45 protein-coding genes and 1 pseudogene (1 of these 46 cut by a window edge) are annotated in these 57,671 nt (G+C 38.6%); 22 read left to right on the top strand and 24 right to left on the bottom strand.

The window, feature by feature from the left end; all coding sequences use genetic code 11:
- Positions 1-624: the end of a hypothetical protein gene (locus BM143_RS05390; RefSeq protein WP_090023569.1), read on the top strand. Its footprint begins 888 nt before the window's first position; the window shows 624 of its 1,512 coding nt (coding positions 889-1,512); its start codon lies beyond the left edge, outside the window; its stop codon occupies positions 622-624.
- Between the two features lie 72 nt (positions 625-696).
- On the opposite strand, the gene BM143_RS05385 is transcribed toward BM143_RS05390, so the two are convergent.
- Entirely contained in the window at positions 697-1,425 is a 729-nt protein-coding gene (locus tag BM143_RS05385) for a hypothetical protein (protein ID WP_090023568.1), read from the bottom strand.
- Between the two features lie 116 nt (positions 1,426-1,541).
- Positions 1,542-1,838 carry a TM2 domain-containing protein gene (locus BM143_RS05380; RefSeq protein WP_090023567.1) on the bottom strand — a complete coding sequence of 99 codons (297 nt, stop codon included), beginning with the start codon at positions 1,836-1,838 and terminating at the stop codon, positions 1,542-1,544.
- A gap of 358 nt (positions 1,839-2,196) precedes the next feature.
- Here BM143_RS05380 and lptB point away from each other — a divergent pair.
- A pseudogene (gene lptB / locus BM143_RS05375) lies at positions 2,197-2,922 on the top strand (LPS export ABC transporter ATP-binding protein); the annotation flags it as partial.
- A gap of 543 nt (positions 2,923-3,465) precedes the next feature.
- On the opposite strand, the gene BM143_RS05370 reads toward lptB, so the two are convergent.
- On the bottom strand, positions 3,466-3,903 hold the full coding sequence (locus BM143_RS05370; protein WP_090023566.1) for an Rrf2 family transcriptional regulator: 438 nt from the start codon (positions 3,901-3,903) through the stop codon (positions 3,466-3,468).
- 6 nt (positions 3,904-3,909) lie between these two features.
- Positions 3,910-5,112, bottom strand: a complete 1,203-nt coding sequence (hmpA, locus tag BM143_RS05365) for an NO-inducible flavohemoprotein (protein ID WP_090023565.1) — start codon at positions 5,110-5,112, stop codon at positions 3,910-3,912.
- A 225-nt stretch (positions 5,113-5,337) separates the two neighbouring features.
- On the opposite strand from hmpA, the gene BM143_RS05360 reads away from it, so the two are divergent.
- The 3 genes from BM143_RS05360 to BM143_RS05350 all read left to right on the top strand — a co-directional run bounded on the left by BM143_RS05360 (position 5,338) and on the right by BM143_RS05350 (position 9,630).
- Complete coding sequence (locus BM143_RS05360; protein ID WP_051891376.1) at positions 5,338-7,065, top strand: ABC transporter ATP-binding protein; 1,728 nt, start codon at positions 5,338-5,340, stop codon at positions 7,063-7,065.
- Positions 7,066-7,409: 344 nt separating this feature from the next.
- A complete protein-coding gene (locus BM143_RS05355; RefSeq protein ID WP_090023564.1) occupies positions 7,410-8,363 on the top strand; it encodes a helix-turn-helix transcriptional regulator in 954 nt (317 codons plus the stop codon).
- 166 nt (positions 8,364-8,529) lie between these two features.
- Positions 8,530-9,630: a linear amide C-N hydrolase gene (locus BM143_RS05350; protein WP_090023563.1), complete on the top strand. Its 1,101-nt coding sequence runs from the start codon at positions 8,530-8,532 to the stop codon at positions 9,628-9,630.
- A gap of 230 nt (positions 9,631-9,860) precedes the next feature.
- On the opposite strand, the gene BM143_RS05345 is transcribed toward BM143_RS05350, so the two are convergent.
- Entirely contained in the window at positions 9,861-10,352 is a 492-nt protein-coding gene (locus BM143_RS05345; RefSeq protein ID WP_090023562.1) for a DinB family protein, read from the bottom strand.
- Between the two features lie 185 nt (positions 10,353-10,537).
- On the opposite strand from BM143_RS05345, the gene BM143_RS05340 reads away from it, so the two are divergent.
- From BM143_RS05340 to BM143_RS05315, 6 genes are all read left to right on the top strand, one after another.
- The gene (locus tag BM143_RS05340) at positions 10,538-11,122 is read left to right on the top strand and encodes a hypothetical protein (protein WP_090023561.1); all 585 of its coding nucleotides are present in this window, start codon (positions 10,538-10,540) and stop codon (positions 11,120-11,122) included.
- 331 nt (positions 11,123-11,453) lie between these two features.
- A complete protein-coding gene (locus tag BM143_RS05335) occupies positions 11,454-13,874 on the top strand; it encodes a TonB-dependent receptor plug domain-containing protein (RefSeq protein ID WP_090023560.1) in 2,421 nt (806 codons plus the stop codon).
- Between the two features lie 192 nt (positions 13,875-14,066).
- Positions 14,067-14,636, top strand: coding sequence for a cob(I)yrinic acid a,c-diamide adenosyltransferase (locus BM143_RS05330; RefSeq protein WP_034731935.1), 570 nt, complete (start codon positions 14,067-14,069; stop codon positions 14,634-14,636).
- Positions 14,626-15,273, top strand: a complete 648-nt coding sequence (locus tag BM143_RS05325; protein ID WP_090023559.1) for a thiamine diphosphokinase — start codon at positions 14,626-14,628, stop codon at positions 15,271-15,273. The genes BM143_RS05330 and BM143_RS05325 overlap by 11 nt, the downstream gene beginning before the upstream one ends.
- Positions 15,270-16,145 carry a tyrosine-protein phosphatase gene (locus BM143_RS05320; protein ID WP_090023558.1) on the top strand — a complete coding sequence of 292 codons (876 nt, stop codon included), beginning with the start codon at positions 15,270-15,272 and terminating at the stop codon, positions 16,143-16,145. Before BM143_RS05325 ends, BM143_RS05320 begins: the two co-directional genes overlap by 4 nt.
- A 110-nt stretch (positions 16,146-16,255) precedes the next feature.
- Positions 16,256-17,650: a type III PLP-dependent enzyme domain-containing protein gene (locus tag BM143_RS05315; protein WP_034731926.1), complete on the top strand. Its 1,395-nt coding sequence runs from the start codon at positions 16,256-16,258 to the stop codon at positions 17,648-17,650.
- A 200-nt stretch (positions 17,651-17,850) separates the two neighbouring features.
- On the opposite strand, the gene BM143_RS05310 is transcribed toward BM143_RS05315, so the two are convergent.
- On the bottom strand, positions 17,851-18,510 hold the full coding sequence (locus BM143_RS05310) for an HAD family hydrolase (RefSeq protein WP_090023557.1): 660 nt from the start codon (positions 18,508-18,510) through the stop codon (positions 17,851-17,853).
- Between the two features lie 406 nt (positions 18,511-18,916).
- Here BM143_RS05310 and speB point away from each other — a divergent pair, with 406 nt between their 5' ends.
- The 3 genes from speB to BM143_RS05295 all read left to right on the top strand — a co-directional run bounded on the left by speB (position 18,917) and on the right by BM143_RS05295 (position 21,659).
- Positions 18,917-19,774 carry an agmatinase gene (gene speB / locus BM143_RS05305; protein WP_034731916.1) on the top strand — a complete coding sequence of 286 codons (858 nt, stop codon included), beginning with the start codon at positions 18,917-18,919 and terminating at the stop codon, positions 19,772-19,774.
- Positions 19,775-19,843: 69 nt separating this feature from the next.
- Complete coding sequence (locus BM143_RS05300; protein ID WP_090023556.1) at positions 19,844-20,704, top strand: bifunctional helix-turn-helix domain-containing protein/methylated-DNA--[protein]-cysteine S-methyltransferase; 861 nt, start codon at positions 19,844-19,846, stop codon at positions 20,702-20,704.
- 343 nt (positions 20,705-21,047) lie between these two features.
- Positions 21,048-21,659: an alpha-ketoglutarate-dependent dioxygenase AlkB family protein gene (locus BM143_RS05295; RefSeq protein ID WP_090023890.1), complete on the top strand. Its 612-nt coding sequence runs from the start codon at positions 21,048-21,050 to the stop codon at positions 21,657-21,659.
- Between the two features lie 127 nt (positions 21,660-21,786).
- Here BM143_RS05295 and BM143_RS05290 read toward each other — a convergent pair whose 3' ends face one another.
- The 4 genes from BM143_RS05290 to BM143_RS05275 all read right to left on the bottom strand — a co-directional run bounded on the left by BM143_RS05290 (position 21,787) and on the right by BM143_RS05275 (position 27,566).
- Entirely contained in the window at positions 21,787-23,646 is a 1,860-nt protein-coding gene (locus tag BM143_RS05290; protein WP_090023555.1) for a CocE/NonD family hydrolase, read from the bottom strand.
- Between the two features lie 177 nt (positions 23,647-23,823).
- Positions 23,824-26,556: a TonB-dependent receptor gene (locus BM143_RS05285; RefSeq protein WP_090023554.1), complete on the bottom strand. Its 2,733-nt coding sequence runs from the start codon at positions 26,554-26,556 to the stop codon at positions 23,824-23,826.
- Between the two features lie 94 nt (positions 26,557-26,650).
- Positions 26,651-27,070, bottom strand: a complete 420-nt coding sequence (locus BM143_RS05280; protein WP_034731900.1) for an SH3 domain-containing protein — start codon at positions 27,068-27,070, stop codon at positions 26,651-26,653.
- 7 nt (positions 27,071-27,077) lie between these two features.
- The gene (locus BM143_RS05275) at positions 27,078-27,566 is read right to left on the bottom strand and encodes a BON domain-containing protein (protein WP_047449664.1); all 489 of its coding nucleotides are present in this window, start codon (positions 27,564-27,566) and stop codon (positions 27,078-27,080) included.
- A gap of 223 nt (positions 27,567-27,789) precedes the next feature.
- Here BM143_RS05275 and BM143_RS05270 point away from each other — a divergent pair, with 223 nt between their 5' ends.
- The 3 genes from BM143_RS05270 to BM143_RS05260 are packed head-to-tail and all read left to right on the top strand — an operon-like array spanning position 27,790 to position 30,370.
- A complete protein-coding gene (locus BM143_RS05270) occupies positions 27,790-29,040 on the top strand; it encodes a dicarboxylate/amino acid:cation symporter (protein WP_072921861.1) in 1,251 nt (416 codons plus the stop codon).
- A 5-nt stretch (positions 29,041-29,045) separates the two neighbouring features.
- Positions 29,046-29,768 (top strand): phytanoyl-CoA dioxygenase family protein, encoded by a 723-nt coding sequence (locus tag BM143_RS05265; RefSeq protein WP_090023553.1) that lies wholly within the window; start codon positions 29,046-29,048, stop codon positions 29,766-29,768.
- 14 nt (positions 29,769-29,782) lie between these two features.
- Positions 29,783-30,370, top strand: coding sequence for a hypothetical protein (locus BM143_RS05260; protein WP_090023552.1), 588 nt, complete (start codon positions 29,783-29,785; stop codon positions 30,368-30,370).
- A 226-nt stretch (positions 30,371-30,596) separates the two neighbouring features.
- Here the strand turns inward: BM143_RS05260 and BM143_RS05255 are convergent, their stop codons facing one another.
- Positions 30,597-33,398, bottom strand: a complete 2,802-nt coding sequence (locus BM143_RS05255) for a GH92 family glycosyl hydrolase (protein WP_090023551.1) — start codon at positions 33,396-33,398, stop codon at positions 30,597-30,599.
- A 102-nt stretch (positions 33,399-33,500) separates the two neighbouring features.
- Between BM143_RS05255 and BM143_RS05250 the strand changes: the two genes are divergently transcribed.
- A complete protein-coding gene (locus tag BM143_RS05250) occupies positions 33,501-35,843 on the top strand; it encodes a TonB-dependent receptor family protein (protein ID WP_090023550.1) in 2,343 nt (780 codons plus the stop codon).
- 385 nt (positions 35,844-36,228) lie between these two features.
- Here the strand turns inward: BM143_RS05250 and BM143_RS05245 are convergent, their stop codons facing one another.
- Positions 36,229-36,684 carry a hypothetical protein gene (locus tag BM143_RS05245; protein WP_090023549.1) on the bottom strand — a complete coding sequence of 152 codons (456 nt, stop codon included), beginning with the start codon at positions 36,682-36,684 and terminating at the stop codon, positions 36,229-36,231.
- A gap of 159 nt (positions 36,685-36,843) precedes the next feature.
- On the opposite strand from BM143_RS05245, the gene BM143_RS05240 reads away from it, so the two are divergent.
- Complete coding sequence (locus BM143_RS05240) at positions 36,844-37,953, top strand: Mrp/NBP35 family ATP-binding protein (RefSeq protein WP_034730392.1); 1,110 nt, start codon at positions 36,844-36,846, stop codon at positions 37,951-37,953.
- Positions 37,954-37,999: 46 nt separating this feature from the next.
- Positions 38,000-38,248: a NifU family protein gene (locus BM143_RS05235; RefSeq protein ID WP_051890476.1), complete on the top strand. Its 249-nt coding sequence runs from the start codon at positions 38,000-38,002 to the stop codon at positions 38,246-38,248.
- A 638-nt stretch (positions 38,249-38,886) separates the two neighbouring features.
- Here BM143_RS05235 and BM143_RS05230 read toward each other — a convergent pair.
- The 6 genes from BM143_RS05230 to BM143_RS05205 all read right to left on the bottom strand — a co-directional run bounded on the left by BM143_RS05230 (position 38,887) and on the right by BM143_RS05205 (position 47,005).
- Positions 38,887-39,321, bottom strand: coding sequence for a hypothetical protein (locus BM143_RS05230; RefSeq protein WP_090023548.1), 435 nt, complete (start codon positions 39,319-39,321; stop codon positions 38,887-38,889).
- A gap of 8 nt (positions 39,322-39,329) precedes the next feature.
- Positions 39,330-40,415: an efflux RND transporter periplasmic adaptor subunit gene (locus BM143_RS05225; RefSeq protein WP_090023547.1), complete on the bottom strand. Its 1,086-nt coding sequence runs from the start codon at positions 40,413-40,415 to the stop codon at positions 39,330-39,332.
- A gap of 11 nt (positions 40,416-40,426) precedes the next feature.
- Positions 40,427-43,579: an efflux RND transporter permease subunit gene (locus BM143_RS05220; RefSeq protein ID WP_090023546.1), complete on the bottom strand. Its 3,153-nt coding sequence runs from the start codon at positions 43,577-43,579 to the stop codon at positions 40,427-40,429.
- Between the two features lie 15 nt (positions 43,580-43,594).
- Complete coding sequence (locus BM143_RS05215) at positions 43,595-44,980, bottom strand: TolC family protein (protein WP_090023545.1); 1,386 nt, start codon at positions 44,978-44,980, stop codon at positions 43,595-43,597.
- 67 nt (positions 44,981-45,047) lie between these two features.
- Positions 45,048-45,452, bottom strand: coding sequence for an HYC_CC_PP family protein (locus BM143_RS05210; protein WP_090023544.1), 405 nt, complete (start codon positions 45,450-45,452; stop codon positions 45,048-45,050).
- Positions 45,453-45,619: 167 nt separating this feature from the next.
- Positions 45,620-47,005, bottom strand: a complete 1,386-nt coding sequence (locus tag BM143_RS05205; protein ID WP_090023543.1) for a T9SS type A sorting domain-containing protein — start codon at positions 47,003-47,005, stop codon at positions 45,620-45,622.
- A gap of 184 nt (positions 47,006-47,189) precedes the next feature.
- On the opposite strand from BM143_RS05205, the gene BM143_RS05200 reads away from it, so the two are divergent.
- Positions 47,190-47,756 carry an NfeD family protein gene (locus BM143_RS05200; RefSeq protein ID WP_090023542.1) on the top strand — a complete coding sequence of 189 codons (567 nt, stop codon included), beginning with the start codon at positions 47,190-47,192 and terminating at the stop codon, positions 47,754-47,756.
- A 31-nt stretch (positions 47,757-47,787) separates the two neighbouring features.
- Positions 47,788-49,356, top strand: coding sequence for a flotillin family protein (locus BM143_RS05195; RefSeq protein WP_090023541.1), 1,569 nt, complete (start codon positions 47,788-47,790; stop codon positions 49,354-49,356).
- A gap of 60 nt (positions 49,357-49,416) precedes the next feature.
- Here the strand turns inward: BM143_RS05195 and BM143_RS05190 are convergent, their stop codons facing one another.
- From BM143_RS05190 to ppk1, 6 genes are all read right to left on the bottom strand, one after another.
- Positions 49,417-50,124, bottom strand: a complete 708-nt coding sequence (locus BM143_RS05190) for a barstar family protein (protein ID WP_090023540.1) — start codon at positions 50,122-50,124, stop codon at positions 49,417-49,419.
- 308 nt (positions 50,125-50,432) lie between these two features.
- Positions 50,433-53,471 carry a choice-of-anchor I family protein gene (locus BM143_RS05185; RefSeq protein WP_090023539.1) on the bottom strand — a complete coding sequence of 1,013 codons (3,039 nt, stop codon included), beginning with the start codon at positions 53,469-53,471 and terminating at the stop codon, positions 50,433-50,435.
- Between the two features lie 142 nt (positions 53,472-53,613).
- Positions 53,614-53,769, bottom strand: a complete 156-nt coding sequence (locus tag BM143_RS23915; RefSeq protein ID WP_156122708.1) for a hypothetical protein — start codon at positions 53,767-53,769, stop codon at positions 53,614-53,616.
- Complete coding sequence (locus BM143_RS05180) at positions 53,766-54,419, bottom strand: NAD-dependent epimerase/dehydratase family protein (RefSeq protein ID WP_090023538.1); 654 nt, start codon at positions 54,417-54,419, stop codon at positions 53,766-53,768. The genes BM143_RS23915 and BM143_RS05180 overlap by 4 nt, the downstream gene beginning before the upstream one ends.
- Before the next feature lie 161 nt (positions 54,420-54,580).
- Complete coding sequence (locus BM143_RS05175; protein WP_047449612.1) at positions 54,581-55,465, bottom strand: Ppx/GppA phosphatase family protein; 885 nt, start codon at positions 55,463-55,465, stop codon at positions 54,581-54,583.
- The gene (gene ppk1 / locus BM143_RS05170; RefSeq protein ID WP_090023537.1) at positions 55,462-57,534 is read right to left on the bottom strand and encodes a polyphosphate kinase 1; all 2,073 of its coding nucleotides are present in this window, start codon (positions 57,532-57,534) and stop codon (positions 55,462-55,464) included. Before ppk1 ends, BM143_RS05175 begins: the two co-directional genes overlap by 4 nt.
- Positions 57,535-57,671: the final 137 nt, after the last annotated feature.

The following is a 57,671-nucleotide window of genomic DNA, read 5'->3' as shown; positions in this document are numbered from 1 at the left end:
GTATTTTTACTTGTGGTTATTTTATTTGTAAAATATGATTTCCAGAATAAGTTTATATTTTTTCTGCTATTTTTAGGATGGTCTGCTTCTATTTCGTGGGGAGCAAATTCTCCTTTTTTCTTTATGTTTATTATGCTATATAAATTTATAGACAGATCAAAACTGGTTTTTCCTATGTATATAATTTGTTTAGGCGTATTTTCACTTTACAGACTATTGTATCCTTACCAATCAAAAAGTATCTTTTCCTCCACTCATGTTTTTACTAAAAAACTACCAACTGTTTCGGGATTGCTGATTTCAGAGAATGAATATCAATATCTATCAGAAGCAAAAATGATTCGATCGGAATATGAGAATATTATTTTTCTCCCCGGATCACCTATTTTAGATGTGATTTATAAAAATTATATAAACCGCGCTTCATGGGAAATGGATGTGGAGTATCCTAGCTGGAGAAAAGATTTTTTCAAATTGAAGGATAGTGTATTTGCCATTGATAATGAGCAAATCAAAGTATACAATAAAGGGTTTTATAAAAGTTCGTTTACAGTTGAGATAACAAAAACAAGGAAAATTATCAAGAAAAATAAATTTTTCACGATTTATGGACCTGTTAATTAGATTGAATTCTAAAAATATAAAGAGATGAATCATGGATCAATTAAAATACACGATTCATCTTTTCTGTAATTTTTACATGATGTTGAAATCTTTTCCTTTGGTAAATTTAGCCGCAAAAGGAGCCTGATTTCCGGAATATTTTAAGACAAAATGTTTTTTCGTATCCGTGTCTATTTTAGCATCTACTTCCACGTCTGTAGTCTGGAAACTGACGTCCAGTCCCACACCTGATTCTTTTTCAAGAAAAATCTCTACACTTTCCGCATAAAAAAGAGAAGTACTCAGATAATTGAATTTGATATTCTTTCGGTATGTTTTGGATTTGTCCTGGGTAAACTGGGAATAGTTTTTCAAAATTTCAATTCCTGGGGAATCAATATTAGTGACTCTTGATTTAGTCACTCCATTAACTCTCACTGAAAAGTTAGTGGCATTTTTGATATTTCCATTGACTCCGATGTTAAATAACGAAGGCAGCGACAGACCATATTCAACCATGCTGTCTTTTGTGAATTCAAAATCCGGAATAAGCGCAGGGTGTTTCGGTGTATTCACCAGCTGTTCTTTTACCTTACTGAGAACATCTCCGGAAAAAAGAAATCCGATAAGGTTGTTTTCCGTAGTTCTCCAGTTTCTTCCGTTCCATTCAAAGATTTCACACAGCAAAGTGTCTGATGATGAATGGGGGAGAAGATCCATATCCTGCCATTTAAAAACTTCCTTGGCATAAGGCCTTCTGTTAACAATATTGACACCCAGGTCCAGCGCAAGCAGATCGGTCAGCTCCTGATTATTTTCCATAGTATTTTGATTCTTGATTTGGTGTATAAAAATAAGGAAATAAAACAAAAATGAAAATGTCCATATCAACGAATCATCCCATCGTCAAATTATCCCATCATCAAATCATCCCATCATTAAAGCCATCCTTTTTTTCCATACACATAGGTGTCGTCAAACTGCTTATCACTCATAAACAGGTATAAAATCCCCTCAATAAAAGGAATGATGGAAGCCGCTCCGAGAGTCACAATATTCAGAACAATCTGAATAACGCCTTCTTTGGTATAGCCCAGATAAAATTTATTTAGAGCCAGCCAGCCTACGAGAATTCCTAATAATGCCGCAGGAATTTTCTTTTCCGAACGGTAAGGAACATTACTTTGCTGCTGGTTTTGTGTGCCGTCTGTTTTAGTATAACCGTAATTTTCCATTGTTAATCTTTTTTGGTGATGAATAAAATAATTTCCCAATACGTCGAAGAAAAATCGAGAGAGTTACATTTGTTTAAACTTTTAATTGGTCTATTGAACGGTCTACAATTTTATCGAAGATAAAATCCTCGCGCCTTAAAGCATTCGAATTAGAAAAAAAAACTTGCGTTCCTTTGCGCTTTTCCAACAAAAAGTTTAAACAAGTGAGTGAAATACTTTAGTTTTTCAATGTGATCAACATTTTGTACCAGTAGATTTGATACGAATGATTAATAAAATTAAAACCAATCCATCAAAAAACCGGGGATAGCGTTTATAATCTAAAATTTGAATTCAAAAAAACTTTATCTTTGCTCCTATGATTTTACGAGGAGAAAACTTAATCAAAGAATACGGTCCTAAAAAAGTAGTAAAAGGCGTTTCTGTACAGGTTCAACAGGGAGAAATTGTTGGTTTGCTTGGTCCTAACGGAGCAGGAAAGACCACTTCGTTTTATATGATCGTGGGATTGGTTAAGCCTACTTCAGGGAAAATCTTTCTCGATAAGCAGGAAATCACTACAGATGCGATGTATCGCCGGGCTCAGAAAGGAATCGGGTATCTGGCACAGGAAGCTTCGATTTTCAGAAAGCTGTCTGTAGAAGAAAACATTATGGGCGTGTTACAGCTGACCAAGCTTTCAAAACGTGAACAGCAGATCAAATGTGATGAACTGATTGAAGAATTCTCGCTTCAGCATGTACGTAAAAACAGAGGAGACCTTCTTTCCGGTGGAGAAAGACGTAGAACCGAAATTGCACGATGTCTGGCTACCAGCCCGAACTTTATCCTTCTCGATGAGCCTTTTGCAGGGGTAGACCCGATTGCGGTAGAAGATATCCAGAAGATTGTAAGAAGTTTGGTAGACAAAAACATCGGCATCCTGATTACCGACCACAACGTACAGCAGACCTTAGCTATTACCAATAAAACATACATCATGTTCGAAGGAAAGATCCTGAAAGAAGGACTTCCGGAAGATCTTGCCAATGATCCGCAGGTTAGAGAAGCTTATCTGGGTGAAAACTTTGTGTATCAGAGTATTTTAGACAAACCGAAAAAGAAAAAATACATCTATAACATCTGGGCCGGTAATTTTGATTCTAAACCACAGCTTCAGGGATTTGTAGATGAAAACTTCGGACAGTTTGATGATCTGAGATTGATGTACGGTTTTGAGGACGCCAGTTTTGCTTCACTTGCCAATTCAGAAATTGAACATATCTTCAATGAAGTGGTGGATAAAAACGCCAATAATTCTTTCGTGTTCCAAAGAAAGGAACTGACTTCTCAGTACACTTTAGAGCAGGCGGAAGCTGAATCTAAAGCAGCCAGCAGACCAGAACTGCATTACCTTACAACCTATTTCTACGAAGGATAATTCGGGTTTGAGAGTCGGAGAGTAAGAGTGTTTGAGAGTTTCGAACCGGTTGTCATTTGCTGGTTCGTAGAGATTAAGTTAATAGGATTATAGTTGACATCTTGGCTCTTGGTTCTTGAATCTAGCGTTCACCATTCACTTGCGTAGCAAAATTCACCATTGACATTTCTCAATCTCACGTCTCGTGTCTGAAATCTGATGTCTAAATCAAACATTTTGGCGGCCCGCAAAGATACTTTCCCAGTTATTAAAAACAATATCAGAGAGTCTGTGCTGGTTCATGCTATCAATAAATGCCTGATAAGCGGTATCCAGAAAGAATTTCAACTGACAGCTGAAAGGCATAAAAACACAAGGTTTGGAGTGGCAGTTGATGACGGGCGTGTCGTCCTGTTCCAGCAGGTGAATCAACGTGCCCAGTCCTGTATTGAGGGCTTTGTCGGATATTATAATACCACCATTTTTCCCTCTTTTGGTAATAACAAGTTCTTCTTTAGATAAAAACTGAACCACCTTAATGAGATGATTGCGCAATATATCCAACTCCCCGGACAGCTCATCCAAAGAAGATGAAGCATTTTTGTCCTTTTTGTTGAGATAGATTAAGACACGCAGGCTGTAATCGGTAAAGTGGTTCAGTTTCATTGATAATTAATTAAAATGAAGTAATTGAGGTCCAAACTCTTCAAATAAAATATTTTCCTGTGCAATTCCAAGTTTGATAAGGGAATTATACTGCACTTTGATAAAGACTTCCGGACCACAAATATAATACTTTGCATCATCAATCAGTACCTCGTCTTTGAGTTCTGCTACATCAATTCTTCCTTCTTTTATAGCATTATTTTCATTTTTTGAAACCGTTTCATAAAAAATATGAGTAGTTAACCAGTCGCTGTCCTGATTCAGCAGGTCGATCTGATCCTTGAAGGCGTGAACCTTTTCATTCCGGCAGCTGTGAAGCCATACGGTTGTATTTTCCTGAAGCTTGTTTTTATTGGTTTCAAGCATGCTAAGAAGCGGCGTTACTCCAATACCACCACTGATCAATACCAACGGCTGAGTACCGTCAACACCCGCATGGAATACCCCTGAAGGAGCACTTACCCATATCTCATCACCGGTATTTTTCTGATGCAGGACATTGGAAACGGCACCTTCCGGAGCGTTTGGATGGACCTCTTTTTTTACAGATATCCTATAGTATTCCGGATTAAATGCAGATGAAAGACTGTATTGTCTCACCTGTTCATGGCCCAGCCCGGGGATAAATAATTTCACAGAAAGATACTGTCCGGGAAGATAATCTGCGATGGAGCCCTGATCTTTTGGTTTTAGATAGAAAGATTTAACCTCACTGCTTTCCTCGACAATATCAGCAATCACAAAGGTTCTCCAGCCTTTCCAGCCTCCTTCTTTTTTAAGGGTAGACTGATAAAGGTCTTCTTCAATGGAGATCATAATCTGGGCAAGTTCATTATAAGCCTGTGTCCATGCTTCTATCAATTCATCGGTGGCAGCTTCTCCCAGCACTTCTTTAATGGAAGAAATTAAATGATGGCCAACGATATCGTACTGCTCTGGACTGATATTAAGACTTACATGTTTATTGCCAATAGACTTCAAAACATTGATAAGGACCTCAGTATTTTCGATGTGTTCTGCATAAGCAAGGACAGCGCCAGCCAAAGCGTGCTGCTGTTTTCCACTGGCCTGATGGCTCATGTTGAAAATGTTTTTCAGCTCTGGATGATGCTTAAACATTCTTGCATAAAAGTGTTTCGTAAGATCTGTACCATTCGTTTTTAAAACGGGTACCGTGGATTTGACTAATTTTTTTTGGTTCGAATTCATCTTGTTTTATTTAATAATGAGACAAATCTACAAAAAGATTTTTAATTGTTGTATTTAAAATACAACAATATGATTTTAAACATTTATTGGAAAAAGACAGCGATTTCTCCCAAAAAATGCATAAATTTTGATTAACGAATTCTCATGGCAAAACCTTTCAACAGAACCGTCACCTTATTTGGAGTCTATAAACAGCTGGTTCCATTTATCAGACCTTACCGTTTAATGATTTACGGGACGCTGTTTCTTACTTTTTTAGGTGCCCTTGCTGCACAGGTCAATCCCCTTGTATTAAAATATACGGTGGATGAGGTGACTACGCTTACTCATCTTCCGCACCCGATGTCTGAAGGGATTCATATTCTGGTGGTGATCTCGATTATTTTACTTGGAAAAGAATTGCTCAACATTTTCATCAATTTCGGGCAGAAGTTTTATGGGGAGAAAATAAGGATCAATGTGAGTTCCGTACTGGCCCAATCTGCTATCGACAAGATCCTTTCGTACAGAGTAGCCTATTTCAATGATGAGAACCACGAGTCAGGAAAGCTGCAGATCAGGATAGACCGTGGTATTGAAAGTCTCACCAAATTAGTCCAGAACTTCTTTATCGATATTCTGCCTTTATTTTCGAATGCCATCATAGCCCTGATCATTATGTACATGCAGAATGTATATGTCGGAATGGTTTCTACGATTATTGTTCCGATCTATTTTTATATAAGTTCATTGCAGGCAAAAAAACTAGGTGGAGTACGCCGTCAGCTCAGAAATCAAAGGGAAAGAAAAACTTCCGGGTTATTGAATCTGATCAATTCTATTATGGTGATCAAAAGTTTTGTCCGTGAAAAATTTGAAGGTAAAAAACAGTATGACCTCCAGATGGAGTTGATGGAAAGCCAGATGTTCACAAGAAAAACCAACTTTATTTATGATGGGTTGAAAACATTCATCGAGCAGTTTGGAGTGGTTTTAATTATTCTTCTGACTGTGTATCTGGTGTTGGATCAGCAGATGACGATCGGAGCCATTATGCTTCACATTATGCTGTTCAATAATATTTCTGCTCCTATTCGTCAGCTACACAGAATCTATGATGATATGAATGATGCGATGATCTACGCAGAAGGCTATTTTGAGATCCTGAATGCTGATGATGAAAAAGAACAGAACGGAACTTATGTAGAAAAACAGATCAAAGGAAATTTCGAATTAAAAAATGTAGACTTCACTTATCCGAACGGAACAAAAGCTCTGCATGATGTTTCTATGAAAATTGAGAACGGAAAAACTACAGCACTCGTAGGGCTGAGCGGAGCCGGAAAATCAACGGTGATCAATCTGCTCTGTAAATTCTATCTTCCAAATTCCGGAGAAATTCTACTGGATGGAGTTGATTTAAATGAATTTGATAATACTTTTCTAAGAAACGATTTAGGTCTTGTTCTTCAGAGAAACCATATTTTCCAGGGAAGCATTGAAGATAATATCCGTTATGGCGATATGAATGCCAGTTTTGAAGAAATTCAGGAAGCTTCAAGAAAAGCCTACCTGCATGATCAGATTCTGGATCTTCCTGATGGTTATCAGCATGATGCCACTCAGCTTTCGGGAGGGCAGCAGCAGAGAATTGCCATCGCCAGGTTGTTCCTGAAAAATCCACCGATTATTTTCCTGGATGAGCCAACCGCCAGTCTGGACGCTATTGCTACGGAGCAGATCAAGAATTCGCTGGATGCTATTAAAGAAGGCCGTACGGTGGTTATTATTTCCCACTCACTGTCACAGATTTTAGATTCGGATACAATTTATGTAATGAAAAAAGGAAGGGTAGTGGAAAGCGGAACTCATGATGATCTGGTTCAGCTGAACGGAACTTACCGTGAAATCTTTGATGCTTCTGCCAGAAGTTTAAATCTCGATAAACTGGTGAATTCTTTTAAGGATAATTGATTTTATTTTTTTGTAAGGTTTTAAACGCTAGGGCGCAAGGCGTGATTAACAATGAAAATATTTTAAGGCGCAAGAAAATCAGAGATTTTCAGCTATAAGTTGATGATTAAATTGCTTCGTCGCTGCACTCCTCGCAATGACAGCGGTATACTCATTGCGCCTTAAAGCATCATTAGTTGGAAAAACTTTTGCGTCTTTGCGTAGTACCAACTTCAGACTTTATTGATTTAAATGCTTTTTACTCAGCAATCATTGTATTCTGACTTAATTCAAATAAATATCACAAAAGCAGGCTGATTTATATTTTCCAGACGAAAAAAGATTGATAGATTTGCTGTATCAATATGAACGATCACTATCTTAAAAAACTGGACAGAGTAACGGCTATTCTCACACAGCTGCAGTCGAAACCGACAGTAAGGGCACAAGACCTTGCTGCTAAATTTGATGTCAGTATCCGGACGATTTACCGTGATGTGAAAACGCTTGAAAATGCAGGGATTCCCATTATCGGAGAAGCCGGGAACGGATATTCCCTGATGGATGGCTATAAACTTCCGCCCATTATGTTCACTAAAGAAGAAGTGTTGAGCTTTATCACCGCGGAAAAACTGATGCAGAAATTTTCCCACCAAAGTCTTGGAGATCATTATCAGACCGCGATGGAAAAAGTACGTTCTGTGCTTCGGCATTCAGATAAAAACCTGATTCAGAATATTGAAAAACAGATTGATGTTTTTAATTACCACACCCAGCCCGGAGGTGAACTGAAAAACGTAATTCCCACCATTCTGGAAAGTATTGCAGATAAAACACAACTGATCATTGAATATAAAACCGTTGATTCTACAGTAACCAACAGAACAGTGGAAGCGGTCGGTGTTTTCTTTGAATTCAATTACTGGTATATTATGGCGTTCTGTACCTTGAGAAAAGATTTCAGACAGTTTAGAGTTGACAGAATTTTACAGATCCTTAAAACTCAGAATCCGTTTTCACAGGAATATGGGCAGATCAACGATTACAGAAGGTATTCCAATGGAGAAAAAACAAGGGTAAGACTTTTAGTGGAGAAAAAAATAATCGGGCATATCGTTAATTCAAAAAGATATTACGGGTTTATTGAAGAAACGGAGACGGAAAATGGAATTGAAATGACTTTTGATACAGAATGGATTGATGAAGGTTTTCCACGTTGGCTCATCACTTTTGCTGATCATGCGACAGTCCTAGAGCCGGAATCTTTGAAAATGAAGCTCAGACATTTAACGGAAAGTATTTCAGGAAGATTAGAATAATAATAGGAGGGAAGAGGGAATTTACTATTAGACTTGCAACTTCTGGTGGTCATATAATTTAATGAAAGAACCTTGTAAAGAATTATAAAAAAACTTCATGTAGTTGTTTTTTGACTTCAATAACTTCCATCCTCAGGCTTCCTGACTTTTAATAAAATATAAAATTATGAAAACTATATTCTTACGCGGTTTTGTACTGGCTGCACTCGTATATTCCGGGATTCTTTCTGCCTGTTCAGTGTTTTTGCTGAAAGGAAAAGATCATTGTGTGGTGGGATTTAACGAAAACTGGAAAACCATGCCGGGAATGATCGTGGTGAACAAACGCGATATTCAGAAAAGAAATATCAGCTGGGAAAACCTTACAACCGATCATGCAAAGTTTGCTAAAGAATGGACCTCTCAATACGGATCGGTGACTTTTAATCTTCTAGGATACGATTTCCCGTGTTATGGCGTGAATGAAAAGGGGCTTTTTCTGGTTGAATTATATCTTGAAGAAACGACAAAAGTAAACAACCCAAAACAGGCGAATATGTTCTGGGCCCAATGGATTCAGTACCAGCTGGATAATTATCAATCGGTGCAGGAAGTGGTAGATCATCTGAATGATGGACCCAATATAGACTGGTGGCCGAATGCCGCTGGGAGTCATTTCTTTTTGAGTGATGCAAAAGGAAATACCGCCACTATCGCTTTACTCAATGGAAAGTATAAAGTGTTGACCGATAAAGATATGCCGATGCCACTTTTGTGCAATAATCAGTATAAAAAAGATTTCGACAACGCTAAAAAGTTTGATTTCTTAGGCGGACAGGAAAAGTTTGATTTTGCCAAAGAAGGAAAATGGGAAGACCGCTACAACCGGGCTTATTATATGCTTAACAACTATCGGTATGATAAGAAACCGGTAGATTACGCCTGGAATATTCTGAACTCCATTCATGCCGGAGAATGGCAGACCGTGATTGATGTGAAAAACATGAATCTCTATTTCCGTTCGGATCTGAAAAAAGAAATTAAAACTATTGATATCCGTAAACTGGATTTCTCCAAAAATGCTCAGGTTAAATTTCTGGATATTCACACGGAAAGCCTGGGGAAAGTGAATGATCAGTTCCAGGTTCTGACCATGAATAAGAATAATGAATATGTAGAAAAAGGATTTCCGATCGGATATGATAACAAGGAATTCGGAACTTCGGAAACCTTTGTCAAGCTCAAAGAAAATATCATTAGATTCTTTAAAAATATTTTACCGGAATAAAAAAATAAGCTTCGGCTTCACGAAAGTGAAGCCGAAGTTGTAGAAATTTATATAATTTGAATAAAGAAACTTTTACCTGAACTAAAAGACAAAAATCAGAAACAACAAAATCCGGGGTGTCTATATTTAATAAATGGATAATCTGATTGATTCGTCTGGCGATTCTGCCATTTCATCTTTTTGTCTGAATTGAATCATCAATTTTAGTTTAAGCAAAGGCATTAATGATCCTAAAATCTCTCCCAAAAAAAAGGGGGCTCAATACCTAAAGCTCTCAGATACGTATATCCCTGACCTCTGTGGTGAATTTCATTGTCTACGAAGTATAGAACATTCTGGAATACCGGAAATTCATACTGTCCGAATAAATTGAAAGTTTCCTGAAAACGTTCTTCTGAGATTTGGTTGAAATATTCGTTGATCACGCCCGTTTCCTCATCCCATTTGTTTAAAAGTTCTTCTTTTGTTTTCGGGTTGAATCCTTCTTCGTTGTAAGCCTCCATATTTTTATTAACGATTCCCTTTAAAGCAGGTCCTCCGATGCTGATCAGTTCCACCGCCAGTTTAGCGAAAGGTCTCATGCCACCTACGGAAAATTCGAATAATTCTTTTTCCGGGAAAGATTCAATAACTCTTCTTGTCAGGTTTCTGTGTCCCTGCCAGTGCTCTAATAATTGATCTGAAGTCATAAACTGTTTTGTGGCTGTTGCTGTAGTTGTCATAATTGTATTGTTTTAGTTTGTTATTGTTGATACAAAGGTAAGACAGGGGTATGACAACAGTTTGTCAGTAGGATTTTGAGATTGAAAAAAATATTTTATTTCTTTACTAAAATATATAGGTGTGTTTTACCGTTTAGATGTAAATTGCATGAATAAATAAAATGCCACGTTATTAAAATCTCGAAATGAAGAAGTATATTTTGCCTGTTATTCCTGTTTTTTTATTCATCTCATGTAATAAAATTGAAGAGAAAATAGACCAGACTGTTCAGAGAACCACTGAAACTGTACAGCAGAAAGCGCAGCAGGCCGTAGAAGAGACCGTGAAGAAAACGGTCAGTGAATCCCTTAATTCTTTAACCAATTCTCAGGACGTAAAATTTAATCAGGTATTTCCTGATGGAGGAAAGCCCGTGGTTTCAGAAGAAACCGGAAAGAAATTTAAATTTCCGAACGGTTCAGAAGGCTATATCTTTAAATATAAATCAGACATTGCAGTATTGCTTCCTTTCCTTGAAAAGCAGCCTACTTCCGACGAAAATAAATCCGAAAAAACAGCCCGTAAAATAGACGGACAAAGCATCATCGACAAAATAAGTTTTGTCTCAAAATTTCTTCCTGAAAACACTTTTGATACCGGTTTTCTTGAAGATATTAAGAATGATAAAAATATAGAATATTACAGACTGAAAAGGTTCCCGAACAACAGTACAATAATCTATAACCCCAAAACCCAGACCATCATACAATATGTAGAGGTAAATAAATAATTTGTGAGTGGCCGGATTTATCCGGTCATTTTTTATATACAGTCATTGAGAGCCATTCGTGAAGCAGTTCTTTTGAAAAATACATTTTAGAACGGATGAAATCATTTTATTCCACTGTCTGCTATTAAATTTGTCAGACAGAATAGGAAGTTATTACTATTTCTTTTCAGATTATTAATAAGCCACTTCATGTTTTATAAATCAAGTCTTATTTTTTATAGAATAATAATAATATTCATTGCATAAGATGGGAAAGGGATTTTTATTATATCTTTATTAATTGTATTTAATATTTATATTTTCACTAGATTTATTGAATTATTAGCAACATATGAAAAGAAAATCATTCAATAAAAAAATCTATGTATTAGTATTGAGCGGAGCAGGTACTATGGTATATGCTCAGGAAACTGTAAAAGAAAACAATATAGATGAAGTGGTGGTTACTACAGGTAGAACTAAGCCTAGAACCATAATTACATCAGCAATTCCTATTGATAATATTTCGGCAGCGCAGCTAAAATCCACAGGACAAGTTACTTTTGATAAAGCTTTGACGTATTCGGTACCATCTTTTAATTCATCACAACAAACCGTTTCTGATGCAACGGCTCATTTTGATCCGGCAGATTTAAGGGGATTAGGGCCTTCCAGAACATTAGTTTTGGTTAATGGTAAAAGAAAAAATCAAAGTGCTTTAATTTATGTAAATGATACGCCGGGAAAAGGTGAGGTAGGTACGGATCTGAAGAGTATTCCATCTGCTGCCTTACAGAATGTAGAGGTTTTAAGAGATGGTGCATCTGCACAATATGGCTCTGATGCTATTGCAGGAGTGATTAATATTATTCTTAAGAACAGTGTTGGAAAAAGTACAGTCAATCTTTTTTCAGGGATTACTTCAAAAGGAGACGGCTTTAATATCGGAGCAGATTTTAATACAGGAATCAGAGTTGCAAAAAATGGAAGTTTGAACCTTACATTGGGATATTCTTCCCAAAATAAAACCAACCGTGCTGGTTCTGTTACAAAAGATGAACTTTTTGGTGTTGATAATGCCTGGACACAGGCTAATCCTGGTTTAGGAATGATTATAGGACAGCCGGAGACAAAAGTTGCTAATATGTTTGTAAATTTTGAATTGCCAACAGGTGAAACAGGAAAGTTTTATGCTTTTGGAGGTACAACTTACAGGAATGGAACTAGTTATGGTTTGTATAGAACACCCTATTGGGTAAGTTCAGATTTTGGTTTATTAACTCCAAAAGGACAACCTTACAATGGATTTCAACCGGAATTTAAAACAGATGTTTATGATTATAATTTAACCTCCGGGTGGAAGGGCATGTTTGGAAAATGGAGTTTTGATGGTAGCGCTGCCTTTGGCTCTAATGCGGTAGATTATGTTGTAGGAAACACTATTAATACATCTTTGGGTGGAAATTCACCAACCCGTTTTAAAGCGGGTGGTCATCAGTTTAGTAATATTATAGGAAACATAGATATCAATCGAAATTTTGGTGTGTTTGTTTTAGGGGCTGGCGTTGAAGTACGTAATGAGAATTATCAGGCAAAGGCGGGAGAAGAGGCATCTTATATAGGAAGTGGTGCAGAATCATTTCCAGGACTGCAGCCTCAAAATGAAATCAATAAAAATCGTCAGAATATTGGAGCTTATATTAATTCTGAATGGGATGTTACGAAAAACTTGTTACTTGGAGGAACTGTGAGGTATGAAAACTTTAGTGATTTTGGAAATAATGTTTCCTGGAAAGGAAATGCAAGATATAAATTGCTGGATGATAAATTAGTTTTCCGCGGGTCTGTTTCTACAGGATTTCGGGCACCTTCATTACATCAAATTTATTATTCGAATGTTCAAACCAAAATTACAGGGAATACTGTAGCTAATCAGGGTACTTTTAACAATGACTCTCAAATTGTAAGATCTGATCTTGGGGTACAAAAATTAAATGCTGAAAAAGCCTTTAACATTACCGGGGGATTTGCCATAAAACCTTTTAAGAACCTGACGATTACAGCAGACTATTATAGAATAAAAATTAAAAACCGGGTGCTTTTCTCAGGAGATATTGGTTACAAGACCGGTGCTCCGGGTAGTCCGGATATAACAAACCCCGTGGAAGTAATATTAGACAATAATAAAATTACCTCTCTGAAGTTTTTCACGAATGCCGTAAATACAGTTACTGAAGGGGTAGATTTCGTAGCTAATTATTATACTTCCGCTATTGGCAAAGGAAGATTGGGTGTTATTGCTGCTTTCAATTATAACGAAACTAAAATAGTAGATAATATTGCCGTTCCGTCTATTTTGGCTGAAAATGGTTATTCAGAAAACTTTTTTGATAGAAAAGAACAATCCAGAATTACCTCTGCAAGGCCAAAAACAAAAACGATCCTTAGTCTTTCGTATGACATTTCAAAGTTTAACTTTAACCTTAATAATACTTATTTTGGTTCTGTTACATGGCAGCATGCAGCTGATCCTGCAAAAGATCAGACATTTTCCGGTAAGGTAATTACTGACATCGTTTTAACATATAAAATCACCAAAGATCTTAAGGTTTCCGGAGTCGTAAATAATTTATTTAATATTTATCCGGATGTAATAGACAGTAAAGGAGATGTAGTCACAGATCTTGGAGGAAGATTCAAATATCCTTGGGAGGTAAACCAGTTCGGATTTAACGGAACAACTTTCCAGCTAAATGTTAATTATACTTTTTAATCTATAAATAAAAAAACTAGCAGTGCTTTATCATGCTTACCAAAGGGAAAGTAATCCAAAAGATGTAAAAAACCATCTGCGTAAATATTCACTGACATTAATTTCTAATGTCAGTTTTATTTTTTAGATCGAATAGGAAGCTATTCCCACATTTTACTTTTCACATTGTCCAAAATAAAGTATTTTAGTACTATGAAAATTTATACGAAAACAGGAGATAAAGGACAGACCGCTTTATACGGCGGGACAAGAGTTTCCAAAGCCAGTGCAAGAGTCGACAGCTACGGAAATATAGACGAGCTTAATTCATTCATTGGTATTTCTAAAAGTCATATTGAGGATGAAGAGGTTTTGAAGCAGTTGAAGAAAATTCAGTTTGATCTGTTTACAGTAGGTTCAGAAGCTGCCACACCGGTGGATAAATTAATGTTGGCTAACGGAAAATCACGTCTGCCATTGATTATTTCAGATACGGAGATCGAAGAACTGGAAAACTGGATGGATGCATTTGAAGATAAACTGGAACCGCTTCAGTATTTTATTCTTCCCGGCGGTGGAAAATCGGCAACATTTTTACATGCGGCAAGAACCATCTGCAGAAGAGCGGAACGTTCTCTGGTATTCTTAAATGAATCTGAAGAAGTGCGTCCTGAACTGATCAAATACCTGAACAGACTTTCAGATTATCTTTTTGTTTTGGCAAGATACATTTCAAAAATCAATAACGAACCGGAAGAATACTGGAATCCGAATGAAAGATAAAGCATTACTTTTCATTAACGGAGATCATCCAAAAACTTTTCCAGATCCTGATCAATACGGCTTGATTGCCTGTACAGACGGCGCTTTTCATTATTTGAAGCAACTGGGTTTTCCCTTAGATAAACTGGATTTTATTTCCGGTGATTTTGATTCTCATTCAGGATCGGATGAAAATGTATATCAGGATAAATTTATTTTAACGCTGGATCAGGATAAAACAGACTTTCATAAAGCTTTGGAAATTATTCTCGAAAAAGGGTTTACAGAAATTGATGTTTTTGGAGGAAGTGGCGGAGAACAGGATCATTTTTTAGGAAACCTGACGGTAGCATATGCTTTTAAAGATAAAATGAACCTGAAATTTTATGATGAATTTTCTGAATATTATTTCGTTCCAAAAAGTTTTACATTGAAAGGAGTTAAAAATAAAATGATTTCATTGTATCCTTTTCCTTCCGTTGAAAATATAACGACAACAGGATTGAACTGGCCATTGACTAACGGAAGTTTAAGCATCACTTCGAGAATCGGGACCAGAAATTTTGCGGTTGAAGATGAGGTTTCCATTCAGTATGAATCCGGAGATCTGTTGTTTTTTGTTGGTATTAATGAAATAGAATATCCGGAAATATATTGAAACAATTAATACACATATCAGTTCTGCTTATCGCCTCATTTTGTGTTTTTTCCTGCAAAACACAGGATTTTACGCAGCCGCAATATGGCAAAAATGAAACCGGAAACAGCATTGAAATCAAAAAAGTATACAATTTCAGGACAGTAGGAAATATTAAAAATTCTGAAGGAAAAACTTTAAAAGAAGGAAAATTTTACAGAAGCGGACATCTTCATAAACTAAAGAAAAAATCATTCAAAGAGTTGGAAAGTCTGGGGATAAAAGAGATCATTGATCTTAGAAATTCCAAGGAAATTGCAGACAAGCCGGATCATCTTCCGACTGATATGGTTTATAAAAAATATTCTGCTTTTGAAGATGAAGGAGACCAGTTGACACAGGCAAAAAAGCTTGTTTTAAAAGGAAAAGTAAACGGTTCCGATGCCGATAAAAGGATGATTGATTTCTACCGCGAATATGTAACGGAAAATCCTGAAGTCATTAAAAAAATCATTACTGATATTCTGGAATCCAATCAGCCGGTTCTCTATCACTGCACCGCAGGAAAGGACAGAACAGGAATTACGACGGCTTTAATTTTAACGATTTTAAAATTTGATAAAGAAACGATTTATAACGATTATATCCTGTCCAATAATTATCGCAAAAAATTAGTTCTGAAAAGACTGAATCTTGCTGATAACCTGCATTTTCTGTATCCTAAAATGGATGTGAAAGTTCTTGAAAAACTAAGTTGGGTAGAAACCGCTTACCTCGATGCGGCGTTTGATGAAATCAATAAGAAATACGGTTCAATTGATGCTTATATTCAACAGGTTCTGGGTATTTCGGAAAATAAGCGGGAAGAATATATCAGGAAGTTCACGAATTAATAATCTGAAGGGGTTTTCAAACGATGTCATTTTGAAATTTATAATAAATTTAACGCGTAAAAATCAAACTTTTTTAGCAATTTTGCATTTCGTAATTCACTTGTCAAGAAATGAAAATAAAGTACTCGGAACTTATTGATCAGACATTGTACTTTCCTACAGAGGAATTTAATGTTTCTGAGAACAATTTGTTATTTCACGATGTTCCTTTAATGGAAGTCGTTGAAAAATTTGGCACCCCGCTAAAAATTAGCTACCTGCCAAGAATTTCTCAAAATATCCAAAAGGCCAAGAGCTGGTTTAGGGAAGCTTTTGAGAAAGCCGAATATAAAAAGAATTATACCTACTGCTACTGTACAAAATCCAGTCATTTCAATTTTGTGCTTGAAGAAGCTCTTAAGAATGATATTTCTATCGAAACTTCTTCAGCGTACGACATGGATATTGTAAAATCTCTTTATGGGAAAGGTAAAGTAGATAAAAATATCGAGGTCATCTGTAATGGATTCAAGACCGATGATTATCTGGCGAAAATTTCCGAGATGATCAACAGCGGTTTTGAAAATATTACCCCGATCCTGGATAATTACCGTGAGCTGGATAAGCTTACAGAAAGTATTGATACCACGTTCGACATCGGGATCAGAATTGCTTCAGAGGAAGAACCTAAATTCGAATTCTATACCTCAAGGTTAGGGATCGGATATAGAGATATCATTCCTTACTACAGCCAGAAAATCGCCGAGCATCCGAATGCAAGACTGAAAATGCTTCACTTCTTCATTAATACCGGGATCAAAGACACGGCTTATTACTGGAATGAATTGTACAAATGTCTTCGTGTATACGCACGTTTGAAGAAAATTGCTCCGGAAGTGGATTCACTGAACATCGGGGGAGGTTTCCCGATCAAAACTTCTTTAAACTTCGAATACGACTATCAGTATATGGTAGAGGAAATCGTTTCTCAGATCAAAAAATTCTGTGAAGAGGAAGGAGTGGAAGAGCCTAATATCTATACGGAATTCGGAAGCTTTACTGTAGGAGAAAGTGGCGCAAACCTTTATAAAATTATCTCTCAGAAACGTCAGAACGACAGAGAAAAGTGGAATATGATTGATTCTTCATTCATGACTACACTTCCTGATACATGGGCGATCTCCAGACACTTTATCATGCTTCCGCTGAACAGATGGGAAGATACCTATGAAAGGGTGTTTCTGGGTGGATTAACTTGTGATTCAGATGATTATTATAATTCCGAGCAGCATACCAATGCCATCTACCTGCCGGTTTTCAGCGATACAAAACCTCTGTACATCGGATTCTTCCATACAGGAGCGTATCAGGAAACGATCGGAGGATATGGCGGAGTTCACCACTGTCTGATGCCTCAGCCGAGACACGTCCTGATCCAGAAAGATGAAAATGGCGAACTTCAGTATGAAGTTTTCCGTGAGAAACAGGAACCGGAAGATATTTTGAAAATCTTAGGTTACAAATAAAACGACCTTCATTGCGAGGAACGAAGTGACGAAGCAATCTCATCTTAACACTCTTAAAAACTCAATTGTTTCTTAATGTTTTAATTTTTACCATTAAGATTTTTATTAAGGATTAAGAACCGTTAAGAATCTTCTCTTCGCTTCAGATGATAAGACCAATATAAAAACAAAAGCTCTCAAATTTTGAGAGCTTTTTTCATTTAAAAATATTTTGAAAGCTTATCCAGTTCCAGTTCTTCATAATCTGAAACCACAATATCCGCTAAAGTATAATCCTGATTTTTTGAATGTGGACTTCTGTAGGCGGCACAGAAAATCTCAGCTCTGTTTGCAGCGAGGATCCCATTAGTAGAATCTTCAATCACCATGCAGTTGCCTACTGGCTCTTCTGCCATTTCTGCGGCCAAGAGAAATACCTCAGGGTGAGGTTTGGACTCCTTCAAAGCCGCACCGCTTATTTTCCCGCTAAAATACTGCTCAAGCCCGAATTTTTCAAAAACCATATTGATAGTGACCATCGTTGCTGAAGAAGCCAGGATAAGCTTAATGCCGTTCTCATGGTAATGCTTGATGAGTTCCTTTACTCCCGGAATCAGGTCAAACTCTTCATCATTATCGAAATAATCTTTGAAATGCGCTCTTTTGATGGCAGAAAGGTCTTCATGCGTATGAGGCAGACCGTATTTCCCGATGAGTGTTTCAAAGACTCTTTTCGTAGAAGCTCCGGTAAATGAGGTATATAATTCTTCGGAAACAGTAATTCCCAGTTCGTCAAATGTGGTGAAGTAAGCTTTTCTGTGAAGTGGTTCCGTATCTACAATAACCCCGTCCATATCGAAAAGAACAGCTTTTAAGGACATATTTTGTTTTTTACAAAAGTAGGATTTAATATTTAAAAGGAGAAAGTTATGAGTTATGAATTATGAGTTAAAAGAGGAACTGGGCAGGGAAGAGGAACCAGGGCGGTTTCAAAAGGTCAATAGTGAATTTTGCTTCACAAGTGAAATGTGAATGTTAGATTTAAGAACCAAGAACCAAGAGCCAGGATGTCACACCATAATCCTATTAGCTTAATCTCTACGAACCAGCAACCAGCAACTGACAGCCAGTTCGAAACGCTCAAACGCTCTTACTCTCAAACCCGAATCCCGGATCCCGCACCCCGAAACTAATAACTCCTAATTCATAACTCATAACTCAAACAGTATTTCGTATCTTTGCATCGAATATTTCAATCTTTAAATCATTTAAATTTTTAAATAAAACATGAGAACATACGCAGGAATTCCTGAAGAAAATGCAACGTTAGAAAATTCTAAAGTAATGCTGGTAACCGTTCCTTACGATGGAACTTCAACATGGGGAAAAGGAGCTGACAAAGGCCCGGAATTATTCCTTGATGCTTCCGAAAACATGGAGCTTTATGATATTGAAACAGGAACTGAACCTTTCCTTGACGGGGTATATCTGGCAGGAGAGATTTCTGAAAATTCAAGTCCTGAAGCCATGACAGAAGCGGTTTATCAAAAAACAAAAGAGCTTTTGAACAACGAAGGAAAAGTATTTACCCTTTTCGGAGGTGAGCACTCTGTGTCTATCGGTTCTATCCGTGCAGTAGGAGAGAAGTTTGAAAACCTTACTGTTCTTCAGCTGGATGCTCATACAGACTTACGTCCTGAATTCCATGGTTCTACTTCTAACCACGCATGTGCAGTATTTGAAGCGAATCAGAAGCATAACTTAGTTCAGGTGGGAATCCGTTCTATGGATGCTGAAGAAGCTGAATATTTACCGGAAGGAAGAGTGTTTTTTGCTCATGAAATTGCTGTAAATGACAACTGGATCAACGATGTTCTGGAAAAGGTTTCAGGAAATGTGTATATCACTATTGACCTTGACGCTTTTGACCCGTCTATTGCACCTTCTACGGGGACTCCGGAGCCAGGTGGACTTCAGTGGTATCCTACATTGGAATTATTGAGAAAAGTATTTGAAAAATGTAACGTAGTGGCATTTGATATTGTAGAATTAATGGATTCTCCGATGGCTAAGCCAACGGCTTTCTTAGCTGCCAAGTTATATTACAAAATGCTTGCTTACAACCATATTTATAACAACAACTAAAATTCCGCAAGAATCAGATTTTTTCTGCCCTATATTCTTTGGAAATTTGTGAGGTAAAACACTAATATTATGTCCGCACAAAGTCAGATAGATTATAACAGAATTGCTAAAGCGATAGCATATATCCAAAGCAATTTCAGGCTTCAGCCAAGTTTGGAGGAAGTGGCAGAGAATATTCACTTGAGTCCGGCTCATTTTCAGAAAATATTTACGGATTGGGCAGGAACAAGTCCGAAGAAATTTTTACAGTTCATCAGTCTTGAGCATGCTAAAAATTTACTGAAGGAAGAAAAAGCGACTTTATTTGATACCGCCTATGAGACGGGACTTTCCAGTACAAGCAGGCTTCATGACCTCTTTGTAAACATAGAAGGAATGTCTCCGGCGGAATATAAAAACGGCGGAAAAAGCCTTAGCATCAATTACAGTTTTTCCAAAAGTCCTTTTGGATATGTAATGGCGGCATCCACTGAAAAAGGGATCTGCTACATGGCTTTTGAAGACGATAAAGGAACAGCATTGGGAAATCTGAAACATACATTTCCCAATGCTTCTTTTTTTGAGAAACAGGACGCTCTTCAGAAAAATGCACTGTCCATATTCGATAAAGACTGGACAAAACTCAACACGATAAAATTACATTTAAAAGGCACAGATTTTCAGCTTAAAGTCTGGGAAAGCCTTCTTTCTATCCCAATGGGAAAACTTTCTACTTACGGCAGCCTGGCTGGAAAGATCGGAAACCCGAATGCCTCAAGAGCAGTAGGAACCGCCATTGGCAGTAATCCTGTGGCATTTCTTATTCCATGTCACCGGGTGATTCAGTCGACGGGAAATATCGGAGGCTATAAGTGGGGAAGCGAAAGAAAGCAGATGATGGTAGGCTGGGAAAGCTCACATATGTACTCTGAAAATTCTATTCTGCTTTAATCTATTATTCAACCACAAAAGTTACAAAAGGATTACGGCTTATTTTAAAAGATTACGATTTTTAAATAGACAAGTTTAAGTTTTGGCTAAAGCCGATTGAATGTTTTTATTTATAAACCAACGGGCTAAAGCCCGTTCCTATTGATGTAAAGACAGCAAACATATCTATTCGAGAATAGTATTGCAGAATAAAATCTCCGATTTTTAAAAACTTAAGTACACTTTATTCAACGTTTTAATAATAACTCAAAATACTTAAGTGTTAAAAACTTTTGCGACTTTTGTGGTTAAAAAAGCATTTAAAAAGTCATCAATACACTATACTTTTTACAAATTCAAAAACATGAACAGCCTCTTTGAAGAAATATCAGAATATCCCTTGAATATTCTCCCGAATGACGGAACGGTCCACTATTACGGAAAAGTCTTTGACAAAGAAAGATCAGATTTCTTTTATGACTATCTGCTCAATCAAATTCCGTGGGAAAATGATGAGGCGGTGATCTTCGGGAAATTAATCTTAACAAAAAGAAAAGTAGCCTGGTTTGGAGAAAAGGCCTTTGAATATACCTATTCAAAACGGACAAAATATGCGAAATTCTGGACTCCGGAATTACTCGAACTGAAGAAAAAATGTGAGGAAGTTTCCGGAGAAACATACAACTCCTGTCTTCTGAATTTATACCATGACGGAAGCGAAGGAATGGCCTATCACAGTGACGGCGAAAAGGATCTTAAAAAACATGGAGCGATTGCTTCCCTGACCTTCGGAGCAGAAAGAAAATTTTTATTTAAACATAAAACTACCAAAGAGAAAGTGGAAATATTCCTGGAAGACGGTAGTTTACTGATCATGAAAGGAACCACACAGGAAAACTGGCTGCACAGGCTTCCACCGACCACTAAAGTAAAAACGCCACGGGTGAATCTTACTTTCAGAACGATTGAGGAGTAAAAAACGGTGGCTTCGAGTGCCTATAAAAAAATCCGGTCGCTGATTTCTCGAAGCGACCGGATTTTAGATTTTATAAACTGGTATCAATACTACCAGTGTGGCTTAGATTCCAAGCCATCATTATTTTTTATTTCAACACTTCAGCTTCAATAGAGCTGTCATTATACACTTTGATAAAAGCTTTTGTATAATCTGCCTTTGTCGCAAAGTTTGGATTCTCCATAAATTTCTGAGGATTGATCGCAAAAAGCGGCCACCATGTGCTGCTGATCTGGATCTGAATTCTGTGTCCTTTTTTGAACGTATGCATCACATCCTGCAGTCTGAAATTCACGGCTGTTTTTTGGTTAGGGACCAATGCTTCCCCTTTTTCTCTTGAATTTCTGAATCTCGCCGGCATGATTTCGCTTCTTACCATTTGGTGGTAATTAGGATAGATGACACCGTCTTTCTTTTCCTGAGGTTTGAAATCTTCAGGATACACATCGATCAGTTTTACGGCAAAATCAGCATCGGTAGAGGTGGTTGCAATATTCAGCTTAGCCATGATCTCTCCCGCGAAACTCATATCTTCCGTTAAAATATCTGTAGTAAACGTCAAGACATCTGGTCTTCCCACAGCAAATCTCTGGTCTTCAGACATATAGTTTTTAGGTGTAAATCCATTGAAATCTTTCAGGTTATCAGAACTTAAAACAGGATTATTCGGGTCACTGTAGTATTCTGAAAAACCTTGTCCTGCGCTATTCTTCAAAGTTCCGTCCGTTAGGTAGAAATTAACCTTTTGGGCATTGTTTGGAGGATAAGAAGCAAATTCTCTCCATTCTTTGGATCCTGTATCATACATCAGCGCTTCCGGAAGTCCGGCATCTTCTTTTGTATTTCCTTTTAAATAATGATTGAAAAATTTAGTTTCAATATTCTTCTGGTAATACGTGGCAATGCTGTCCCCGAAATAGATCTGGTTATGGAAATGCTTCCCTTGTTCCTGTGCCCATGCACCGTGAGAGAAAGGTCCCATGACGATTGTGTTTTTAGCTTTAGGGCTTGTCTTTTCTATGGTTTTGTAAATATTCAGTGGTCCTGAAAGATCTTCTGCATCAAACCATCCTCCAACGGTCATTACCGCGTGGTTTACATTTTTTAAATGGGGAAGTAGGTTTCTTTTCTGCCAGTATTCATCATAATTAGGGTGATTCATAATCTCAGTCATGAAGAAATTATCCTTGTAATATTTTTCATAACCATCCTTTAATGTTCCCATATCTCTGTAAAACTTAAGACCGTCTTCTGAAGTCTGTTTTACGAAAGTGTCCATATACCACGCCTTGTTTTCAGGCTTTGTCTTCTGAATTCCAAAAACAGGGAAGGTTCTGAAATATCCCAGCATAAATCTTCCGTTGTGAAGAAAGTCATCATTCCAGAAATCAGAAATAGGAGCCTGTGGAGAGGAAGCAACCAAAGCAGGATGCTGTGCCAGTATGCCTACAGCAGTATAGAATCCCGGGTAGGAAGTTCCGTACTGTCCGGCTTTACCATTGTTGTCCTTAACGTTTTTCAACAGCCATTCTATCGTGTCATAAGTATCTGTGCTTTCGTCTACATCTTTTTTGGTTTTGCGGTCCACCTGAGGCGTCATATTGGTGAAAGTTCCTTCACTCATATATCTTCCGCGTACATCCTGGAATACAAAAATATATTTATCCTTCATCAGGAACTTGTTAGGTCCCAGTTTCGCTCTGTACTCAGTTTCACCATAAGGAGCAATGCTGTAGCAGGTTCTCTGCATCAGGAAAGGATATTTGTTTTTGTTTGAAATATCTTTCGGTACGTATATCGCTGTAAAAAGCTTTACGCCGTCACGCATCGGAATGTAGAATTCCTTTTTGGTGAAATTATCTTTTACGAACGTATCCTTCTGCTCGGTACTCTGCGCCCTTTCAAGGATGAAAAAGAAAATAAATAAAATTGAAATATGGATCTTCATAAATAAAATTTGCAGCTAATTTAGAAATAAAATAGCTCCGATATACTACCGATGCGCAATCTTTCAATGGAAAGTACAGAAGAATCCAAAAAAGCAGCTTGATTTACCATCTGCTCAATCTGTCTGATCCGCGGGAGATTTTTACACTTGCCGATTTTACAGATGAAATGGATTCTCTTACTGCATTTTTTTTCCTGCAAATTTGTTCAGCTTCATGCTCAGTGAGAACATAATGTAGCGTTTCAGAATAAGATCTTCACGGTCTTCAATATATGAATTGGAAATGGTTCTTCTGACGCTCTGGTTTTGGTTTAAAACATCATAGACCTTGATCTTGGCCGTAAACTGTTTTTTGTAGAATGAATAGCCCAAACTCGTATTCCAGAAATAGAAATCCTTTTTGAAACCGGGTGCAATATTGGAATTCGTATTGTATTCAAAATCATTTCCGAAAATCAGTCTGCTTTTAAACACATAATTGGTGAGCTCCAGTTTCAGGGTCTGATTGGCTGTGTGTACATTATCTATGCTGTAATTGGTGTATTTTGAAAAATTATAGCCAAGTCGATAAGAAGGTTTTATGCTGAATTTGTCCTTAAGTTCATACATCACATTCAACCCGGGAGTGAGGTTGTATGAGGCATTCGTGAAAAACTGACCGTTAATAAAACCTTTATTATAACTATACTGCAAATTGAATCTCGGACTTATCATCAGTTTATTGTCTTTCCATTTAAACGTTTTGTTGAATCCGGCGCCTACACTCATATTCTTATTTCCACTTATGTTGTCATACGTTACAAGCTGCTTTCCTGCATCATCATATCTTGAATAATTAACCACATCATTGTTTCTGTACGTGAAATTTAGGCTCACGTAATAGTTCATATTCTTAATCAGATTGTAATTATTGAAAAACAGGGAAGAGTTGTTGCTCCATGTGTTTCTCAAATTGGGATTTCCTGTAGACGTCACCAAAGGATTTGAAGTGTCTTCATAAGGCGTAAGCTGTTCTGCGCCGGGAATGGTGAAGGCTGCATAATTGTAAAGGCTCAGCATTTTATTTTCAGAAAACTGATACCTGAAGCTGAAATTATAGGAAGGAAGCGCAAAGTTTTTCTGAAGACCGTATTGCTGGCCATTGTACACAGATTTGACATTCATATCCGAAATATCAAGATTCATCGTTCCCCACAGGCTGAATTTCTTTTTATTCACTTCAAAAGACAGTTGAGGAGAAATTTGGTTGATCTTCTGTCTCAGGCTGTTGGATAAAGGTGAATTGTAGTCAGAATATTGTCCCGAGGCCGCATTGAAATCATTCACATCTCTGGAATTACTGGAAATATTTGAATTATAGGCTATTTCAAAACTTACCGAAGCCGAATCCGAAATGGGTTCCGTATATCCGGCACTGAAATTATACATGCTGCTTTGGTTCCTGCTTCTTGACAGCTGGTTTCTGTTGTCATTCTGCTCAGGACCCTGATGAAATGTAGTCAGGGACTTGTTGAGATTGTCCTGGTTAGACTGGGAAATCGTACTGTTTATTTTAGCATTCAGGGCACGTCTTTCCTTTGTGAACTGTTTTGTAAAATAGATATATGGGTTAAATGAATTACTTTCAGACTCATTACTCGTGTAAGAATCACTTTCGTTCAACAGTCCGTTATCTCTTAAGGTAGAAGATTTTGAACGGCTGATACTGGAACTTTGGCTGTTGTTAAATCTCGGTGAAATATAAATGGTGCTCAAAGAATCCAGTGTAATTTTTGCCGAAGCATCTACATTGTTCTGGCGGGTTTCGCTCTCTCCGGTGCTCTCAGAATGGGTGGTAAGGGTGTATTCCGGAAGAAGGGTGGTTCTGGATGATTTGGAGGCCGTTTCTGTTTCAGAATTGGAATGGCTCAGACTGAAATTGTCCAGATCCATTTCTTTCCCGATTTTGTCATTGTAATTGATTCCGATGGTCGTAGACTTCTGAATTCCTTTTCCTCTGCCGGATGAAGACATTCCGCCCTGCATTCCCGATGAATTCCTGCCTTCTCCCATACTGTCAAATACATCATCGTTGGAGAAACCCTGGGAATTGATATTATTCGATGAAGCGATAAGGCTTATTTTAGTATTATTTTTAAAGTAACTCAACAGTGCACTGCCTTCATAACGCTTGTCTGAGCCGTATCCAAGCATCAATCTGGAGAGCAGTCCTTTATTTTTTTTCTCATCAATATTAAAATTGATGGTCGTATTGTTAGATTTGGGTTTCTTTCCGCTTAATTCTTCTTCTTTCGTCTTGGTCGTGGTAAATTGAATGTTTTTAATGATATCAGCCGGAAGATTCTGAAGCGCAATTTTCCCGTCTTTATCAAAGAAAGGTTTTCCGTTGATCATGATCTGATCTACTTCCTTCCCGTTGACCGTTATCTTTTTGTCGTTGTCGATTTCTACACCGGGAATCTTTTTCAGAAGCTCTTCAATTTTACTGTCCGGACTTACTTTGATCGAAGAAGCATTAAATTCTATCGTGTCTTTTTTGATTTTGACAGGAGATACCGTGATCTTGATTTCGTCAATATTCTGAACATTGTTTTTTCCAAGTTCAATGTCTTCCAAAGTAAGAGACTGACTGATTTTTTCTAACTTTTTGGAATAGGGCGAAAGCTTTTCACCGTTGATTCTTAAAATGGAAGGCTCACTCAAAGCGTCTGTTTTCAGAGAAAATTTACCTTCTTTGTTCGTTGCAGTATAATTGATGATGGATGAATCTTTTTCTTTAAGGAGATAAATGGTGGCGTTTTCCACTGGTTTTTTATCAGAATCGGACACCTTTCCGTTAATGTATAAATTTTGCCCGTACAGGACCATACTATTGAATGCCAATACCAGCAGCCATAAGATTTTCTTCATTCAGTGCTTTCTTTGAAGGCGTAAAAATATAAAAAAACATCCCCGATTGGGGATGTCTGTATTGATTTTTTTCAAAAAATTAATTTCTGAAAAATTATGCTCTTAAATATCTTGAATAAGCATAGCCTTCCTGACCATCGTCAGTCTTTACTTTCCACCAGTCATCAGAAGTCTGCTCGATTAAAGTTACAGAAGAACCTTTAGCCGCTTTTCCTACAACAGCAGCTTCCGTAGAAGGCTCCTGTCTGATGTTAAGGTTAGAATCTTCCGTAGCTACCGTTAAAGCAGCACCAGAAGTTAATCCTGCAACCTGTACATCAATGTTGATGTCTGAAGCAGAATACGTAGAATCGATAGTTCCCAGAGCATTCCATACTGCGTCTTTTGCAGCCGTGTTGGAAGCGCTTCCTGAAACATAAAGGATACCGTCCTGCTCCTGAACCTGAAGATTAGAAATTCCTGCAGACTGAGCTGCTGAAACTACACTTGAATATTTATCTTGTAATGTACTCATCTTAAAATTATTTTACCACTAGGTTATTGTTATACTTTCCGATTTTCAAAGCATCTACAGATTCTTTGATTTTTCTAGCCTGAAGACCAGAAACGTTTCCTGTAAGTGTAAGTTGTCCGTTCACAACCTCAACTTTTACAGAAGGGAAATCTTTAACCGCATCCTGAACTTTTTTCTGAACTGCAGGATCTACAGCAGAAGCAGTTTCAACCGGTGCTACAGCAACTGGTGCTGCTACAGTAGACATATCCATTACCTCTTTTACTCCGTTGATAGCTTTTAATTTAGTGATCATAGCATCCTTAGACTGCTGGTCAGCGAAAGTTCCGCTTAAGTGAGCCACTCCTTCTTTTACTTCTACAGAAGCATTGGGATTAGAAGTCACGACAGTTGTAGCCTGAGTCTGAAGATCGGCATCAGAAATCTTCTTTTTACAAGAAACCGCTCCAAAAGATATAGCTACAGCTAAGGCAGCCATTGCGATAGTTTTTTTCATAGTTGTATATTTATTAATGTTGTTAATACAATCAAATGTAATAATAAAATTTGTACCAAAAGAATAAAAACTCAATAAATGTTTCTTAAATTTTTTGCAATATTTTCGGAATCAGCGATTTAATTTTAATGTATTATAATCTTAATCTAAACTTAACCCGGATTCATACAAAATCTTGTACCAATTGAAAAACTATTATATTTGTGGGAATTGAACTATATATATGAAAGGACAAAATAAACTTTTTATAGCCATTATCGTTGCGCTTATTCTGGGAGTAGGAATTGGAGGGGTGATACACACCCAATATCCTGAAAGTGCGGAACCCTTTTCCAAGAATATCAAACTCCTCGGAACTGTTTTTATCAGACTGGTACAGATGATCATCGCGCCGCTGGTTTTCACCACGCTTGTTGTGGGAATCGCCAAAATGAGTGATATCAAAATGATCGGAAGGGTAGGAACCAAAGCCATGTTATGGTTTATCTCCGCTTCACTGGTTTCTCTCTTTATAGGACTGATGCTGGTTAACTGGCTGGAGCCCGGGCATGTGACTAAACTGCCTATCCAGGATGCCGCTGCTGCAGAAGATCTTCTGAAAAGCAGTAAAGGTTTTTCTCTGGAAGACTTTGTAAAACACATGATCCCTAAGAGTTTATTTGAAGCTTTTGCCACCAACGAGGTACTTCAGATCGTGGTTTTTTCCATTATGTTTGGAGTGGCTCTTGCTAATTTAGGCGAGGACTATTCAAAGCCGGTGGTTAAATTATTTGACATCATTGCCCATGCGATCCTTAAAATGGTAGGCTACATCATGTGGTTCGCTCCGTTTGGAGTTTTAGGATCTATTGCCGCTGTAGTGGCCATGAATGGGTTTAAAATATTTGAAGTCTACGCTGTTTATCTGCGAGACTTCTTCTTTGCTTTAGCCGTTCTTTGGCTTGTGCTTCTATTGGTAGGTTACCTGATCTTAGGAAACCGCCTTTTTGAATTGCTGAGAAGAATTAAAGCACCATTACTGATCGCTTTCTCTACCACGAGTTCAGAAGCTGTTTTCCCTAAACTGGTAGAAGAATTAGAAAAATTCGGTTGTAATAATAGAGTGGTTTCTTTTATCCTGCCATTAGGATATTCATTTAACCTGGACGGAAGTATGATGTACATGACATTTGCATCCATCTTTATTGCACAGATCTACGGTATCGAAATGTCATTGGGTCAGCAGATTACCATGCTTTTGGTGTTAATGCTTACTTCAAAAGGGATTGCCGGAGTTCCGAGAGCTTCACTGGTAATTATCGTGGCTACCTGTTCCATGTTTGGAATTCCACCGGAAGGTATTGCATTGATCTTGCCAATCGACCATTTCTGTGATATGGGAAGAAGTATGACGAATGTATTAGGAAATGCACTGGCTACTTCTGCTGTTTCCAAATGGGAAGGGCAGCTTGAAAATACGCCTCAGGAAGTTTAAGAGTCATGACAAAGGAGTTTTTGCAGCGTCATAAAGAAAATGTTTTCGAAAAAGGCTTCACGGTCATCCATTCGGTTTTTTCTGATGAGGAAATTGAAAAGATCATTGAGGTCATTCAAAACGTGGATACCTCAAAGGAAAACTTCAGAAAGTCTGATGATCTGTTTGCGGTAAGACAATTCTTAAAAGAAGTTCCGGATGTGAAAGATCTGGTGTTTAATGATGCTGTTAAAACCATTGTCAGAGAGCTTTTCGGAGAACAATATATTGCGGTCAAAAGCATTTATTTTGATAAACCGGAAACGTCAAACTGGTATGTCGCCTATCATCAGGATCTGACCATTTCAGTAGATGAAAAACTGGAAATGCAGGGATTCGGACCATGGACGACCAAGAAAAATCAGTTTGCTGTACAGCCGCCTCTGCCTATCCTTGAAAATATCTGTACCATCAGAATCCATCTTGATGATACCGATGAACATAACGGAGCATTAAAAGTAGTTCCGGGATCTCACGCCAAAGGAATCTACAGACCGGAAACCATAGATTGGAACACGGAAACTGAAGAAATCTGCAACGTAGAAAAAGGAGGGATTATGATCATGAAGCCTTTAACACTTCATGGTTCGAACAGAACAACAGGCGGAAGAAGGAGAAGGGTAATCCATATAGAATTTTCTGATATGGAACTGCCACAGCAGCTGAAATGGTCTGAAAAATTGAATTAAAATCCAGTAGTACAATGGAATCAGAGAAAGATCAATTTCCGGCTATTGAATCCAAAATTTCTAAAGGCTGGACTTTGGCTGTTAAAACTGTTTTTTCAATATTCGCCGTATTGACACCCCTGATGACGATTATGATGGCATGGCTTACTGTAGATTCAAAAATCAAAATTGAACTGAAAATTTTAATGGTTCTATTGGCGATAATCGTTACAGCGTTATTTGTATGGCTTCTGATCGTAAAAATAAAAGAAAAACCAAGTTCGAAAATAATTCGGACCGTGGTGGACAGAGCAGGAATTCACTATTACAGTAATCAAGGTTTAGTAAAAACAGTGCAGTACAGCCAACTGATGCCGCATCCGGAGAATGGAAAATATGACGTATTTATCAATCTTGATCAGACCGATACCAATATGGATTTGTGTTATTACCTATCCGATGAACAGTCAGATAAAGTAGTTATAAAAGCATTATCCATAGAAGCAGAATCTGTAATCACCAATGGAAATTCATTAAGAAAACATTTCATAAAAGGAATCGCTTTTTTTAGACCCGACCTGAAAATTTCTCCCGGTGTTTTGGATTTGTATAAGATAAAGTGATAAATTTAAATAATAAAACAAAGCCCTTCGAGTTTTTCGAAGGGCTTTGTTTTTTGGTTAGGAAGACGGAGGAGGGAAGATGGAAGTTACTGTTTGTCGGTCTAGTTCTGATAGTTATTTTATAGATATTTAATCTGGTAAATTTTCAAAAGTTAATAAAGCCGTGGTTCAGTCATTTTAGGGCTACTATTAACTTCCATCTTCCATCCTCAGCCTTCCCTCCCAATTACTTCACAGAAATCTCATCAATAAAAATATAGGCCTCGCCACCGGCGCCCTGATGCCATTCCGGAAGTTTACCGTAATAATAGGCTTTTATCTTGATGTAGCGGGCTTCAGTCGGAAGAATTTCTGTTCCGAAATCTTTGATCTGTACTTTTTCATCCTTAGTGTCAATGGTGTTGTCAATGCTTTTCAGAAGGATAAAGTCTTTCCCGTTCATTGATGCGTAGTATTCCACTTTTTTAGGCATTAAAATCCACGCTCTGCTGTCCTGAAGATAGGTAGAGGATAATTTCGTGATCTGCTGAGGTGATTTTAAATCAATTACAGCTTCAAAATCCTGTCCCTGATAACCATGCCATTCCCCTTTTCTCCAGTTCACATCACCCTTAATGCCATCGATAAGCGCCAGTTTTCCATTAGCGGTATATTGCGGCGTTGTTTTTGAATGGATGGTAATATCCCAGTAATTCGGTCTTCTGTTAAAATTGGCAACCGTCACAGAACTCTTTTCGCCATTTCTCTCTGAATAGGCATGCACCTGAGTCGTTTTACTGATGGTGAAAGGGCCTTTATACGCTGAAAAGGTCTTTCTTACATTCGCATCATCTGAATTCATGGTCATATAATAGACTTTATCACCCGGATTCAGTGGAGTGATCTGTACTTTGGCTGAGAAATCGAAGATCCTGTCGGAGGCGATCACTGGTGATGCCGTCAGTTGTGTATATTTGAAATCTTTTGCCGGTTGGCTATTTTCAAATCCTAATTTTTGAAGCTCAGATCTGCTGGTATTTTTTGTAATAACTTTTGTGGTGCCGTCTTCCATATGAATTTTAACCTCATCAAAATACGGTGTCGTTGTCTGCCACTCCGGAAGCCCGGGAGTCACGGAATAAATTCCCATCGAGCTCAGAATGTACCATGCGCTCATCTGCCCGCAGTCTTCATTTCCGATAAGCCCGTCCGGTGTATTTTTATAGAAGTTGTCAAGTATATATTTGATCTTGGCATCTGTCTTTTCCGGTTTCCCTACATAATTGTACAGATAGGCGATGTGATGGCTCGGCTCATTTCCCTGAGCATATTGTCCCATCAGACCCGTAATATCTACCTGCTCTCTGCCGGTTGTTTTATCCGGTGCTTCGAAAATAGCATCAATAAACTGTTCAAATTTTTCCTTTCCGCCATGAGCGGCAATCAGTCCGGGAATATCCTGCTGTACAGAATAGGAATAATGCCATGCGTTTCCTTCCGTATAATTATTATTTACTTCTCTTGCATCAAAAGGTTCATACCAGTTTCCGTTCTTTCTCGGCTGCATAAATCCGCTGTTCGGGTTATATAGGTTTTTCCAGTTCTGAGAACGTTTCATGAAATACTGATAATCTTCTTTTTTGCCTAAAATCTTAGCCATTTGAGCGATACACCAGTCGTCGTAGGCATATTCTACCGTTTTGGAAACACTTTCATGTTCATCGTCAATGCTGATATAATGGTTCTGTTTGTAAGCATTTAAACCGAAAATATCCAGCATGGCAGAGTTTTTAGAGGCTTCAAATGCCTTTTCATAATCAAACCCTTTAATTCCTTTCGCCATCGCATCTGCAATCACGGAAACAGAGTGGTAGCCTATCATACATTCCGTTTCATTGGAAGCCAGTTCCCACACCGGAAGTTTTCCGCCCTGCTCATACTGTCTGATAAAAGTATTGACGAAATCTGCCGTTCTTTTTCTGTCGATCAGAGTCATCAGCGGATGAGCAGCCCTGAAAGTATCCCAAAGCGAGAATACGGAATAATAGTCAAATCCTTTTGTCGTATAAAGCTTATTATCGCGGCCTCTGTATCTTCCGTCCACATCCATATTGATGTTCGGCTGGGTGAAAACGTGGTATAATGCGGTGTAAAAAACAGAAAGTTTATCCTTATCATCAGATTTAACTTCAATTTTTGAAAGTTCCTTGTTCCAATCTGTTTCGGCCTGTTTTCTTACCGTTTCAAAATCATTGGATTTTCCTTCTGCCAGCATGTTTTTCTCTGTTCCCTCATAACCTGTTGGAGAAATGGAAACTTTTACGCTGATCTTTTCTCCTTTTTTAACATCAGATGAAAAAGCCAGAGCCAGCTTGGTTCCTGTGAAAAGCTTGTCTTCGTTTTTTCCGTTAACCTCTTTTTTAGAGATCTTCATCGGTTTTGAAAACTCAATCCTGGCGTAAATATATTGGTTGGTAGCCCAGGCTTCGCTTCTCCTGAAAACTTCGATGGTTTTATCATCAATGATCTTCACTTCACCTTCCAGTAATTTGTCCCTGTGGTTGAGGTCAAGAACGATATTGGCTATTCCTGACTTGTTAAAAGTATATTCATGATAGCCGACTCTTTGGGTGGTGGTCAGACGGACATCGATATTGTTTTTGTCCAGTTTAACAGAATAAAATCCGGCCGAAGCTTTTTCATTTTTATGCGAAAACTTAGAAGAGTAATCTTTGGGATTTAAGCTTGAATTTCCCATCGTAGGCATCAGCATGATATCTCCGTAATCCGAAACTCCGGTTCCGTTCAGATGCGTATGTGAAAAACCATAGATCACCGAATCCGAATAGTGATATCCGCTGCATCCGTCCCAGCTACCGTCTATTCTGGTATCTGGTGAAAGCTGTACCATCCCGAACGGAACAATAGCTCCCGGAAAGGTGTGACCGTGGCCTCCGGTTCCTATAAAAGGATTAACATACTGAGAATAATTCTGGGAATATATGATCTGGGCAATGCATAAGGAGAAAACGGCCAGTCTTTTTTTCATATCATCAATTTATACCCACGAATATATTGAAAAAACAGCAGAACGGAATGTAATAAAAGAAAGTCAGGAATTGTCTTATTAAAAACTATTACTACAAAATACATGAAGAAAACATTAATTTCTGTGGTCCTGCTGCTGCCGGTTCTTGCCTTTTCGCAGCGCATCACAGGAAAAATAACGCAGACGGGGAATTCAGTTTCTTACATAGAAATCGTAGCAGTAAAGGATAAAACCAGACAGACGGCTATTTCAGATGAAAAAGGAAATTATTCTTTACAACTTCCGGATAACGGAAATTATAATATCAAACTGATCCAGGACGGAGCAGAAGTATCCACGGCAGAGATTAGCGTAAACGGAGACACGAAGCAGGATTTTTTTATTGAGACAAAGCAGGAAAAACAAATTGAAGGCGTCACGCTTACCGCAAGGAAAAAATTAATTGAAAGAAAGGCTGACCGTCTCATCTTTAATGTATCCAATTCTGTGGCTTCACAGGGAATGGATGGAGCAGAAGCATTATCAACGACCCCATTGCTTAAAGTGGATGACAATGCAGGAATTTCAATCGTCGGAAAAAGCGGAGTCGCTGTGATGATCAATGACAGAATGCTGAACCTTTCAGGAAGCGAGCTTGTGACTTATCTTAAAAGCTTAAGATCCGAGAATATAGAAAAGATCGAGGTGATCACGACTCCTCCGGCAAAATATGAAGCGCAGGGAAACAGTGGGCTCATCAATATTGTTTTAAAGAAAAATCAGAATCTGGGTTGGAGCGGAAGTCTTACGACAAGCCTTCAGCAGCAAACTTACACAGGGTTTTCAAACAATGCAACAGTCAATTATCAAAATGAAAAGCTAAGGTCTTCACTGAAATTAAGGCATTATGATTATCAAAAACGTTCCTATGAAAACTACACCATTGAAGGTGCAGACGGTCTTAAAAGTTCGGATGAGAGAAGGGATTTTGGGAATGGGCTAGGAGCCAATTTAAGCATTGATTATCAGATTAATGCTAAATCTAATGTAGGATTTATTTACGATTACGGTTTCGGGCATTCGAATATGGATGTTCAGAATACGTCGAGATATTTCCAGAATGGAATGTATACGAATACGCTGTCTACTTATGCGGAACACCGTGCCAATAGCCGTCAGCAGACGATAAGTGGATACTACGATCTTAAATTTGGAAAGCAGGATAATAAGCTGAGCATTACCGGAAATTATTTTTCCAATATCCCGGAAAGTCTGATTGATTTTACGACGACAGAAAGTTCAGGTGATGATTTTGTGGTGAGAACACCTTCTACTGTTGATTATAAAATTTATTCAGGACAGGCTGATCTTACGTTACCCTACCAGTTTGCAAAGATGGAAACCGGAGTCAAGTTCACCAATTTTGATAACAATTCAAATATTTCTTATCAGAATTTGACGAATGGAAATTTTATCACAGATCCTTTAAAAAGCAATGTATTTGAGTACAATGAAAAAAACTATGCAGCGTATGTCAGCTTTGAAAAAGAGTTTAATGAAAAATGGTCGGCAAAAGCAGGATTGCGCTATGAGTATTCCACGGTAAATGGTAATTCCTTAACCTCAGGACAGCAGACGAAAAACTCTTATGGGAAATTCTTTCCTACAGCTTATATCAGCTATAAAAGCAATGAAAACAATACTTTCAATTTAAATTATTCCAAAAGGATCAACAGGCCGGGATTCCGCGCGATCAATCCCTACCGATGGTATATCAATGTGAATTCTTATTTTACCGGAAATCCATTGCTGACGCCTTCTATCAACCACAATTTTGAAATTTCACATGTGTATAAAGGGAAACTTTCCACATCTGCGTATTTCCAGAGAACGGTAGAAGCATTTGGTCAGCTGGCCAATCTGCAGGGCGAAAACAGGATCAGCACGTTTGCGAATTATTACAACCAGAACAGTATGGGAATCACAGTCAATTATTCAGATACGTTCTTTAAATTCTGGGAAGCCAATTATTCTACGGACATTTCTTATATGGAAACGAAAGTTTTTGCTACTGATGCCGCTTCCAGAAAAGGGAATAGCTATAATTTTGATTTTCAGAACAACCTTTCGCTTAATAAAAGTAAAACAGTGCAGCTGATCTTCAATTACTGGTTCAGACTGCCATCCAATTCAGGAAATTCCTATATGAATTATGCAGGAAATTTCACATCCGGACTTAAGTTGAGTCTTATGGAGAAGAGTCTGCAGGTGAATGTATTTGTTTCGGATATTTTCAAACAGGCGAGAAGCAGGGGCGAGATCTATTATACGACGGGAACTCATTATTACAATAATTATTATGATTCCAGAAGGCTTACTTTATCAGCGACGTATACCTTTGGAAATAAAAAAGTAAAAGGGGCGGACCGGAATGTGAAATTTGATGAAAAAAACAGGGCGAATTAAATGATAAACGAAGCTAGGTTTTGGCTAAAGCCGGATGAATCGGATGTATTTGTTAAACGGGCTGAAGCCCGTTCCTATTGAATATGATAGGTTGTATGATTTAATGAGAGAATCCTTCGACTACGCTCAGGATGACATTTCTAATACCATCTGCTTTATCATTCCAGGTATAGGTTAAAGATTTAGATACCTGGTTCATCAAGAATATTGTTAATTTCATTTAACCACAGATTGCACAGATTTACACAGATGTTTACGGATCGTATTCTGAATAAAATCTTTGATTTTCTCTTAAAACTTATGTGATCTTATGATTTATAAAGTATTTAAACTTCAAGAAACTTAAGTGTAAAAAAACTTTTGCATCTTTCGTGGTAGAAAAAACTTAAACTTCCCCTTCGAAAATATCATGTAAATAATCTTGCTGATGAGGTTCTGTACCGTCTGTGCCCAGAAATTTTTTCCAGGATTGGGACTCATGGTAGACAATGCCCATTTCCCAGACGCAGTACGTTGGAAGATGAATTGTATTTCTATCCCAGACTTCAAAGGTTCCGGAACCATCATAGTAAACACTTTCCCAGAGCTCGTTTTCGCTTCTCCAGGTGCAAACTAAGAGTAAATATTTTTCGCCGCATCTGTGCATGATGACAAATCCGAGATCTTCTTTGTTCTGAAAGTTTTCAACAGCATTTTCAATACATATTTTAGCATTATGGATATCCTGAGATGAAACAGCGGCCGGATCTTCTGCGAGATCATACCATTTGAATCGGGTTTTTCCGACGGTGAAGATTCCTTTCGGAGAAGCATATTTAGAAGGATAAGCGGTAGAATTCATAAGTGATATTTTACGATACTGATAGGGTGTGATAAAGATGGAGATAAGAAATAGGAAAGACATCTCTTTTGTCATCTTATTTATCACATGGGGTTATAGATTTTATTGATTCTAAATTATCGAAAAAATGCGTAAATTTGTGAACAATTTATATTTAGTATGTTGACGAAAGAACAGGTTCAAGATTTCCTTAAAGAGATAGAAGTAGACGATTTGGTGAGTAACTTTCAAATCATGGGTAATGATGTGTATATCGACATGACCGCCCATTCACCGGCAATGCACGAAAAGAAAAAGCTGGAGGCAGCGATGAAGCAGGCTTTTGCCAGTGAGTTTGGAGAAGATATTCACTTAAAACTTAAAATCGTTTCTCCGGAACCGAGTGAGATCCAGCTAAGCCAGATCAAAGGGAAACAGATCCCTGGAATTCAGAATATCATTGCTATTGCATCCGGAAAAGGAGGCGTAGGAAAATCTACAGTGGCGGCAAATATGGCAGTTACTTTAGCGAAGATGGGTTTCAAAGTAGGATTACTGGATGCCGATATTTACGGACCGTCTGTTCCAACAATGTTCGATACGGAAGGTGAAAAGCCAATTTCTGTAGACGTTGACGGAAAAAGTAAAATGAAGCCTGTTGAAAATTACGGGGTAAAAATGCTTTCTATCGGTTATTTCTCAGGAGCTAATCAGGCAGTAGTCTGGAGAGGCCCAATGGCTTCAAAAGCTTTGAACCAGATGATCAGAGATGCAGCTTGGGGAGAACTTGATTTCTTACTAATCGACCTTCCTCCGGGAACAGGAGATATTCACTTATCTATCATTCAGGAAGTACCTGTAACAGGTGCTGTGATCGTAAGTACGCCTCAGCACGTAGCTTTGGCAGACGTAAGAAAAGGAATCGCGATGTTCCAGATGGAAAGTATTAACATTCCGGTTCTTGGATTAATCGAAAATATGGCGTATTTTTCGCCGGAAGAACTTCCTGATAACAAGTACTACATCTTTGGAAGACAGGGAGCTCAGTATCTTGCTGAAGATCTGGGGATTCCGGTACTGGGAGAGATCCCGTTGATTCAGAGTATCAGAGAAGCCGGAGACGTCGGAAGACCTGCTGCGCTTCAGGAAGGTTCTAAAATTGAAGGAATCTACACTGAAACGGCAAGAAAAATGGTAGAAAGTCTACTGGAAAGAAATAAAAATCTTCCCCCTACAGAAGCTGTAAAGATTTCAACGATGGCGGGTTGCTCGCCGAAAGCTAAAAAATAATGATTTTCAATTAAGTTTGAAAAAAGCCGAATTGAACTAAAGAAATATGGAAACAAATATAACACACGAAGATACAGTAACGAGAGTAATGGAAGCTCTGGAAAGCATCAGGCCGTTCCTGAACAAGGATGGAGGTGATATCGAGCTTATTGACGTGAAGGATAACCAGGTTTTTGTAAAACTTTTGGGGAACTGTTCCGGATGTTCGCTGAATTTCTCAACCCTGAAATTGGGCGTAGAAAATACCATCAAGCAACATGCTCCGGAAATTCAAAAAGTAATCAATGTAGAGTAAAAAATTACACGAAATATTTTTTAAAGACAGGTTTTTTAGCCTGTCTTTTTTTGTTCTGATTTCAGATGATTGGCAGTGAAAATCTCCAGCAGATCCAGCAAATTTCACGGATATTCATGTTGTTTTATGATGGAAATTCTGATGGCTTCTATTAAGGATTATAAAGGAACATTGCTGGTGATTTCGCATGACCAGATATTTTTGGAGGAGATAGGAGTGGAGAGGGAGATTGTTTTGGATTGATTGATATTCTGTTGATTTTTTTTTCTCCCGCAGATTCCTCGGATTTCGCTGATGCTTGTATTTTATTAGCTACTTGATTTAAACCTATAAGGTTTGAACGCGGAAAGTATTTACTGTTGGATTACCGCAAGGGCGCAAAGGATTATTAAAAGTGTGTTTTTTAAGGTGCAAGAAAATCGAAGATTTTCGGCAGGGTTGGATAGGTATAAATATTCAGTTAGTGGTATTCAATTTTATCGGAGATAAAATCTTTGCGCCTTTAATCAGCCTTAAATTAAAGAATTTTTGCGCCTTTGCGTAAACCAACCTTTTCAGATTCAATAACCTTACATTCACATAAAAAAGACCTGATAATAAATTACCAGGCCCTAAAAACAATATTAGAAAAATATAGATTATGAATTTTGTGCTAAAAACTGTTTGTAATTTTCTTCGTTTTCAAAATAAGCCACTTCTCCTTCATCACTTACCATCACAATGTATGCATTGGCTTTATCCACTTTCTTTCCGGTAAGCGGATCTACCGCTTCTCTCACGCTTGGATCATTCGGAATCTTTTCTACACACATTTCGCAGCAGCCGTAGTACATCTTTCCACCGTGGGGAACTTCCATCTGTTTTTTGCCCATATAGGCATTGTTTACCATGCAGACGGTTTCACTAGGGACATGATCTCCCTTTTTATATGTTCCGGTAGTGGCAACTGGCTGCACTTTCTGGACAGGTTCAGGTTCAGGTTTCGGCGTGTTCTTTTGTTTTTCATGACCACACGCGTATAAAACGACTGATCCGAAAATAATGATGACTGTGTTTTTGAATAATGCTTTCATTGTTGATGTTATTTAATTAAACTTCCTTCTAAAATTTCTTCATTTCCTTTTTTAATGATCTTATCGCCTTCGGTGAGTTCCCCGAAAACTTCAATCATATCATTGAGAACTCTTCCTTTTTTTACAGGAACAAACCTGGTTTTGCCACCTTCATTCCTAATGATGTAAATTCCCATATTACTTTCCACCAAAGCTGATCTCGGAATAAAGAAAGTAGCTTCCTGATTTTGCAGAGGAATGACGGATTCCGCGATCATAAATGGCTTTAATTCTCTTGAATGATTAATAAAATCAGCCTCAATTTTCTCCGAACGCAACTTCACATCCAACGATCCCGACTTCCTTGAAATCCGGGCTTTAAAACTTTTCTCAGGCATCGCATTAATCCTGAACGAAATGGTATCTCCCGTTTTCAAATATTGAACACTTGCTTCCGGAACAGAAAGGCTCAGGCGAAGTTTGGATGTATTTTGAATGACCATCAATGGAGCGCCGCCGTTCGGACCTACATAAGCACCGAGGTCTACATTTCTTTCCGTAATAATTCCGCTGAAAGGAGCACGGATAACCAGATATTGATTGATGTCCTGCAGTTCACGGTAGGCTGACTTTGCGGCATTAACCTGCGCCTGATCTGACAGTTTCCGGGCAGTGATCTGATCCAAGGCATCTTTAGCGATGGCTCCCTTCGTTTCATTTGCCCGGTACACTCTGTCGTAATTGGATCTTGTAGCAGCATAAATGGCTTCCTGCGCCTGCCATTTCGATTTGGCATTAGCAGCCTGTGACTGGATTTCAGGAGCATCCAGAACCATTAAAACCTGTCCTGCACTCACATATGAACCAATGTCTGCATTGATCTTTTTTATATATCCCGGTATTTTGGCAAATAAAGCGGTTTCCTGATCCGGAATCAGTTCGCCGGCCAATTTTAATTCAACTTTCGGATTGCTCTTTTTGATCTCCAAAGTTTCCATGCTGTGCATCATCATGGGTTTGGCTTCTTTGGACATATCCATTGGCTTTTCTTCTTTACAGGAAGCCGGAATACTCATAAGTCCTATGGTAATGGCTGTATATATAATGTTTTTCATTGAAGTAAAAATTAAGAGTTGGGATTTAAATAATGAATGCTTTCTTCGTCCTCTGGATCCAGTGATGGAGAAATAATTCCCGCATTTTTCTGCATCCACCCGAAAACCAGCGGAAGAATAACGAGTACAGAGAACGTGGAGAAAATCAGTCCTCCGATAACCGCTCTGCCCAAAGGCGAAACCTGATCACTTCCTTCTCCGAAACCGATAGCCATCGGAAGCATTCCCGCCGCCATAGCCAGTGTCGTCATGATGATAGGACGGATACGGAGTTTGGCTGCTTCAAGTCCTGCTTCTAAGGCATTCCCTGTAGATTTCCGGATGGTTTCAGCATTACTGATCAATAAAACAGCATTGGCAATGGAAACTCCGATCGACATGATCAGTCCCATATAAGACTGGAGATTCAGCGTTGAACCCGTCAGATTCAACAGGGCTAATGATCCTACGACTACAAACGGAACCGTCGTTAAAATAACAAGTGATACCCGGAAAGATTGGAACGTAGCAGACAGCATCAGAAAGATCACCACAATAGCAATCAGAAGTCCGGAAGCCAGACTGCTTAAGGTTTCGTCCAGTACCGGAGCCATTCCGGCCACTTCAATATTGACTCCTTTCGGAAGTTCACCCAATGATTCAATAGCTTTTTTTACATCTTTGGAAGCCTGTTCCAGATCTGTTTTGTGTGTATTGGCGGTCACGGTTGTGTAACCCATCGTTCCAAGGTTATAACTTTCTCCCAACTCTTTTGTTGAGGTGATGAAAGCGACATCTCCCAAAACCGGACGGTCTGAATTCTTAGACAGAGGAAGATTGGCCAGTTCCTCTTTGCTGTTCAGGATATTTTGAGGAGTCTGCACCTGTACATCATACGCAATGCCCATCATACCGCCAACCCAGAAGTTTTTATTGGTATACCGGGTCGAAGCTGTGGCTGCCACCAACGATTTCGCGATATCCTGAGCATCCAGTCCCAATTGCGCCGCACGAACCCGGTCTATACTGATCTGCAGGGCAGGATAGTTCATGGATTGCGGGATTTGCTGATCGCGCAGGTATTTGATTTCTTTCAATTTAACTAAAAGTTTTTCGGCATACATCCGGTTCATCTTTTTCATCATTCCCGAAACCCTTACTTCGATAGGATTATTGGCTCCCTGGCTGAGAATTTTTTCAGTCAGTTCGATAGGTTCAAAAGAAATCTGCAGATCGGGCATTTTTTCTTTGTAATACCCACGCAGTTCATCCTTCAACTCATCTGAATTTCCTTTAAATTCTTTTAAAGCCACCTGCATTAATGCTTCATGTGGTCCGGCATTGTATAAATAAATAGGACTCACGGCAAACGTCGATGGATGCTGACCTATGAATACAGAAGAGATTGCAATATTGTCTTTTCCTACCTTATTTTTAAGATGTTCTAAGAATTTTTTCACCTTTATTTCAGTGACTTCAATCCGGGTTCCTTCGGCAGCTTTTATTCGTACCTGAAACTGTCGTGAATTGACTGATGGAAGGACATCTTTCCCCGTAATTTGATAAAGCCCAAATCCTGCACATAAAGCAGCAGCAAGACTTATACTGACAATGATTTTCCTGCTTTTCATCAATGAAGATAGAAACCTGACAAAGCGGTCACGGAAACCGCTGAACCAGTCTGGCTTATGATTTTCACAGGTTTTTGGATCGTGTTTCATCATCCAGTTGGCCATTACCGGAACAAAAGTCTGCGAAAGGACAAACGATGCAATCATCGAGAAACCAATCGCCATCGCTAAAGGCATAAATAAAGATCCCGGAATTCCACTCATCATCAATGCCGGAGCAAATACCGCCAGAATACAGAGCATGATCAGCAATTTTGGAAAAGCAATCTCTTTACACGCATCCCAAATCGCCTGAGCTCTTGTTTTACCCATCGCAAAATGCTGGTGAATATTTTCGATAGTAACCGTACTTTCGTCAACCAGAATTCCAATGGCCAGTGCCAGACCTGACAATGACATGATATTAATCGATTGTCCGAATAATTTTAAAAACAGCACCCCGGAAATAATGGAGATCGGAATCGTCAGAATAACAATCAGGGCTGCACGTGTATCTTTAAGGAATAACATCACCATCAATCCTGTGAGCAAAGCACCCAGAACGCCTTCAATGATGAGACTTTTTAAAGCATTGGAAATATAAACCGACTGGTCAAATTCATAGGAAATTTGTACACCTTCTGGCATATTTCTCTGAATTTTTGGGAGTGCTTTCTTCAGTTTGTTCACGACTTCCAGTGTGGAAGCATTGCTGGCTTTTGCAATATTGATATAAACGGAGCGTTTTCCATCAATTAAGGCATATCCCGTAGTAATATCGGCACCGTCTTTTACTGTGGCCACATCCCGGATATACACATTATCTGCCGTTCCTTTAAAAAGAGGAATATCGCCAAGCTCTTCCACCTTTTTTACCGTGTTATTGGTTGGGGTTAAATAATTAGTATCACCGATGTACACATTTCCGGAAGGGGATGTGATATTGTTTCGGCTAATGGCTTCTACCACCTGTTCAGGCGATAAGCTGTGCGCCCGGAGTTTGTAAGGATCCACATTGATCTCTATCGTCCGCGGACTTCCCCCAAACGGCGGAGCAGTAGTAAGCCCCGGAATTTTAATTAAGAAAGGTCTCGCGTTGAAATTCGCAATATCCTGCAGCTGGTTATTGGTCTGCGTACTGCTTCGGAAAACCAGTTGTCCTACAGGCTGCGAAGACGAGTCGAAACGGATGATAAAAGGAGGCGGTGCTCCCGGTGGCAGAAATACCTGGGAACGTGTGGAAAGGGCATTGATCTGGGCAATGGCTTCTCCCATATTCGTTCCTTCATAAAAATTTACTTTCATCAGGGTCAATCCCTGTGTGTTTTTAGATTCTATACTTCTGATTCCGTTCGTGAACAAAAGCATATTAACGTACATTTTGGTGAAATAGCCTTCCATCTGTTGCGGCGTATATCCGTTAAAGGAATGGGCTACATACACCACCGGAAGGTCCATTTCCGGAAGAATATCTACTTTTACATCTTTGGCTGCCTTGATTCCGAAGAACAGCAGGCCGAGCACCAATACCATTACAGATATCGGTCTGCGCAATGCAAACTTTATAAGATTCATGTTTCTGTTTTTGGGTTAGTGAATAATGGCTTTGGTGATGATCGAAATGTCGCCTTTTGAAGCAGCAATGAGTACGGTGGCCTGCCATGAATTGTTTTTTGCAATTTCATAATTGATCTCAGCACGGTTCAGCAGGTATAAAGCCTGCGTAAAATCCACAATGGTGGTGAGTCCGTTCTCATATAAAGCTTTCTGCTGGTGGTAGGCATCTGTTGCGGCTTCCATCTGTACTTTGGCTTCCGTTACTTTAGCCAAAGCATTTTTGAATTTCGATTCTGCGAGACTCTGTTGATTGGTCAGCTCCTGTTGGAGCAGCTGATGGTTAAAATCCAAAGCCTTAGTCATCAGTTTTTGTTCATTAACCTTAGAACTGTTCCTGTAAAAATCGGTAAGATTCCAGCTTACATTCAATCCGAAGATATAATTCATCCGGTCTACGCCGGCTCCTTTTAAATAAGACGGAGAATAGGCGGTATTATCCTGAACATAATTCCATCCAAAGCCTGATCCGCGTCCCTGAAAAACCCCGAAAAGAGAAAGTGAAGGAAGTCCTGTGGTCAACAGATGGGCTTCTTGAATCTTGCTTTTATTCAATTTTTGAGTGATGAAGAGCATATTCGGATGTTGTTCCAATGAAGAATTTTCAGAGGTCGTTAAAGGAATATTTTCGCTGAAATAATGGTCCAGCTGATAATCTGTGAAATTTTCAGCTAAAAGATCTGCCAGTTGTTTATTGTACTCCAGAACATGATCATTGGCATTGATCATCGCGGTCCGGGCATTAGACATTTCTGCTTTTGCGAGTGAGGCATCTACTTCCGGAATTAATCCGCTTTCGGCCCTCGCTGTGGCAATGGTATAAATCACTTCGGTACGTTTATGATTTTCCAGCTGTACATTTTCCAGCCGCTGGCTTACCAAAAGGTTAAAATAGGCACCGGCAGCTTTGATCTGATGCTGAAAAATTTCCTGGCTGAGATCAGATTTCTGAACTTCCACATCGGCAGTTTCCAGCAGTTCTTTGGTTTTCAGACGTCCGAAGGTGTAGACATTCCAGTTGACATTAGCCAAATATAAACTTCCGAACGCAGCATTCCAGTTCTGTTCTGCGAGAGGCATTGAGGTAGAGGCTACTCCGAGACCGCCCTGACTGTACATTGGGCCGTTCTGTGCATTGATGGTTCCGAAGTTTTGTTGTGCCATCAGGGTAACCTCAGGCAGGTAATAGGTTTTCTGAAGATTGAGCCGTTCATGGGAAGCTGCGATATTCACTTCCTTTTTTTTGATAGACTGGTAGCTTTTCCCGGCTTTCATCAGCACATCCTCTAAGCCGGTTTGCTGCCCGAAGAACATGGTGGGGCAACCCAGCAGTATGATGAGGGCATTATATTTTGAATTCATAAGATTGATTTAGAATGAATATTGAAAATAGGATCCCAGATTCGGGATGACAAAATTCAATACGATTCTAAATTCTGTAAACGCAATGGAGAATGTAGAGGGAAGGATAATTAAAGTGATCGTGGGCGAAATCAAAGAGGGTGGAAGTCTTTTCTGAGTATAATGCTGAAACTTCGAATACCGTTCCTAAATTGTGATAGGGAATGGAAGCCGACAGAAATTTAACCGGTAAGTTTTTGTGAGAAGAGGTCAGATTATCTGCTCTGTATATCTTTTTAACTTCTAATTTGCAGCATTTACCGTGGTTTTTCTCTTTGTTGGTACTGCATTTCGGGCAGTCCATGTCGGAAAGGTTTTTCAGTCCTACGTGGAGTTCACTGGAGTTTCCTTTACATACGTGCTTACTCGTAGTAAATCCTGAAGAAATTATTACGTAAAGAAGCAGGAAAAACAAATGGAATACTCTTTTCATTTCGCGGGATAAAATTAGAGGTAATCCGGGATGTGGTGTTATAGAATTCTGGCGGAAGTTTATACTTTTACGGATTTTTAGGGGTAAATAAATAAAGCCCGGATTATCAATCCAAGCTTTAAGTTTTTAACTGAAAAAGTATATATGATTGTTGTTTTAGGACATCATTAATTTTTCATCAGCTTTTTTGTGATTATTTTTCCGGTAACAAATTCTGTTTTTAGGAAATAAATGCCTTTCGTGAGAAATGAAATGTCAGAATTATTTTCACTTAAAGTTTTTACCAGCTTTCCGTCTGCAGAATACAGTTCGATTTTTCTAATTTTCTCTTTTGAAGAATAGACCAGATTCGATTTGGCCGGATTTTCAAACGAAACAGAGCTTTCATTTTGGACTTCATGCGCTGATAAAACAGATGCAGATGCATTGTATTTTGCCACTACATAATGCCATGTATTGGTGGCGGGGTCTTTTTTGTCACCTCCTACATAAACGGTATTATCTTTTGCCAAAACGGAAGTGTAATTTCCTTGTGGTAATGCAGTTTCTTTATAAGAGTTTTGAGAATTCAAGGGAATCATATTTCCTGAATAATCATAGCTTACGATGAATGGAGTGTCTGTAGAAGATGTTCCTACAAAATATATTCTATTTCCCGCAAAGCCAAAGTTCGTGTACACATCAAGCGTATTATTGTCATGAGTCAGTGAAGTGATATTAGACATAGTTCCATTAGGATTAATGTTGTAGAAAACATAGCTGTCTAAATCCAAGGTACGGATATTGCTGTCTGGAGCCTGTTTTGAAAAGTAATTTCCTGAATCCGGGTAGGTAAAGGTTCCATTGGTCCCAAAAGTACTAACAGGCGTTGAAGTGGTACTTATTTTATCAATTTTATTGTCGTAAAAGGCAAGTATATCAGAATTCGACAGTTGAATATTTCCACTGTTAGACTGGCTGATACTTCCATTATTGCCGTAGGAACTATCGATACTTCCATTCGAAGATAGCTTAATGAACCTGCTTCCTGTCGTGAGAATGATTGAGTGATCAGCAAGAACGACCGTATTGTTATACCTGAAGCCGTTCATTCCGTCATGAGAGGTTTTAAATTCGCCATTATTTCCAAAACTGGTATCTAAAACACCATTAAGATCATATCTCAGAATACTTGTTTCGGAAGAAGCATCATTGGATGTTTTTTGGAAAGTTACCAGAATTTTATCATTTCCCTGGGATATGACATTAAAATCACTTATATAATGCGGGAGTGTTAATACTCCGCTATTTCCAAATCCTGTATTTAAAGTGCCATCAAGATTTAATTTGTAAATTTTATTGGTATTCATTGATCCTGATGAGGCAATGTCTTTTCCATAAGCAAATATTTTATTGTCGGAACTCAATGAAATTTGAAGATCATCTGCTTCTCCAATCAATGGAAACGAAACAATACCTCCATTTCCGAAACTGGAGTCTAAATGAATGGTCTGAGCATTGATGTTCATGTAAAAAACAGACATCAGTGCTACACTCGTAAAAATTTTATTCATAGTTATAGTAAAGCCGCGAAGGTATTGAAAATTTATCCCCTTTGAAAGGACTTTAGAGCGTTTTCAGGTAAATAAAACTGGCTTTTTTTTAACCATACAAATCGATATTCTATAGGTGTGTTTTATGCCATTTTTTATTGGTTTTATTGATTTTTTTTAATTATATTTGTGAAAAACGCATCTTATGTTTGAATTTCTGCAAAACCTAGAACCGCTTCAGCAGGGGTTCTGGTATACGGCCATCGCAGCCAGCTTTATCTTTCTGATTCAAACGGTTCTTACTTTTGTCGGAGGCAGCCACGGAGATGTGGCACATGCTGATTTTAGCGGAGACAGCCATGCCGACAGTCCTTTTCAGTTATTCTCTTTCAGAAACCTTATTAATTTCCTTTTAGGGTTCGGATGGAGTGGTGTGGCATTCTATGGATCTATAGGAAATAAGTCGCTGCTGATTTTTGTTTCTGCGCTTGTAGGGGCTGGATTTATCTTTTTATTCTTTGTCCTTATCCTTCAGATCATGAAACTTACGGAAGACAATACCTTTAAAATGGAAAATCTTATCGGTAGAGCAGGAGAGGTCTACCTTACGATTCCGGGAGATATGAGCGGAAAAGGAAAAATCACGATCTCTGTGAACGGAACCAGCCACGAACTTCCCGCTATGACGGAAGAAAAGGAAAATATCCCGTCCGGTGGTTCTGTGAGGGTAACTTACATCTATGACAAGATCCTTGTCGTTTCAAAAATTTAATTCATTATCAACCATTTTATAAAAACTATTTATGGCAATACCAGGAAGTCTTATTTTAACATTAGTGATTGTACTTGTACTATTCGTCACATTTTTAGCCCTTATTTCGAGGTATAAAAGATGTCCGTCGGATAAAATTTTGGTTATTTACGGTAAAACGGGCGGCACCTCAGCGAAATGTATCCATGGAGGCGGTGCTTTCGTATGGCCGGTTATCCAGGATTTTGCTTACCTTGATCTGAAACCTATTTCTATCGAGGCTAATCTTACCAATGCTTTATCCAGGCAGAATATCCGTGTAGATGTACCATGTAGATTTACCATCGCCATTTCTACGGAACCGGATTCTATGGGAAATGCAGCAGAAAGATTATTGGGATTGGCTCAGGAGCAGATTCAGGAACTTTCCAAAGATATTCTTTTCGGTCAGCTTCGTTTGGTGATTGCCACGATGACCATTGAAGAGATCAACTCAGACAGAGATAAATTCTTAGACAATATTTCTAAAAACGTAGATACGGAATTAAAGAAAATCGGTTTAAAACTAATCAACGTGAACGTTACGGATATCAGAGATGAATCCGGATATATTGAAGCTTTGGGTAAAGAAGCGGCTGCAAAAGCGATTAACGAAGCTATCATCAGTGTTGCCGAGCAAACGAAAATCGGGGAAACCGGAAAAGCAATTGCGGACAGAGAAAAAGATACACAGATCGCCGAAACACAGAGAGACAGAGACGTAAAAATTGCCATCACGCAAAAAGACAAAGAGATCAGTATTGCCTCTGCCATCAAGGATGAATCCATCGGTAAGGCAGAAGCTGCAAAAGAATCGAGAATTGCAACCTCTCTGGCGAACTCTATCGCTGTAAAAGGGGAAAACGAAGCCAAAATTACCATCGCCAATTCTGATGCCGAAAGAAGAGAAAAAGAAGCAGAAGCATTAAGAATTGCAACGGCTGCAGAAAAAGTACAGGCTGCACGATCTTTGGAGGAATCTTACCTTGCAGAACAGAAAGCGGAAGTTGCGAGGGGAGAAAGAGAACGATCTACCCAACAGGCGAATATTGTGGTTCATGCAGAAATCGCAAAACAAAAAGCCATCATTGATGCACAGGCAGAAGCTGAGAAAATAAGACTTCAGGCCAAAGGAGAAGCAGATGCTATTTTCGCTAAAATGGAGGCAGAAGCAAAAGGTCTTTATGAAATCCTGACCAAACAGGCTCAAGGTTACGATAAGATTGTACAGGCTGCCGGTGGTGATACCAACAGTGCCTTCCAGTTGCTGTTAATTGAAAAACTTCCTGAATTGGTTAAGACCCAGGTGGAAGCTGTTAAAAATATTAAAATCGATAAAATTACGGTTTGGGACAGCGGAAACGGGCAGGACGGAAACGGCTCTACCGCTAATTTCGTTTCAGGAATGATGAAAACAGTACCGCCATTGAACGATCTGTTTAATATGGCCGGTCTTAATTTACCTGAGTATCTGAAAGGAAGACCGGAAGAAGTTCAGAAAGAAATTATCATGGTTCCGGAAAAGAAAGAGAAAAAGAATTTTGATGATATGAATCCGGAAGCTGAAGCTCCGAAGGCATAATTGAAATATATAGATAGACTTGGACTCAGGCGGAAAGCGAAGCTTTCCGCCTGAGTCTTTTTATTCCAGAATAACTTTTACATTATGATCTGCAAAAACCTGAAGTATTTCATCAAATTTAGTTTTAAATAATTTTTTGCTTGTCTGATGATTTAACCATTTTAATTCTGATATAGATTTCACCCCAAAATCACTACGCAGGCAGTCAAACAAGGCATAAATCCCTCTTCCAAAGTATCCTCCTATACCATTAACTTCTTCTCCTAAAGCACAGAAGAAGCTATCCAAATTGTGAAATTTATTTCCATCAATCTCAATACTGATATTTTCTTTCACTTCATATATTTTCATTGTGTGAAGTGCATAGACAAGCCAGCCCTGTAATTCTTCTTTCCTGAAATTTTTCCAGATATTTTTTTCTGTAATTTCATTATTTAATCTCATTTTCATTGCTTTATGGTAGCCTGGAGGGTTGCTCCATACCTGTCCCATTAAAGTGATATTGTTCTTTTTTGATTTTATTACTCTGATATTACCTATAAAAGTTCTGGTTACAATAGATTTATCATCAAGAAAACATATGAAACCGTTGTTTTCATAGATGTTTGCGGCATTTTTTATTGCTGATACTAAATTAGGAACATTGTCTACATTAATAAGTCGTAGGGTACGGTAAATAATACCGGCTTTATGTTCAATATTTTTGACATCATCCATGTAAGCAATAATCTCAGGTTCCGTTGCAGTATCAAAGGCAAATCCAAACATTTTTTTATTATTTTCAGGTATTGGTAAAGAATCAAAACTACTGAAATTAATGAAAACAAAAAAAAGCCCCGGAAAATCCGGGACCTCATCAACTGAATTATATATAAAGTATTTGTATATCAAGATGTCAGATTTCAGACACGAGATATGAGACTTTAGGTTAAGGCTGAGATTAAGAAATGTGAATGGTCAATTTTGCTTCGCAAGTGAAATGTGAATACACTCCAACTCCGAGACGTGCATCAAAAAACTTATAATTTATAACTCACAACTCATAACTTTCCAAACCCGTATCCCGTAACCTCTTCCTATTTCACAATAACCCTCTTCATATGTCCTTCCGAAGTTTTCACAAGATAAACACCCGCAGAAAGTTTTGAAGTATCTATGGTTAAAGCATTTTTCTCTTTTCCAAGCATTTTTCCTGACATATCATACAGTTCATAATCCTGCGCTCTGTTGAAGTACAGCGCATTTCCTTTCGTGACAGGATTAGGGAATACATTGAAGGTTGCTTTCTCAGTTTTTACTTCACCGGTTCCTAATGTTGGAGTAGAAGCTACTTCATACATGGATAAAGTTCCGCTGATCTCGTTGGCAACAATGACATAGGCTTTTCCGTTTGTTGTATTTCCCGGAGCGATGTATGTAATTCCTTCAGGACCGTTGTCACCACCATAAGCTGAGGTAGAACGTGAATGTTTATAGTCCGTAAACGTAGGATTGTTAGGATCTGTAATATTATAAACCATTACCCCTCCGGTTCTTTCGAGAGTGATGAACGCGTAAGTTTGTCCATTGATCGTCGCTAAAGCAACTCCTTCCGGTTCAGGACCTTTCGCACGGCTTCTGTTTTTGGCACCGTTGGCTTCATTGTCTGCATTAAAGATCAGGGGATGTTTGGCTGCGATATACCTTTCAAAACGGTCACCGCTGTCGTAAACCAATTGTTTGGTATCAGCATTAAAAATAGAGAATGAACGTGCTCCCAAAGCAGCAATTTCTTCAAAATCTGTATCCGCATCGGTATTTCCTGTTGCACTGGACACTCTTAATCTGCCTAAATTATGAGATGCTTTTAAAACGGATGCCTGAGGGAATAGAACAGTATCTAAAGTATAGGTATTCGCTCCCACAGTAGTTCTTTCGCTGTATCCTGAAAGATCTTTTTCATCACCTTCATTAGCCGTTACGATATAATTGGTGTTTCCTATTTTGTAATTCTGAACGGCATCCGGAATATAGTAGGCTTTCACAGGCCAGTTTGCGATCAGTATTTCACCATTGTTATCCGAAGCATCAAAACCATTACCCGCAAGACTCATATCTTTTTTGCCCAATCCCCAGATTCCGGAAATTGTTTTTGTGGCTAAATTGATTTCAGCCACAGCATTGTTTTCCTGAAGTGTTACCCAGGCTTTCTGACTGTCTGAGCTTATCGTCACATATTCAGGTTCAAGATCCTGTGAAAGCGTATTGTTGGTTCTTACTTTTCTCAATCCTGTGGCCACTAAAGCAGCGGTCTGAGAATCAAAAATGTTAAAATTAAGAGTCGTGACATTGCTCTGTGTCAGATTTCCAATACCACCTGAAATATCAATAATGCTGATGGTTCCCTCAGGATCTACAGTATAAGCATCATTGGGTTCCCCTTCATTGGCGGTGATCACTTTTGTTCCGTCCGGAGTGAACGCGACCATATCAGGGAGTGCTCCCACAGTCACCTGTTTCAGGAAGTTTCCGTTAATATCAAAAAAGACTACTGAGCCATTTTGCTGTGGATCAGCATTGGGGGAAGCTGTTGCAATGATCCCGTTTTTAACAGCGATACTTGTAATCCCGCCGTAAGGAGCCATATTCACTGTTTTAACCACAGAAAGAGCATTCGGACTGGTAAAATCAATGATATCAAAAACATCCGTGATCGAGCTGATGGTAAATAATTTCTGACTGGCCGGATCATGAACTACAATTTCCGTAGAACTGTTGTTGTTTCCGGAAGGATCAAAACTTCCGACATAGTTTAGCTGAATCTGCCCCGAAGGAACCGGTGCAGGTTTGTCATTATCCACAATATAAACAGTAGTCGTATTATCTCCGGAAATCGTCGTTCCGGTAGGGTTTTCAAGGCTTACCACAAAATATTCTGCCTGCTGCTCTTCCAATGTATCATCGATAATCGGAATATTGACCGTATAACTTGTTGTAGAAGGAGTAATATTGATGGTTTGATTGGCCAATGTAAAATCATTGCTGTCGGCAGTACTGAACGGTGCCGGTTTTACCACAAGATTAACCGTAGCAGCTGAAGGATTGGTAACATTGATCTTGAAAGCCAGGCTTCCTGCATTTTCATTTACTTTAATGAAGTTTTTATCCAGAGAAACGGTTGTCCCGGCTGTTGTAAAGGTGGTTGATGTCACTGCTGTAACCCCATTATCACTTAAATCTTCAACCGTATTGGGCTTAAGAGCCAGATAATACATCTGTCCGGGAATAAGGGCAGCCGTAGGAATTACTGTGATTTTATTATTGCTGAAAGTGGTTGTGAAGGGAACTGAAGTACCTGAAGCATTTCCTACACGGAAGTCTACAAGGTTTTGTGCATTAGAATCGGTGATCGCGGAATTGTCTGTAAGCCTTACATTTTCATTAAAAGAAATCGTTGGATTTACAGTAGTGGAAGCATTATTTGTGTTTTGAGCGGGAAGATAAGTGGTTGTAGGAGGGGTTGTGTCGGCACCTCCGGATGCTGTGGCGTCCATGGTGAAATTATCAAAACGGTTATTACCTCCCGTTCCGCCTCCTGTAGCAGAGAATTCTACCTTTAATTTAAAATTCGGGTTATTGGAAACACCGGAAACTGCGGAAAAATCAAAAGTGACAAGCTGAGGATTGGCATCCTGTGGATTGATGGTCTGATAAGGAACAAAAGTACTTCCATCCGTTGAATAGGACCATGATTGAGTTCCTGCACCCTGTCCGGATCGTCTTGTTGTAAATTTCACAACAGCATTCTGATATCCTGTCGTAGGAAGATTGAACTGTAAACTTCCACCAATGGGATTGTTGAATCGTAAATGGGTTCCGGAAGGATCGCCGTTTCTTGTATTTAAATTATCAATACTGAAATTTTGTCCGGTCCCGCCTGCAAAATCTATTTCGCTGGTTCCTCCGGCTATGGCAGAAAGAGATCCGCTTACCAAAGTGGAAGAGGGAGTTGTAATAGATACTGCAGATGTATTGTTGTTAAAATTCCAGTAATGGATCAGTGTCTGTCCGAAGAGCCCGCCCTGAAGGAAGAATGCGGCAATGACAGATCCTTTTAATAGATAGTTGTTGGTCATTTTTTACTTGCATTAGATTTATGCAAAAATGAACTTTATACCGCGCAAGTATTTTAATGGAATTTTAATAAATGTTTAACAAACAGGTAACGGTTGCTGTTGAAACGGAATATAAAACAGCAAAAACCCTCCTTTTGTTAACTTACTTGCTGACTTTGCTCCCTGTAATATTCATCGTTTTATTCACAGATGCTTTTTCATCCAGCGGATGTTTCTGCATATAAAAATAGCCTGAAACTGCTGTCAGGACTAGAAGAACAAAAATGACCAGAACAATTCTTTTTACCATATCTCTCATATTGCTAAATTTTTAATGTCCCTGATTTCCAAAACTGATGTGGGGTAACCTTTGCGCACGCCATTGATCATTGCTTTGCCCACTTGGTGTAAAGTTAATGATTTTGACGGTAAAAAAACAGGAAAAATCCAAATAATAGGTTTAAAGAACCATTTTACATGTATTTGACCATCAACGGGTTTCATGAATCCCGGACGGAAATTGAATGCATTTCTAAAACCTAATTTTTTCAATGCATTTTCAGTTCTGCCTTTTACCCTTGCCCACATCTGCTTTCCGCTTTCTGTGCTGTCTGTATGCGCTCCTGATACATAATTGAAAACCATGTCCGGATTTTGGTTCAGAACAACCTTTGCAAAATGAACCGTGGTATCATAAGTAATCTTTGTATACTCCTCCTCATTCATTCCCACGCTGCTGATTCCCGCGCAGAAAAAGCAGGCATCATAGCCCTTTAGGTTTTCATCGTTGAGGTCTATGGTCAGGAAATCCGGAACTAAATATTCTTTAAGCTTTGGATGCGTTTTTCCGGAAGGTTTTCTGCTTACGCTTAGTATCTCTGAAACATCAGGATTTTCAAGGCATTCCATTAAAACACCTTCCCCTACCATACCGGTTGCGCCTGTAAGAATTATTTTGATCGGATTCATTTTTTTCTGTTGATATTATGCATGACGTACTAAGATATAGTATTACTTTAAATTTACAATAAAAAATTACATTTCTGAAGAAATTATGAATGAGAAGTATTTACATAAAACAAAAACCGGTCAAAAAAAGACCGGTTTTTAAGATATACTGTGTAAGTAATTTATTTTTTTTCGTGCAGCTGACTGAAAATATTGTGGATCAATCCATCTGCTACGGAAATTTTAGGAACAAAAATCCTGTTGATATCCGACCATGACATTACATTGTTGAAAATTCTCAAAGCATGAACAAGAACGTCCGCTCTGTCTTCTCTAAGGTTATGCTTGGTCATTCTTTCCTCTACAGAAAGCTCATTGAATTCTTTGTACACCTTTTTAAGATGGGCAAGCGTCATCGGTTTTCCGTCTTTGGTTTTGCTCATCGAGAATACCTTATTGATATTTCCTCCTGAACCGATAGCGACGATGGGTCTTTTGCTGACAATATTATCTTTGATCTCATCCTTCATTTCCTGCCAGTTTTCAGGAGTTACCAGATTATTCAGAAGTCTTATGGTTCCGATGTTGAACGATTTTTCGTACACCATTTTTCCGTTTTCATAAAAAGTAAGCTCTGTAGAACCTCCTCCCACGTCAATGTATAAATAGGCGAATTCTTTGTCAAGGCCTTCTGCTACATGGTTTTCATAGATCAGGGTTGCTTCTTCGTCACCGGAGATGATCTCTATATTGATGCCTGAAGTTTCCTTCACCTGTCTGATGATTTCATTGCCGTTTGAGGCGTCACGCATAGCACTGGTGGCACAGGCACGGTAATGCTCCACTTTGTAGATCTTCATAAGGTCGCTGAAAATTTTCATCGAGTCGATGACCATTTTTTCCCTTTCCTCGCCGATCATGCCCATGGTGAACACGTCCATTCCCAGTCTCAGAGGAATTCTTAAAAGATTAAGTTTTATAAATTCAGGTTTTCTGTTGCTGATCTTTACTTCATTGATCAGAAGTCTGGCGGCGTTGCTTCCTATATCTATCGCTGCGATCTTCATTTTTTGCTTGTTTTAGCTTTTAAATATTTGTAGGTTTCTATTTGAGAACGGCATTCCTTTTTATCATTCCTGACATACTCGTTGCTCAATTTTTTGTCTAAAATACGAGCTTTTACGTTATCTCTCAACTGAATGTCCAGAATATCTTTCAATTCCTTCTTCAGTTCCTTGTCTGTGATCTTCGCGGCGGCTTCAATTCTGTAGTCCAGATTTCGCGTCATCCAGTCGGCAGATGAGATGTACATGTCTTCTGCACCTTTATTATAGAAATACATAACCCTGGCGTGTTCCAGGTATTCATCTACGATACTGATCGCTTTTATTTTTTCTTTAAATTCTTTTTGATTCACCGGGCAATAGATTCCTCTTACGATGGTTTTTGTAACCACTCCGGCATAGGCAGCCTCATAGAGCTTTTCTATCAGGGCTCTGTCGCTCATGGAATTGGCCTTGATGATGATCTCTGCTTTTCTTCCTGCTTTGGCTTCTTCAATCTCCTTATCGATATGATGAACAATTTTTTCGCGCATAAACTGTGGACAGATCATCAGATTTTTGCAGGTTTTCAACACCGGAAGGAAATCATCTTTCGGTTTTTTCAGAACATTGAATACCTTATTGATATCTGCCATGATGCCACGGTCAGCGGTCATCAGTAAATGGTCACCGTAGATTCTTGCCGTTTTCTCGTTAAAATTTCCGGTACTTACAAAACCATATTGGAGGGTTTTATTGTGTGACCTTTTTTTAATGATACAAAGCTTGGCGTGTACTTTTTTGTTTGGAAGACCTACAAGAACATTGATTCCCTCTGGCTCAAACATTTCTTTCCACTTCAGATTGGATTCTTCGTCAAATCTTGCCTGAAGTTCCAGCATAACCGTTACTTCTTTACCATTTCTTGCTGCGTAGATCAGAGCATTACTGATCTTTGAGTTGCCGGCAAGACGGTACGCTGTAATTTGGATAGATTTTACATCCGGATCCATCGCTGCTTCACGCAGAAGATCAATCACAGGGTTGTATTTGTGATAAGGGAAGGACAAGAGAACGTCTTTCTTTAAAATAACATCAGTGACTCTTTCACCATGTTCAAAAGCCTGGTGTGTAAAGGAAGATCTCTCTACCGGTCTTTCATAGGTTTCAAATACGTCAGGAAAATCCATAAAGTGTTTGAAATTGTGAATTTTTCCACCCGGAATGATGCTGTCTTTTTTCGTTAAATTTAATTTTCGGATAAGAAGCTCCAGCAGGGCTTTATCCATATCTTTATCAAAAACAAACCGGGTCGGTTTTCCTTTCCTTCTGTTTTTAAGTCCTTTTTCTATTTTTTCTGCGAAGTTGGTCCGGATGTCATTGTCCAGTTCCAGTTCGGCATCTTTAGTTACCTTGAAAGCATTGGCGGCAAATTCGTCATAGCCGAAATAGGAGAAAATATGCGGAAGGTTGAACGTGATAACATCTTCCAGCAGCATGACATTTTTTTCTTCCGGATCCTCCGTTGGCAGCAGGACAAATCTTCCCACAAAACGGGACGGAATTTCTATAATCGCATAATTACTGGAATACTGCCAGTCTTTTTTTCTCATCGCCACACCCAGATAAAGACTTTTATCCCTTAAGTAAGGCATGGGTGTGTTTTCGTGAAGAAGAATAGGGATCACATTGGATTCCACCACTTCGTCAAAATATTCTCTTACGAATTCTTTCTGTTTGGCAGTAAGGTTTTTAGAAGTTTTAATAGAGACTTTAAGGCTAGCCATCTCAGCCTGGATGTGTTTCCAGGTCTTATCGAAATTTTGCTGTTGTCTGATCACGATTTCGTTGATCCTCTGAAGAATCTTTGATGGGGGCTGGTAGAAAGATTCTGCAATCACTTTTTCTTTAAAATCCATTGCCCGCTTTAATCCGGCTACACGTACTCTGAAAAATTCATCTAAATTGTTAGAGAAAATTCCAAGGAAACGTATTCTTAAATGTAAAGGAACATTTTCGTCCATGGCTTCCTGTAAAACCCTTTCATTGAAAGCAAGCCATGTAATATCTCGCGGATTAAAGTGTACTGACATTCTAAAGTGTATATTTTATCAAAAATACTAATTAGTGAAGTTTAATTCATACTTCTAAAGTTAAACTTTGATTAATTTTTAAATATTTCCGATGTTCAAACTGTCTTGAATAGTACAATTTAACATAATCTGAAGGA

The sequence above is a fragment of the Chryseobacterium oleae genome, assembly GCF_900115055.1.
Taxonomy (GTDB): Bacteria; Bacteroidota; Bacteroidia; order Flavobacteriales; family Weeksellaceae; genus Chryseobacterium; species Chryseobacterium oleae.
This window is presented reverse-complemented; position numbering and strand designations above follow the sequence as displayed.

Coding starts and splice junctions, on each gene's coding strand:
- BM143_RS05285 (WP_090023554.1), bottom strand. CDS start 26,556: ATGAAGAAAATCTTATGGCTGCTGGTATTGGCATTCAATAGTATGGTC.
- BM143_RS05250 (WP_090023550.1), top strand. CDS start 33,501: ATGAAGAAAACATTAATTTCTGTGGTCCTGCTGCTGCCGGTTCTTGCC.
- BM143_RS05225 (WP_090023547.1), bottom strand. CDS start 40,415: ATGAAAAACATTATATATACAGCCATTACCATAGGACTTATGAGTATT.
- BM143_RS05215 (WP_090023545.1), bottom strand. CDS start 44,980: ATGAATTCAAAATATAATGCCCTCATCATACTGCTGGGTTGCCCCACC.
- BM143_RS05310 (WP_090023557.1), bottom strand. CDS start 18,510: ATGTCCTTAAAAGCTGTTCTTTTCGATATGGACGGGGTTATTGTAGAT.
- speB (WP_034731916.1), top strand. CDS start 18,917: ATGAGAACATACGCAGGAATTCCTGAAGAAAATGCAACGTTAGAAAAT.
- BM143_RS05260 (WP_090023552.1), top strand. CDS start 29,783: ATGGAATCAGAGAAAGATCAATTTCCGGCTATTGAATCCAAAATTTCT.
- BM143_RS05180 (WP_090023538.1), bottom strand. CDS start 54,419: ATGAATCCGATCAAAATAATTCTTACAGGCGCAACCGGTATGGTAGGG.
- BM143_RS05345 (WP_090023562.1), bottom strand. CDS start 10,352: ATGACAACTACAGCAACAGCCACAAAACAGTTTATGACTTCAGATCAA.
- BM143_RS05335 (WP_090023560.1), top strand. CDS start 11,454: ATGAAAAGAAAATCATTCAATAAAAAAATCTATGTATTAGTATTGAGC.
- BM143_RS05300 (WP_090023556.1), top strand. CDS start 19,844: ATGTCCGCACAAAGTCAGATAGATTATAACAGAATTGCTAAAGCGATA.
- BM143_RS05325 (WP_090023559.1), top strand. CDS start 14,626: ATGAAAGATAAAGCATTACTTTTCATTAACGGAGATCATCCAAAAACT.
- BM143_RS05290 (WP_090023555.1), bottom strand. CDS start 23,646: ATGAAGATCCATATTTCAATTTTATTTATTTTCTTTTTCATCCTTGAA.
- BM143_RS05340 (WP_090023561.1), top strand. CDS start 10,538: ATGAAGAAGTATATTTTGCCTGTTATTCCTGTTTTTTTATTCATCTCA.
- BM143_RS05175 (WP_047449612.1), bottom strand. CDS start 55,465: ATGAAGATCGCAGCGATAGATATAGGAAGCAACGCCGCCAGACTTCTG.
- BM143_RS05355 (WP_090023564.1), top strand. CDS start 7,410: ATGAACGATCACTATCTTAAAAAACTGGACAGAGTAACGGCTATTCTC.
- BM143_RS05255 (WP_090023551.1), bottom strand. CDS start 33,398: ATGAAAAAAAGACTGGCCGTTTTCTCCTTATGCATTGCCCAGATCATA.
- BM143_RS05265 (WP_090023553.1), top strand. CDS start 29,046: ATGACAAAGGAGTTTTTGCAGCGTCATAAAGAAAATGTTTTCGAAAAA.
- BM143_RS05360 (WP_051891376.1), top strand. CDS start 5,338: ATGATTTACGGGACGCTGTTTCTTACTTTTTTAGGTGCCCTTGCTGCA.
- BM143_RS05385 (WP_090023568.1), bottom strand. CDS start 1,425: ATGGAAAATAATCAGGAGCTGACCGATCTGCTTGCGCTGGACCTGGGT.
- BM143_RS05200 (WP_090023542.1), top strand. CDS start 47,190: ATGTTTGAATTTCTGCAAAACCTAGAACCGCTTCAGCAGGGGTTCTGG.
- BM143_RS05245 (WP_090023549.1), bottom strand. CDS start 36,684: ATGAATTCTACCGCTTATCCTTCTAAATATGCTTCTCCGAAAGGAATC.
- BM143_RS05350 (WP_090023563.1), top strand. CDS start 8,530: ATGAAAACTATATTCTTACGCGGTTTTGTACTGGCTGCACTCGTATAT.
- BM143_RS23915 (WP_156122708.1), bottom strand. CDS start 53,769: ATGAGAGATATGGTAAAAAGAATTGTTCTGGTCATTTTTGTTCTTCTA.
- BM143_RS05330 (WP_034731935.1), top strand. CDS start 14,067: ATGAAAATTTATACGAAAACAGGAGATAAAGGACAGACCGCTTTATAC.
- BM143_RS05195 (WP_090023541.1), top strand. CDS start 47,788: ATGGCAATACCAGGAAGTCTTATTTTAACATTAGTGATTGTACTTGTA.
- BM143_RS05370 (WP_090023566.1), bottom strand. CDS start 3,903: ATGAAACTGAACCACTTTACCGATTACAGCCTGCGTGTCTTAATCTAT.
- BM143_RS05185 (WP_090023539.1), bottom strand. CDS start 53,471: ATGACCAACAACTATCTATTAAAAGGATCTGTCATTGCCGCATTCTTC.
- BM143_RS05295 (WP_090023890.1), top strand. CDS start 21,048: ATGAACAGCCTCTTTGAAGAAATATCAGAATATCCCTTGAATATTCTC.
- ppk1 (WP_090023537.1), bottom strand. CDS start 57,534: ATGTCAGTACACTTTAATCCGCGAGATATTACATGGCTTGCTTTCAAT.
- BM143_RS05205 (WP_090023543.1), bottom strand. CDS start 47,005: ATGAATAAAATTTTTACGAGTGTAGCACTGATGTCTGTTTTTTACATG.
- BM143_RS05275 (WP_047449664.1), bottom strand. CDS start 27,566: ATGAAAAAAACTATCGCAATGGCTGCCTTAGCTGTAGCTATATCTTTT.
- BM143_RS05240 (WP_034730392.1), top strand. CDS start 36,844: ATGTTGACGAAAGAACAGGTTCAAGATTTCCTTAAAGAGATAGAAGTA.
- BM143_RS05210 (WP_090023544.1), bottom strand. CDS start 45,452: ATGAAAAGAGTATTCCATTTGTTTTTCCTGCTTCTTTACGTAATAATT.
- BM143_RS05280 (WP_034731900.1), bottom strand. CDS start 27,070: ATGAGTACATTACAAGATAAATATTCAAGTGTAGTTTCAGCAGCTCAG.
- BM143_RS05190 (WP_090023540.1), bottom strand. CDS start 50,124: ATGTTTGGATTTGCCTTTGATACTGCAACGGAACCTGAGATTATTGCT.
- BM143_RS05220 (WP_090023546.1), bottom strand. CDS start 43,579: ATGAATCTTATAAAGTTTGCATTGCGCAGACCGATATCTGTAATGGTA.
- BM143_RS05235 (WP_051890476.1), top strand. CDS start 38,000: ATGGAAACAAATATAACACACGAAGATACAGTAACGAGAGTAATGGAA.
- BM143_RS05315 (WP_034731926.1), top strand. CDS start 16,256: ATGAAAATAAAGTACTCGGAACTTATTGATCAGACATTGTACTTTCCT.
- BM143_RS05380 (WP_090023567.1), bottom strand. CDS start 1,838: ATGGAAAATTACGGTTATACTAAAACAGACGGCACACAAAACCAGCAG.
- BM143_RS05270 (WP_072921861.1), top strand. CDS start 27,790: ATGAAAGGACAAAATAAACTTTTTATAGCCATTATCGTTGCGCTTATT.
- hmpA (WP_090023565.1), bottom strand. CDS start 5,112: ATGAATTCGAACCAAAAAAAATTAGTCAAATCCACGGTACCCGTTTTA.
- BM143_RS05230 (WP_090023548.1), bottom strand. CDS start 39,321: ATGAAAGCATTATTCAAAAACACAGTCATCATTATTTTCGGATCAGTC.